The sequence below is a fragment of the Tateyamaria sp. 7Alg 36 genome (assembly GCF_059882455.1).
Genome location: NZ_CM187613.1, coordinates 2,309,289 through 2,366,302, shown reverse-complemented (window position 1 = coordinate 2,366,302; position 57,014 = coordinate 2,309,289). Strand labels below are relative to the sequence as shown.

Below are 57,014 nucleotides of genomic sequence, written 5' to 3'. Positions count from 1 at the left end.
TTGTTACGTCTCATTTGTGCTTAAACACTCGTCTATCAAGAAACAAACAGACAAATCCGCGCAAAGAGTATTGTTATGAGTGTTCCAACCATCGTCCTTATCCTTCTGGGCATCGCCTTTGCGGCAGGATGCAAGTACATCATCAACCTTGCGATGGGCGGGGGCGATATCCGCAACGATGACAGGCGCTTTCAACGCATGATCCACACGGTCATTGATTTCGCATCTCCCGTGGGCAACCCCGAGAAAAATCTGGCGACCATCTTTTCCGTGGGGGATAGTGAACCTGTGCGCCGACACGGCGCGATGGCATTTCATTCGACTGTGGGATGGCGCTATGGCTATGCGGCGTTTGTGCTGTTCCTCATCGGCTTCTCCGTCCACCTTGAAGCGACCAGCGGTCCTGAGGGCTATGCCTCGGCGATGACCTACGCATTCTTCGCGGCCGTTCTGGCTTGGGGCGGTGCCTATATGTGGATGTTCTGCGTGACCGTGGACGGGGATCGGTTTTCATCGACCACCGGTTTTTTGATCACGCGCCACTTCGATCTGTCGCAGCTCCGCAGCGTGCGTAAGACTCGCGACGGTTATAGATTGAATTTCGGATTCATGCAGTCAGTGTCGGTGCCGTTCTTCCTGAACGGACATGATGTACTGCGCGACCTGCTGATCAAGCGTTTGAACGACAACGGGCGCTGATTGCCTCCGGGGGATTGGCGCACTATCTCTGGACGGCTTGTGTTAAAAAGGCCGCCCCATGCCCGAACTGCCCGAAGTTGAAACCGTCCGCCGCGGCCTTGCGCCCGCGATGACAGGTGCCGTGATCGCCCAAGCAGACGTGAACCGCCCCGATCTGCGCTGGCCGTTTCCGTCCGATATGGCGAACCGTCTGACGGGGCAGCAGGTGCTGGGTCTGCGGCGGCGGTCTAAATACATCCTTGCTGATCTGTCTTCGGGGGAAAGCCTGCTGATCCATCTGGGCATGTCGGGGCGTATGCTCGTGTCGGGCGATCCGCTTGGCCAGTTCGTGCATGACCATCCGCAACCGGAAAAACATGATCATGTTGTCCTGCACATGGATAACGGAGCGCGTATCACCTTCAACGATCCGCGTCGGTTCGGCGCCATGGACCTGATGGAAACCGCAACAGCCGACCAGCACAAGCTGCTGTCGGTGCTGGGGCCCGAACCGTTGGGCAACGACTTTCACGAAAACCATCTGGTCGAGGCGTTCAAGAACAAGAACACCCCCGTCAAATCCGCCCTTCTGGATCAGAGAATCGTCGCAGGATTGGGCAATATATATGTATGCGAGGCCCTGTTTCGGGCGCGCATCAGCCCGGTGCGCAAAGCCGGAAATATCGCAAAAGCGCGGGTTGCGTCGCTGGTGCCCATCATCCGCGACGTGTTGTCAGAGGCGATAGAGGCCGGTGGATCCTCCTTGCGCGATTTCCGCCAAGCCGATGGAGAGCTTGGATATTTCCAGCATCGCTTTGACGTTTATGGCCGCGAGGGCGCGCCCTGCCGCACCCCTGACTGCGGCGCTCCGGTGACGCGAATCGTGCAATCGGGGCGGTCGTCCTTCTATTGCAAGTCCTGCCAAACATGACTTGAAACAAGGCGCGGCCATGGTATTCCTCGACGCTTAAATTGGAACGATTGGATAGCTCCTCATGGCCTACGAGACGATTATCGTCGAAGTCGAAGATCACGTTGCAAAGATTACTCTGAACCGTCCTGACGCGCTGAATGCGCTGAATGACCAGCTGATGAGCGAACTGGCCGAGGCTATGTCCGCCGCGCAGGCCGACGGCAAGGTGCGTTGTATCGTGCTGACCGGATCGGAAAAAGCCTTTGCCGCAGGGGCCGACATCGCGATGATGAAGGACAAGACCTATGTCGAGGTCTTTACCGAAGACCTGTTCGGCCCTGAAACCGCTGCGATCAATCGCGTGCGCAAACCGATCATTGCCGCTGTGTCCGGCTACGCACTTGGCGGCGGATGCGAACTGGCGATGATGTGTGATTTCATCATTGCGTCTGAAACAGCCAAATTCGGCCAGCCCGAGGTGAACCTCGGCGTGATGGCGGGAATCGGTGGATCCCAACGCCTGACCCGCGCGGTCGGCAAGGCCAAAGCGATGGACATGAACCTGACAGGCCGCTTTATGGACGCCGCCGAGGCGGAACGTTCAGGGCTGGTCAGCCGCGTGGTGTCACCCAAGAAGCTGATGGAAGAAACGATGTCTGCCGCCCAGAAGATCGCGGAAAAGTCGATGATTTCGACCATGGCAATCAAAGAGGCGGTGAACAAATCCTTCGAAGTACCGCTGCGCGAAGGGCTGTTGTTCGAACGCCGTCTGTTCCATTCGCTGTTTGCGACCGAGGATCAAAAAGAGGGCATGGCCGCCTTCCTTGAAAAGCGCCAGCCGCAGTTCCGCGACAAATAAGCGAAACTACTCGGGGCGGGGGCTGCACAGGAACGGTTGACTCGCACCCGAGTCGCGCCTAAAGACGCGACTTCTGAAACTACCGCACCAATAGATTGGGACGAGATAACATGGCAAATACGCCTCAGGCCAAAAAGCGGGCCCGTCAAAACGACAAACGCTTTCAAGTGAACAAAGCGCGCCGTTCGCGCATCCGCACCTACTTGCGTCGCGTCGAAGAAGCGATCGAATCCGGTGACAAGGATGCCGCAAGCGCCGCACTGAAGGCCGCACAGCCAGAACTGATGCGCGGCGTGACCAAAGGTGTTTACCACAAGAACACTGTTGCACGTAAAATGTCGCGTCTATCGGCACGCGTGAAAGCCATCGGCTAACACTACTTTAAGAGTAGTTGGAGAGCGTCGCATTTTTGCGGCGCTTTTTTCGTTTTGCCTATGAAAACAAAGCGCCCATAGATTCTTTGCCGTGAATCATTCTGTCAAGTCGCAAGTTCTATAGACGGCCTGCGAACGGAATTGATACCAACATATTGCGATCAGGAATCGCCTTGGGGGACGGGCCGGACGCATACTCACGCTGCAGTGGGAATGTGAATGGTGTGGGTCATGCTGCCATCAGTATGCCTTATATTCCGGGATCGGCGTGCGCGTCGGTGTCGGGCCTGTTGAAATAGTTTGGTGTGCGGGATGCACGCAATGTGATGCACGAGATTCGTGCGAACTTGCGTAGCTGATCTGTCAAATCCAACGATGCCATAACCGCTCTTTTCAAGAAGCGGAACGGGATCGGCTTGCCTCAAGGGAAAGGGACGGGCGTTTTCGGCGAGCCAAAAAAATCGCCGGACAGAAATGGCAGAAGGGACGATTGTGCGCGCATGACACAGCAAGAATGGGGACAGCTGAGACAACGGCTGCTTAAGACCGTAGGTCAGAACAACTACACCACATGGATCGAGCCGCTGAAGTTCCGTGACCTGCAGGACGGCATCGCAACATTTGACGTGCCGACCAACTTTATGGGCAACTATGTCAGCCAGAACTTCTCTGACCTGATTCTGCATGAACTGAAGTCGGAAGACACTTCTGTGCGCCGCCTAAGCTTTTCCGTGCCGGCCAATTCGCAGTCCCGTCCGTCGGCGCTTGATGCGCCTGCGTCTGCCGCACCCGCAGCAGCCCCTGCCGCACCACGGTCTGTTTCGTCCTCTTTGTCTGCTGCCGCGCTGGACAAACGGTTCACCTTTGACAAATTCGTCGTAGGCAAGCCCAACGAACTGGCCCATGCCGCTGCGCGCCGCGTTGCCGAAGGCGGGCCTGTCACGTTCAACCCGCTGTTCCTGTATGGCGGCGTCGGTCTTGGTAAAACCCACCTGATGCACGCGATTGCATGGGAACTGGGCGAACGTCGCCGCGACATGAACGTGCTGTACCTGTCCGCCGAACAATTCATGTACCGTTTTGTACAGGCGTTGCGTGACCGCAAGATGATGGACTTCAAGGAAATCTTCCGCTCGGTCGATGTGCTGATGGTCGATGACGTCCAGTTCATCGCAGGCAAGGACAGCACGCAGGAAGAATTCTTTCACACCTTCAACGCACTGGTTGATCAGAACAAACAGATCATCATCAGCGCCGACCGCGCCCCCGGAGAGATCAAGGATCTTGAAGAGCGCGTGAAGTCCCGCCTGCAATGTGGTCTGGTCGTGGACCTGCACCCCACCGACTACGAACTGCGTCTGGGCATCCTCCAGTCCAAGGTCGAACAGCAGCAGGTCGTCTATCCCGATCTTAAGCTTGAATCCGGCGTTCTGGAATTTCTGGCGCTGCGCATCTCGAACAACGTGCGCGTCCTCGAAGGGGCATTGACCCGTCTGTTCGCCTTTGCCTCGCTGGTTGGTCGCAAGATTGATCTGGACCTCACTCAGGATTGCTTGGCCGATGTGCTGCGCGCTTCGGAACGGAAAATCACCGTCGAGGAAATTCAGCGCAAAGTGTCCGAGCATTACAACATCCGCCTGTCGGATATGATCGGCCCGAAACGTCTGCGCAGCTATGCCCGTCCGCGTCAGGTTGCCATGTATCTGTGCAAACACCTGACCTCGCGCAGCTTGCCCGAAATCGGGCGTCGTTTTGGCGGGCGCGATCACACAACAGTCATGCACGGCGTGCGCCGCATTGACGAGTTGCGCCAGCAGGACGGCCAGATCGCCGAAGATCTGGAAATGCTGCGCCGCACGCTCGAAGCCTGATCAGACTCTTCAAACCAACTTACAAATCGGCGCCTTCGGGCGCCGTTTTTATGTCGACCGCAGCGATCAGATGTCGTGCGACACCGGCGTGTTCAGCAGGGTTTCCAGTCGCTTGTTAAAGGCTTCGACCCCCACGGACGGGTCCAGATCGTGGATCGGCTTTAGGTCGATGGTCACGTGCCGCCGACCCTTCTTGATTCCAATAAAGCTCCAGAACCGGTCATAGGTTGCGGTCTGAAACTTGCCTAAACCGTCAAGGCGCAGCAGCAAAACAGGCGTATCGGGTTCGGCCTTCAGAATGTCGTGCACTCCTGACAGATGGGCGGGCACCAACTCTTCGGCCTGTCGCCGCACAAGGCCGGCCGGAAACAGCAGAACGGAATTTTCATTGCCCAAAATGCGGTGGATGATGCGCAGCACCTCGGCTTTGCGCGCCTTGCGCTTGTCGTCGGGCCACGATTTGGGCGAACTCATCGGGACAGCGCCCGACACATACATCGGCACGAACTGCATCCAGTTGTAATATTCGTCGTAATGCACCGTCGGGCGGATGCGCATCGTCGGATAAAGAACCGAGGCGATCAGTGGCCCGTCATGGCGGCTCACATGGGTGGCAAGGATCAACGCGCCGGGCTGGTTCTGCAGCAGGTGCTTGCCAGAACAACTGACATTGTAAAACAGTGCGTAATAGGTGCGCACGAGGATGAACAGGAAATGCCGGATCCACTTGCCCACCGTGACGTCAAGAAACCGCATCATATTTTCAAAACCTGACTGACCACTGCACCACCTGTTTTATGTTCTGATCGGCGCGCCCGACATCGGAACCGCCCTTCTGCCTCAACCTTGGGCAGGGCCGGACGGGGGTCAATGGGTATTCCTGCCACGTTTTCCCCCCGCATGCCGCGGAAGGGCGGGCAATATGTGTCCATCCGAGTGCAGGGGGCGTATTTTACCGGAACGAAGGGGCCACGTTGTCTTGACGCCCCCGACGATCCGAAAGAGAAACCAATAAAATACTTGTGATGCAGCACAGGTGGGCTAGGGTGCCCGTCCCTGCACTGCGATCAGGGACCGATGGGAGTTAAGACCATGAAAGTCAGTGTCGAGCGCGGTGTGCTGCTCAAAGCCGTAAGTCAGGCCCAGTCCGTGGTCGAGCGTCGGAACACGATCCCGATCCTTGCCAACGTGCTGATCGAGGCGGAAGGATCCGATGTAACATTCCGTGCCACCGATCTGGATATCGAGGTCGTGGACAAGGCCCCTGCCCAAGTGGAACGCGCCGGTTCGACCACCGTTGCTGCCACCACGCTGCACGAGATTGTGCGCAAACTGCCTGATGGCGCTCTGGTCTCGCTGACGGCGGACAATGCCGCAGGCCGCTTGACGGTTGAGGCAGGGCGTTCGAACTTCTCGCTCGCGACGCTGCCCAAGGAAGATTTTCCTGTCATGGCCTCGTCGGAATATGCCTCCAACTTCTCGATCCCCGCGCCAAAGCTGCGCCGCTTGTTCGACAAGTCGAAATTCGCAATCTCGACCGAAGAAACACGTTACTATCTGAACGGTGTGTACATGCACATCGCGGACGGGGACGAAGGGCGCGCGCTGCGCTGTGTGGCCACGGATGGCCACCGCCTTGCCCGTATCGATAGCGACCTGCCGGAAGGGGCCGCCGATATGCCTGGTGTGATCGTGCCACGCAAAACCGTTGGCGAATTGCGCAAGCTGCTGGATGATGACGACATGGTCATCGCGGTGTCCGTCTCCGAAACCAAGGTGCGGTTCGCCACGCCCGATATCACACTGACCTCCAAGGTCATCGACGGCACATTCCCCGACTACACTCGCGTCATCCCGTCGGGCAACACGCGTCGTTTGGAAGTGGACGCATCCGATTTCGCCAAAGCAGTTGATCGTGTGGCCACCGTTTCGTCGGAACGCTCGCGCGCAGTGAAATTGCAACTGGACGAAGACCGCCTGATCCTTTCGGTGAATGCGCCAGATTCCGGTGCCGCCGAAGAAGAACTGGCCGTCGCCTATGCGGACGAGCGTCTGGAGATCGGGTTCAACGCCAAATACCTGCTTGAGATCGCATCGCAGGTGGATCGCGAGAATGCGGTGTTCCTGTTCAACTCGTCCGGCGATCCGACCTTGATGCGTGAAGGCAATGACCTGTCGGCGGTCTATGTCGTCATGCCGATGCGCGTTTGATTTCTTGCCTCCGGCGGGGATTTTTTTAGAACAGAGAAAGGGACGGTGATGACGCTGTCCCTTTCTGCTTTGACGCTGTCGCATTTCCGGTCGCACAAGCTGGCGCGGATTTCGGTGGATGCGCGCCCTGTGGCAATTCACGGGCCGAACGGCGCAGGCAAGACCAACATTCTGGAAGCGGTATCCCTGTTTTCGCCAGGTCGCGGTTTGCGCCGGTCCTCGGCGGAGGACATGACGCGGCGGCCGGAAGCGCTTGGCTGGAAGCTGAGCGGTGTTCTGGAAGCGCAATCGCAATCACACGAGGTTGAAACTTGGTCCGAGCGCGGCGCGGCGCGGCAGGTTCGGATTGATGGTAAAGCGGCAGCGCAAACGGCGTTGGGGCGCATATGCCGCGTTTTGTGGCTGGTGCCCTCCATGGATCGGTTGTGGATCGAAGCGGCAGAAGGGCGGCGGCGTTTTCTGGATCGCATGACGCTTAGCTTTCTGCCGGATCATGCGCAGGTGTCGCTGGACTATGAAAAGGCGATGCGAGAGCGGAACCGTCTGCTGAAAGATATGGTGCGGGACGCGCATTGGTATGCCGCGCTGGAAATGCGGATGGCGGAAACGGGTGCGGCGATCCATGCCAACCGGTTGCGCGCCCTTGAGGCCCTTGCCGGCGCGCAAAAGGATGCGCAGACCGCCTTTCCCACCGCGACACTGTCGCTTGAGGTGGGCGAGTTGGGGATGCCCGACACTGCCAGCGATCTGCGCGATGCATTGGCCGAAGGGCGTGGGCGCGACCTTGCAGCGGGGCGCACGTTGATCGGGCCACATCGCGCGGACCTGTACGGGGTCTATGCCGCCAAGGATGTGCCAGCGCGCGCCTGTTCCACCGGAGAGCAGAAGGCATTGCTGGTGTCACTGATCCTTGCCAATGCACGCGCACTGGCGCAGGAAAACGCAAGTCCGCCCCTATTGTTGCTGGACGAAGTCGCCGCTCATCTGGACGCGAACCGGCGTGCGGCGTTGTATGATGAGATCTGTGCGCTTGGCGCGCAGGCATGGATGACGGGAACGGAGCCTGAATTGTTCGACAGTCTTGGCGCACGGGCGCAGTACCTTCATGTCGGGGAAACCGATGGCGTCAGCGCGGTAACAGGGCCATGACACTAGGCCTGTGGGATCTGGCGCTGTATGGCGGCGCGTTGCTGGTGTTGTTCCTGACACCCGGCCCTGTATGGGTAGGCGTGATCGCGCGCTGCCTGTCGGGCGGCTTCCATGCGGCATGGCCGCTGGCACTGGGCGTCGTGGTGGGCGACGTGCTTTGGTCGCTGTTGGCGATTTACGGCATCACTTGGGTCCTGTCGGTCTATGGCGGGTTCCTTATCCTGCTGAAGTGGGTCGCCATGGCAATGTTTGTCGCGATGGGCGTTCTGTTGATCCGGCATGCGGACGACCAGATCAGCACCGACAGCCGACTGACCCGACCAGGCATGTGGGCGGGGTTCGTCGCGGGATTGGTGGTGATCCTTGGCAATCCGAAGGCAATCCTGTTCTACGCGGGCATGCTGCCCGGTTTCTTTGACCTGACGGCACTGACAGGCGTGGACATCGCCGCGATTGTCGGTCTTTCGATGATCATACCGTTGTTTGGCAACCTCACGATGGCCCTGTTTATCGACCGCGCGCGACGTCTGGTGCAACGCCCCGAAGCCCTGCGCCGCATGAACATTACCGCAGGCGTTTTGCTGATACTGGTGGGGCTGGCCATTCCCTTGATCTGAACCGCAAAATCTTGTGTCAGTTGCGTGACATTGCCCCTGAAAAACCGTATATTTTGCGCAACAAGACAAAGGGCCGACACATGGCAGATAACGAGCAATCAACCGAAGAATATGGCGCGGATTCTATTAAGGTTCTCAAGGGCCTAGAAGCTGTGCGCAAACGCCCCGGCATGTATATCGGCGACACCGATGACGGCAGCGGCTTGCACCACATGGTCTACGAGGTTGTCGACAATGGCATCGACGAGGCGCTGGCAGGACATGCGGACGCCGTAACGGTCACGATCCACGCGGATTCCAGCGTATCGGTCAGCGACAACGGGCGCGGCATTCCGGTCGGCATCCACGAAGAAGAAGGCGTTTCCGCCGCCGAGGTCATCATGACCCAACTGCACGCGGGCGGGAAATTCGACAGCAACTCTTACAAAGTGTCGGGCGGTCTGCACGGCGTGGGCGTATCCGTTGTGAACGCCCTGTCGGACTGGCTGGAACTGCGCATCTGGCGCGACGGCAAGGAACATGTCGCGCGTTTCGAGGGCGGGTTTACCGCCAAACATCTGGAAGTCGTGGGCGAGTGCGGCGACCGGACCGGCACCGAAGTGCGCTTTCTTTCCTCGACCGAGACCTTTTCAAACCTCGAATATTCGTTCGAGACGTTGGAAAAGCGCCTGCGCGAACTGGCATTCCTGAACTCTGGCGTGCGCATTATCCTGACAGACGAACGTCCTGTGGAAACCCTGCGTTCGGAGCTGTTTTACGAGGGCGGCGTCAAGGAGTTTGTCAAATATCTTGACCGATCCAAAGCGTCCGTCATGCCCGAGCCTATATTTATCACCGGCGAAAAGGACGACATCGGCGTCGAGGTCGCAATGTGGTGGAACGACAGCTACCACGAGAACGTCCTGCCCTTCACCAACAACATTCCGCAACGCGATGGCGGCACGCATATGGCGGGCTTTCGCGGCGCGCTGACGCGGACCATCAACAACTATGCCCAGACCAGCGGCATCGCGAAAAAGGAAAAGGTCAGCTTTACCGGCGATGATGCCCGTGAGGGGCTGACCTGTGTGCTGTCCGTCAAGGTGCCGGACCCGAAGTTCAGCAGCCAGACCAAGGACAAGCTGGTCAGTTCCGAAGTGCGCCCCGCCGTCGAAGGGCTGGTGAACGAAAAGCTGGCCGAATGGTTCGAGGAAAACCCGAACGAAGCCCGCGTGATCGTCGGCAAGATCGTCGAAGCCGCCCTTGCCCGCGAAGCGGCACGCAAGGCGCGTGACCTGACGCGACGCAAGAACCCGATGGACATGAACTTCCTGTCCTCCAAGCTGAAAGACTGTTCCGACAAGAACCCCGCGAACACCGAAATCTTCCTTGTGGAGGGTGACAGCGCCGGAGGATCGGCCCAGACAGGGCGCGACCGGAAGACGCAAGCGATCCTGCCGCTGAAAGGTAAGATCCTGAACGTTGAACGCGCGCGGTTTGACCGTATGCTCGGCTCGCAAGAGATCGGCAACATGGTCATGGCGCTTGGCACCGGCATCGGGCGCGACGAGTTCAATATCGAAAAGCTGCGCTACCACAAGATCGTCATCATGACGGATGCGGACGTGGACGGTGCGCACATCCGAACACTGCTGCTGACCTTCTTCTATCGCCAGATGCCCGAACTGATTGAGGGCGGGTACCTCTACATCGCGCAGCCGCCGCTCTACAAAGTGTCGCGCGGGAAGTCTGAGGTGTACCTCAAGGACGAGGCCGAGATGCAGGACTACCTGATCCAGCAGGGCATCGACGGCGCCATGCTGCGCCAAGGCAACGGCGAAGAGATTGTCGGCCAAGACCTTGTGCGCGTGGTCGAGGAAGCGCGCCAGTTGCGCCGCGTTTTACAAGCCTTCCCCACCCACTACCCGCGCCACATCCTTGAACAGGCCGCCATTGCCGGTGCCTTTGTTCCCGGTGCCGTGGACGGCGACCTGCAAGGGGTGGCCGACAAAGTGGCAGAACGGTTGAACCTGATCGCGCTGGAATGGGAACGCGGCTGGGCAGGCCGGATCACCCAAGACAAAGGCGTGCGCCTTGCCCGCATCCTGCGCGGCGTCGAAGAGGTACGCACCCTTGACGGACGCATGCTGCGCTCCGGCGAAGCGCGCAAAACGGGCACGTTCACGCAAAGCCTGCAAGACGTCTATGGCTCGCCCGCGACGCTGCACCGCAAGGACAAAAGCCAGAACATCATGGGCCCGATGGACCTGCTGGATGCGATCCTTGCCGAAGGCGAAAAGGGTCTGTCGCTGCAACGCTACAAAGGTCTGGGCGAAATGAACCCCGACCAGCTGTGGGAAACGACGCTGGACCCCGACGCGCGCACATTGTTGCAAGTGCGGGTCCAGGACATGGCCGAGGCCGACGACCTGTTCACCAAACTGATGGGCGACGTCGTGGAACCCCGCCGCGAGTTCATCCAGCAGAACGCCCTGAGCGTCGAGAATCTCGACTTCTAAAGCCCTGTGTAGAGAAGTGGATTAGGTGGCGTGGCGCGCATAATTTTGCGCGCCACGGCTTAGGCTATGTTCCAAAAAAATCTTAATTATCTTAGCACCTTACATAGCACCCGACTTGAGCAAGCAGAGTGAAATACATGTTCCGCTTTACGGCCCAAATGCGCCGTGAGAGATGGCCGCCGAAAGCCCGTTGCACGCGACAATAGCGGCCACTCACCGCGCCTCGAAATCCTGCCGCGCCGCCAGAATTTCGCCGGTATTGTCTTCTATCCAGTCGGCAAGCACGCGGACATGTTGCGCCACGGCTTCGCCCAACGGGGTCAGGCTGTATTCCACATGTGGCGGTACGACTTTGAATGCTTGGCGATGCACAAAACCGTCTGCTTCGAGCGTCTGGAGCGTCTTTGTCAGCATCCGGTCACTGACCCCGCCGATAGTACGTTTAAGCGCAGCAAAGCGGATCGTCCGATCCTGTAGCGCGATAAGCGTCAGAACGGTCCAGCGGCCTGTCACGTGTTTAAGTATGTCCCGTGACGGGCATTCTTGCGCCTGTAGATTGCCCGCAAGTTTGCCCGAGCGGATGGCATCACTGAGTCTTGGCATGGCGACCTCAAAGGAATTTCTTACTAACAAAAATGTACGTACTTACCTTTAGTAAGTAAAGCTCCTAGTTTTGTTTCATCGAAACAGAACCAAGGACACGCTCGATGACACTCGCAATCACCGGCGCGACCGGCCAGCTTGGCCGCCTCGTAATCGACACCCTGAAAACCAGAACCACCGCCGAGGGCATCGTCGCGTTGGCGCGCAACACCGACAAAGCCGCCGATCTGGGCGTGCCTGCGCGCCCCTTCGACTATGACGCGCCCGAAACGCTGGCACAGGCGTTGGAAGGGGTCGATGTGCTGCTTCTGATCTCGGGCAGCGACATTGGCCGCCGCGTCCCGCAACATGCCGCCGTAATCGACGCCGCCAAGGCTGCAGGCGTACAGCACATCGTCTATACCAGCCTGCTGAATGCACCGAACAGCACGCTCGGCCTCGCGCCAGAACATACCGAGACCGAAAAGCTGCTGGCCGCCTCCGGTATCGGGCACACCCTGCTGCGCAACGGCTGGTACACTGAAAACTACACGATGGGCCTGCCTGCCGCCTTGGAACACAACGCGCTGATCGGCGCGGCCAAGGATGGGCGGATTTCCTCGGCAACACGTCAGGATTACGCCGAAGCCGCCGCTGCCGTCCTGTTGGACACGGCGCTGCAAGGAAAGACCTATGAGCTTTCCGGCGATGACAGCTATACCCTCACGGACCTCGCTGCAGCGCTATCCAAGGAAACCGGCAAAGACATCCCCTATGTCGATATGCCCGAGGCCGATTACGCGGCCGCGCTGACAGGCGCGGGCCTTCCTGCCGATCTGGCGGGCTTTCTGGCGCATTGCGATGTGGAGGCGTCGAAAGGCGCGCTTTACGACGAAGGAACGCAGCTTTCTGCCCTGATTGGCCGTCCGACAACACCGCTTGCCACTGCGGTCGCGGCTGCCATCCGCTAAGACAAGCCTAGGGGAGGCACTGTCGCACCAAGCGTCGTATCCCTTAACATCACTAAAAAGTCGGCCGAGGCAGATATTGGAGTCTGAGCTTGCCTCGGCCTGGTAGGGCCCAGCTGGGGATAGTGGCACCTACGTTGGGTGCACCCCAAGATATGCCTGTCAAAGCAGGCTCGCACCCCCACGATGCTCTCTTGGATGCACAGCTGCCGGTCGCAAACCACGCGGGTTTTGCGACCAGTCCAGTTACCCGATCATAAGTCGCGCTTCGTGCTTCTTCAGTTCGGTGCGGGCCAGTTGATAGGCGCTCAGGCCCTGATCTGTCGCTAGTTCGGGGAACAGGGTCAGGATCTCGTTCCGTGCCCCGTGGTCCATCCCGTTCAGAGAGAAGTCACCGGGGTGGAAGCTTTCCGTCCACGCACCCTCGGACAGAACCACCTCGTGGCGTTCGAACATGAAATGGATGTAGGTCGTTTGCGTAACGTCCACTTGTCGGATGCCCGGCATGCCGATCAGATGCTTGGCCGCAACCAACACTTCACGATCCTCAAAATGCAACTCGTTCAGATCACTTGCGAAAAGAACCTTATGGTTCGGTGACAACATCATGTCCCGCTCCGGCAGGCCTTGGCCCAATGAACCAGCGGCGACGAACACGGGCCTGAGGTTCGGACGTTGAGCCAGATCGAGCGCGGACATCTTTTTCGCACCAACCCACGCGATTTCCTGAAAACCGTTGTCGCGGGTGATGATCAGATCACCGGGCTGCAACTCCTCGACCAAACGCTCGCCCTTGGACGTCGCGATAAGGGTACCGGGGGTAAAGCACGGAATGACCGTTTCGATCTCGGAAAAGCTAAGCGTGCCGCCATCCGCGAATGTGACCAGACCACTTTCAGAGATCCCCGTTTCCGGATCGTAGGTCGGGTCCTCGGTGTCGAACACGATGGAGGAAATGTCCGATCCGGTCAGGTCCAGAACGTCGTTGTCCAGCCCATCAGGGTCTTCACCGCCGACAATCACGTCGCCCGCCCCGTCGCCCGGTGTATCGATGACAAAGAGATCGTCGCCCACCCCGCCAGACATCTCGTCCGCGCCAGCGCCACCGATCAGCAGATCATCGCCTTCATCACCCGATAGGGTGTCGTTGCCCACGTTGCCGTTGATCGTGTCATTGCCGGTGCCGCCCGAAACAACGTCATCGCCAAGGCCGGCATCCACGTCATCATCGCCGCCATTGGCCTCGATAATGTCATCCAACCCGTCGGCGCCGTCGATCTCGTCGCCCTGCGGGTCGACATAGCCGGGGGCCATGACCTCGCCCTCTTCGGCGCCATCGACAACGCCATCCGCCGGATTGTCGCCCACGGTAACAACCACTTCGGCTGTCCCCGTCAACTCACCGTCAGTGACAATGTAACTGATGGTCGCCTCACCCTCGAACCCCGGCGCGGGGGTAAAGAGCAATTGGCCATCGACAACGGCAACGGTGCCCTGCTCGATAGGGACTGTGGCTTCTGTGATGGTGAGCGGATCGTTTTCCGCATCGCTGTCATTGCCCAGCACGTCGATTGTCACCGGTGTGCCAAAGTCTGTCTCGGCACGGTCATCGAGCACCACAGGCGCATCGTTGACGGCAGCCACGTCGACCATGATTTGACCGGGCGTTTCGTTCCCGTCGGGGTCTACCGCAATATAGTCAATCGTGGTCGTGCCGTTGAAGTCCGGGTCGGGCGTGAACTCAATAGTGCCATCGGGGTTCACCGTGACCGTTCCGTTCGGGCTGGTCGGCGTGCCGGAGATCGCCAAGGGTTGGCCGTCCGGATCGCTGTCGTTGGCCAGCGGGTCGATGGTGACGGGTGTGTCCTCGTCCGTGCTCGCCGCGTCGCCGACGGTGACTGGGGCGTCTTCGACCGGTGTGACCGTCACGGCCACCTCGGCGGAGCCTTGGTTTCCGTCCGGATCTTCGACCGTATAGGAGATTGTCGCGTCGCCGTTGAAGTTCGGCGCGGGGGTGAACACCACTTGGTTGTCCACAATCTCGACGGTGCCCTGATCAGCAGGGACAGTTGCGCTTACCACAGTCAGCGCGTCGCCGTTGGGGTCCGTATCGTTGGCCAGTACGTCGATGCTGACGGGGCCTGAATCCTCGTCGATGGTCACTGCGTCGTCCACAGCGACCGGAACAACCTCTGGCGGATCGGTCAGGATCGTTTCGATGCCCTCGAATGTCAGGGTCGAGCCGTCTTCGAACGTCACGATGCCGGTTTGGGCGCCCGCGTCATTCGCGTCAGTTGTCGCACTAATCGTCACCTGACCAGCGCCGCGCAGATCAAGAACGTCGTTGTCGGTATTCTCGTCCGGGCCATTCCCGCCCGAGATCACATCGCCTGCCCCTTCGGAGGCCGAGCCGACGATGAACGTGTCATTGCCGCCTTCCCCGAACATCTGGTCGGCACCTTCGCCGCCCGTGATCGTATCATCGCCGCCTTCGCCATCTGTCGTTGGCGCGAACTGGCCGTCTGCCCAATCGCCCCCCATGACCATGATGCCGTTCGTCCCGTCCGAAATCGAATTGATCTCGAAGCTTTTGATGCCGCTGTCGTTTGTTGCCAACAGATTGCGGAACGAGTTGAAAGCATCTGGTGACGCACCATCACCGGGCACCATGAAGGTGTTGCCTTCCTCGTCGCGCACGAACTTCATCTGGATTAAGGGGAACTCTGTCCCGTCGTTCATCGTAAAGTTGACGGTGCCGTTGTTGATGATGACCAGATCCTGAGGGCCATCGGCAAGGCTGGACGAGAATGAGGAGTTGGAGCCGGAAAGATCGGAGCGCTCAATACTTATGACACCGACATATGACTGGCTGCCATTTTCGAACGACAGTTCTTCGAGGCCGAATGCCCGATCCGTTCCAATGCCGTCCTGAGAGAACGTCTGGCCGTCCAAGGCACGAAAGTCCGGATTCGCGGGATCGTTCGGATCAGGGAAGTCCAGCGGCACAATATCGTCACCGAGGAAAAACGCATCGGTGGTGAAATCGAAAGTTTCGAATTCGGGCTGCCCCACGACCCGTTCATAGCTGCCGCCAGTCGATCCGGGCCCGTCGCCCAAACCGGTCCCTGATCCGCCGGCCGAGGGGCTGGTGCCGCTGTCGCCATAGATGATGTCGTCGCCGGTGCCGCCGTCGATCAGGTCATTGCCGCCCTCACCGTATATCGTGTCAGCCCCGCCGGCACCAAGGATCGTATCATCGCCATCTTCGCCGGTCTCGGTTGGCGCGAACTGGCCGTCTGCCCAGTTCCCTTCGATGTTCGAGATGCCGTTCTGGTTGTCGGAAATCGAACTGATCTCGAAACTTGCGATACCGCTGTCGTTCTGTGCCAGCATGGCTTTGAACGCGTTGAACGCACCCGGCGATGGCGCATCGCTTGGCACCATAAAGGTGTCACCATCCGGACCCCGCAAAAAGTTCATGCGGATGTTTTCGAAAACTTGCCCGTCGTTCATGGTGAAATCGACAGTGCCCGCGTTCACGACATCAAGGTCTTGGAACCCGCCGCTGGTCGAGGATGCAAACTGGTCATTCGCGCCACTGACGGATGTACGCTGGGACGTGACCAAGCCGACGAATGATCGTTGCGCGCCTGTGAACTGAAGCTCGTCCAGACCGAATGTGCGGTCAGTCCCGTCCCCGTCCTGCGAAAACGACACGCCATCCAGTGCGCGACGGTCCGCACCGTCGAGGATGGGGATATCATCGCCAAGGAAGAACGCATCGGTGGAATAGCTGTGGTTGCCGTCGGATACGGGTTGCCCGCTGATACGATCATAACCGCCACCGGTTGACCCCGGACCATCGCCAAGTTCGCCCGCCGCGCCACTGCCCGCGCCGTCGCCATAAACGAGGTCATCGCCCGTACCGGCATCGATCAGGTCATCGCCTGCGCCCCCCTTCACGGTGTCGTTGCCCGTGCCTGCGGTAATTGTGTCGTTATCTATGGTACCGTCGAGGCTCTCGCTGCCGGACCCGCCATTTACAGTCGCCATTTAAAGAACCTCCAAGGTTTGCGCGGTAGGCGCTGTGCACGCGCGGAAAGTCAGGATTTTGCCCGTACGGGTCGAACGGCCGCGCATCACAGGAATGCCGGTCAGAATTTGGCCTGCGATAGTGCTGGCCGCGCCCGTGTCTGGGGCGAAGTCGATGTCGTCGGGGTGTTCGGTGGTCGCAAAGGCAAGGCGCGCCGCCGCCGCAAAAGCATCGCCGCTTGGCGTGACCGCTTTGTCGGTGTCACCGACAGTCCGCAAAGACGTGGACAGGGACGCGGCGTGCATAAACATCATGTTCATATCAAATACTCTTTATCTTTGCGGACACGGGCAAAGACCGCGCGCGTTCAGGAAGCCGCCAGATCGGATCTGGCAGCACATTCAGGCTGTTAGGATTGGTTGGCTTTACCGCGCGCTGCGGAAATGGCTGCTGTCGCGTCCGCGCGGGGCACCAAAGGTTTTGAGGCCCAAGCGCCACGATGGCATGCAATGTACAATCATACTCAACCCTTTTTCAGACATGGCTGCAAACAACGTGCTTACATCCCGTGGCCCCCACCACGTTCCGACAAACAAAGGATTTTCTTCGCTTGCCGTCTGTAAATTAGCTAGCGAAACACTGTGTCTCGATGAAGGCGAATGTCATGAGCGAGAGTTACCGGACCCCAAAATGTCGCAAACCTTCACGACCGCACGTGAGCGCGAATTCACGTTACGGAAACTTTGACGATTTTCGGCATTTTGTCGGGAAGACTGTTTCCTGATGACGTGAACTTGCGTTCGCGACATGGTTGCGGGGCGAAAAGCCCTCCGAATCGCGGCGCAAATGCGGCACACGGGCCAAAGATGTATAATTTGTTATGTTTTCGGCCCTGAAAGCATGATTTATTTTCCTCAGGTAGTAAGAACCTAATCTTCATCATTCGAAGCAAAATAGACGGTCAAGCGCAGGAACGCCCTGCAGCCAGCACTGTCAGAGGAAATCGAGACTATGACGTCCGACCTACATGGGCGAACCCGACGCATTGTAAGCAGCAATGGCCGCTCTTGGGACACGACCGCCCAGGGCGCGGCGGACTATATCTTCCATCCGGTTTTCATGAGCTACTTCTGCATGTGTGTCGTCCTCTACGCGACACTGATGCAACCCAGCGAAGAGGCGACATTAAACGCGCTGGCCCAGACGGTCCTATGGGCCGGCTTGGTGATGACCGCGCTTGTCTGGCTGTTCGCAAGCGCGTGGCTTTCCGTCATCGCCCTTGATCGCGGCCTTACCAAAGCGATCTATACGCCCTTGCTGTTGCTGCCGATGGTTTTCATCAATGTCTTCATGGGGGAGTTCATTCTGTCCTCTTTCAACTCGGCATTTGAAAACTCTCTCGGCACTCAGATCGAGGATGTCGTTAAAAATATCATTATCCTTGTAACGTTTGACATCATGCACGCGCGGTTCGTCGTGCCCCAGCATCCCAGAAACGTCGAATATCGCGCCACGATCCTGAGTGAAGCAGCCCCACTGGAACCGGTCGAAATCGCCGCACAAAGCGCGAATAGCAACGCGCCTGCCCCCGTGGCCGTGCCACCCTTGGCAGACACGGTGCCAGAGATCACCCTGCCCGACATCCACAGTGCCGAATGCCAGCGCCACATAGAGATCGCGCGCGAGAAAATTGATGCCACTGCGATCCTGTGGCTGAAATCAGAAGACCACTACCTGAGCATCCAGTTGAAGGACCGGAATGTCATGCTCAGGGGCAAGCTGCGCACCGCCGTTGATGAACTGGGCGAGCATTTGGGTGCGCAAATCAACCGCTCTGTCTGGGTCGCATTCACTGCGATCTGCAGCGTGGACGAACAGTCAAACGGCAACCTCGACGTGCTTTTGGAAGATGACACCATGTTCCGTGTGTCGAACGCGCGACGCCTGATCTTCATGCAGAACTACGACCGGTTCCAAGCGGGCAACAAGGTCTCTGACCTCGCCTGAGCGACCGTATCCGACGCAAAGGCAACCGTTCAAATCCTGCGCGGATATACAGCTAACCCATTGATACCTGACCCGTACGACGCAAAGATACGCGCACGAATAAGGATATGGCGCGCCATATCAGGGGGGCAGAGATATGACACTTTCACACATCAAAGCGCTGACCTTTGACACGGGCGGCACGGTTCTGGACTGGCACAGCGGCTTTCGCGACGCCTTTGCCCAAGCGGGTGCGCGCCACGGGCTCACCTGCGATTGGGGTGCACTGGCCAATGAGTTGCGCCGCCGCAGCTTGGGCGCGATGCTGGACCTTGGCCGTGACGCGCCGCCCGCGCACAATGTGGATGACGCGCACCGCTTTTGCCTTGATCAGATACTGGCGGAGAGCGGGCTGGACGATTTCGACGATCAGGACCGTCAGGCCGTCGCGTGGTGCGCACCGCATGATTTTGTCGCTTGGCCTGATGTCCAAGACGGGCTGGCACGCCTGCGCAGCGCCTATATCGTCGCCTCGTTTACCCTGTTGTCCTACCGGCTGATCATCGACACCTCGCGCCGCAACGGTTTGACGTGGGACGCGGTGCTGTCCTGCGAGGGCATGGGCGTCTACAAAATACTGCCCGAGGCCTACCGCCGTGCGGCGGCCTATCTACAGCTTGATCCGGCCGAATGCCTGATGGTCGCCTGTCATCCGCTGGACCTTGATGCCGCTCAAAAGGTCGGGTTCAGAACCGCCCTTGTACGCCGCGCCGATGAATGGGGCCCCAACCCCGAAGACCGGACAGAGATGCCCCCTACAGGCACCTATGATGTCGAGGTCGACAGCTTTATCGCGCTGGCAGACGCACTGACCTGACGCGCGCCCATTTTCCCGATTGAGCATTCTGCCCCTCGACCCTAACCTGCCCGCAACACCGGACGGAGGGGCCACCCGCATCTGTAAACCTGTCGCCATCACGAACGCGATTTATCCCGCGTCAAAGATCGCGGACCGGCGAACAACAGGTACGGGCCGCACACTATTATTTTGGAGGAGACCATACCCATGAGCGCCAACGCAGATTTACGCCAGCCCCTGCCCTTCCGCAGAAAAGTCTCGGACGCGGACATGCTGGAGCGCGCCCAAGGATACTATACCGAGATGGCCAAGCGCCGCACGGTCCGCGACTTTGACACGACACCCGTGCCGCAGGACGTGATCGAAGCTTGCGTTCTAGCCGCTGGCACAGCGCCATCCGGTGCCAACCAGCAGCCTTGGCATTTTGTGGCCGTAAGCGATCCGGAGCTGAAAAAGCAGATCCGCGCCGCCGCCGAAGAAGAGGAACGCAAGTTCTATGCGGGTGGCGCCGGAGAGGAGTGGCTAAAGACTCTCGCGCCCATCGGCACAGATGCCGACAAGCCGCACCTGGAAGACGCGCCATGGCTGATCGTGGTCTTTGCCCAACGTTATGGCGTGGATGCAGAGGGCAATCGGGTAAAGCATTATTACGTGCCCGAAAGCGTCGGCATCGCCACCGGCATGTTGCTGACCGCGCTGCATACCTCTGGCTTGTCGACCCTCACGCATACACCCAACCCGATGGGTTTCTTGCGCGAGGTTCTAGGACGGCCAGACAACGAAAAAGCGACCATGATCATTGCCGTCGGCCACCCCAGCGAAACCGCCACCGTGCCCAATATGGCAAAGGTGAAAAAACCGCTCGGGGAAATTCTGACTGTGAAATGATTTAAGATTCTTTCGGATTGGCCGGAACATTTCCTGTGCTGCGGCATTGAGTAGGCAATGCAACATCAGGAGTATGTTATGACCATGAACAAGCTTAAACTTTCCGTCGCAATTGCCGCCCTTGCCGCTGCCCCAGCCTTTGGTGCATCGCATGAAACTGCCACAGAAGAAGGCAACATGGCGACAACCGAGATGAACGAAACAACCGAGCTGGAACAAGCCGGTGATGCGATCAACGAGACCGCGAACGACGTCGCAAACTCGGCCGAAGAGATGGCTGACGATGCCGGTGAAGCAGCGGACGACGCGGCTGACAGCATGTCCGAAACAGCGGACGAAGCCACAGACGAAATGGCTGAGGAAGCTGACGAAATGTCCACGACCATGGGCGATACGATGATGACCAGCACCATGCTGGTTGGCGATCTGATCGGCAAAGACGTATACACTGCGAATGACGAAGTTGTCGGTGAAATCGACTATATCGTTCAAACCGGTGAGACATATGCAGCCGTGATCGGTATCGGTGGCTTCCTTGGTTTGGGCGAATACACCGTGGCCCTGCCGCTGGAAGAGTTTAGCGCCTATGATGGCGACGAACTGAAGCTTGCCAGCTGGACCGAAGAAGAGCTGAAAGCACTTCCCGAAGTCGACGAGAGCGAACTGAACGCCCTTGACGACGATCAGGAAATCCAAGTTACACGCTAACTTATGACAAAGACTTTGAGGGCGCCCATTGCGGGCGCCCTTTTTCATTTCTGAGTGAAGCGCCAAAAATTTCCCCGCGAAAAAAACTTTGTCCCCACAACAATTGCCGTTAACCTGCCGCCACGACGTGACATAGACATGCGCCGCGACAAAGTTTCCGGCGCGAATAAAGGTGGATACGACAAATGGGCAAACGGGATGACCTGATCGCACAATACGCGGACGATCTGAAAAACAAATGCGGAATGGACGCGGACATGGATCTGCTTACCAAGGTGACGATCGGCTGCGGCCCATCGATCTACAACGCAGATGCATCGACCGTCGCGGGCAGCCAGAAAAGCGAACTGGAAACCGTCAAAAACAACTTCCTGATGAAGAAACTGGGCCTTAGCGATGGACCGGAACTGATGGAAGCGATCGACAAGGTCATCGAAGTGTACGGCCGGTCCGAGCGTAACAAATACCGCGCCGTGATCTACTACATGCTGACCAAGGATTTCGGCAAAGAGTCGGTCTACGCCTGATACCGGCACGATCTGACAGCATTGAACACCCGCCCTCAAAAGCGGGTGTTCTTTTTTTAATTCCAATCGTCTTTACAATAAAATTGTTTTCATCGGCCTATGTGCCTAGATGAAACATGTCAGACCAGAAGGTCAGACCCTTATTTCATGCATACGTGCGGTGGCTCTTGGGAGTGCCAGCCGGGGGCAAAGGGGTTCTGATCCAAATCGGTCAGGGCCCCTTTTTCATTCAGAATACTGCCAGCACCGCCCCGATGACCGTACACCCGAACGTCGCATAGCCGCCATCGATAAGGGTCAGGCGAAAGGGACGCCCGCCAAACGCATAGAATGTCGCGATCCATGGGCTGACAAGGAACAGGCCGATCCCGAAACCGGCAACCAGCCCCGCAAAAACCGTATCGATCCCTGACAGGGAAAACACGTGCCGCATCATGCCCGCGACCACCATCGCGCCGATGATGCTGGTGATGTAGGGGACGGGGTTGCTGCGGTTGGCGGGGGCGCGTCCGGTCTTGTCCAGCGGCACGCCTGACGCTTCCATCCATGACGTGGCAAATACGGTGTACCAAAGCGCGCCGAACATAAAGCCGGCGAAGCCTGCGACGACGACCGAAACAAACACCATATAGAACTCCCCGATGCGATCTTCCCTGCACTATTGCAGAGACGACTCACCGCGCCAATGGTTCAGGGGGCCAGTCCGGCCATCTCGCGTACGATGCGCCATTCTTCGGGCGTAACGGGCTGAACAGACAGGCGCGAGTTGCGGATCAATGCCATATCGGCCAATCGTTCATCGGCCTTCACCATCTCAAGCGTGACGGGGCTTTTGACCGGCTCGACCGCCTTGATGTCTACGCATTCCCAACGCTGGTCATCCGTGGTGCTGTCGGAGTGTGCTTCGGCGCAGACCTCGACAATGCCCACCACGGCCTTTTCACTTTGCGAGTGGTAAAAGAACCCCAGATCGCCGACGCGCATCTCGCGCATGAAGTTGCGGGCCTGATAATTGCGCACACCGTCCCATTCCTCGCCCGCGTCCCCTTTGGCGACCTGATCGGCCCAGCCCCACGTGGACGGTTCGGATTTGAACAGCCAGTAGTTCACGACCCTACCACCTGTTTCCACGCGGTGATCGTTACTTCGCGGAACAGGCCCGCCTTGGCATAGGGGTCATTGTCGGCCCATGCCTGCGCCGCCGCCAGATCAGGCACGTCCAGCACGATCAGCGATCCGCAGGGCTGGTCGTTGTCATCCAGAAACGGACCCGCCTTTTGCACCACGCCCGTGCTATCCAGATAGGCAAGGTGATCGGGGCGGTTTTCCATGCGGATCGGCAGTGCGCCGTCCTTATCCCACGCCAAAAGGGCATACATCATTGTCATTCCTCCTTCAGGGGGCGCGCCAAAAGGTGATCAACCGCGCCTTTCATATCTACTGTGCCATCAACCAGATCCGCGATGGTCGCACAAAGCGGCAGGTCCAATCCGTGCTGCCGCGCAACGCCGCGCAGGGCGCGGGCGGTTGCGGCACCCTCGACCGTGATGCTTGCATCAAATTCCGTTCCCGCGCCAAGGGCAAGGCCAAGACGGTAATTCCGTGACTGATCGCTTGTGCAGGTCAGGGTCAGATCGCCCAATCCGCTGAGGCCCATCAAGGTGTCATTTTCGGCCCCCATGGCGCGGGCGACCCGCTGCATTTCGGCAAAGCCACGGGTCATCAGTGCCGCGCGCGCACTATTGCCCAGCCCCGCGCCCATCACCGCGCCGCAGCCGATGGCGATCACGTTTTTCAACGCGCCCCCCAGTTCCGCGCCGGTCACATCCGTGCTCCGATAAAGGCGCAAGGTGGGGGTCGATAGCTGCGCCTGCAGGTTCCGGCCAACGGCATCATCCGCACAGGCCAGCGCCAGTGCCGTGGGCAGCCCGCGTGCAATGTCGGTGGCAAAACTTGGCCCCGTCAGGATGGCCACATGCCGCGCCGAACCAAGGACCGAAACAGGCCCCTGCCCCGTGATCAAGTCGATGCCCTTGCAACAGGCAACAACCGTGCAGGCCGACAGATCATGCGCCGCCGCGAACCCTGATAGGGACTGCATCGGCAACGCAATCAGAATGGTCTTGGCCTGTAAAACAGGCTCTAAGTCGCCCGATACGTCTAGCGCGTCGGGAAAGCGTACTCCTGGCAAGCGCTTGGCGTTTTCACGGTCGTTCTGCATTTGGGATACGTCGCGACCCCACAATGTCACCGCGCTCTGCCGCGCAAGGGTGACGGCCAGCGCCGTGCCGAATGCGCCTGCGCCGATGACACCAATGCTCACGCCTTGGCCCCTTTCTTGCCCGAACCCAGCATTGCCGCGCTGGCAGTGTCCAAAGGCATGCGGGGCCGCGCCGACAGGGACAGCCCGTCCGGTGCGCGCAGTGCCATCTGTTCGATCCCAGCGGCGGCAATCATCGCCGCGTTGTCCGTGCACAGCGCCAGTGGCGGGGCAAGGAACCGCGCGCCAACTGCGTCAGAAACAGTCTCTAACGCGGCGCGAATGGTCATATTGGCCGCCACACCGCCCGCAACGCAAAAGGTCGACTGCGCGGGGGACAAGTCCATATAAGCCGCGAGCGCCCGTTTTGATTTACCTGCAAGGCTGTCTGTCACCGCCGCTTGGAACGAAGCTGCCAGATCGGCCTGATCGGCAGCATGCAACCCGCCTTGCGTCTCAATCAAGGCGTCCCGCGCCCGCAGCACGGCGGTTTTCAAGCCGGAAAAGCTGAGGTCGCAGCCCGCCTTGGTCGCCAAGGGGCGTGGAAAGGCAAACCGCGCCGGATCGCCGGATTTGGCGGACTGTTCGATGGCTGGACCCCCGGGCTGGGACAGGCCCAAAAGGCGCGCGACCTTGTCAAATGCCTCGCCCGGGGCATCGTCAATCGTGCCGCCGAGCCGTTCGAACCGGTCCGCCGCATGAGCGATCAAGAACTGGCAATGCCCGCCCGACACCAGCAGCATGAGATAGGGAAACGGCACCGTGTCCGACAGCCGAGGCGTCAGCGCATGGCCCGCCAGATGGTTCACACCGTAGAGCGGCAGGCCGGTCGCCACCGACAGCCCCTTGGCGACCATCACACCAGACACAACGCCGCCAATCAAACCCGGCCCGCAGGTCACGGCAATCGCGTCCAGATCGTCGAGCTTCACGCCCGCCTGTTCCAGCGCGCCTGCTATAGTGCCATCCAACCGCTCGGCATGGGCGCGGGCGGCGATCTCGGGCACAACCCCGCCAAAGCTGGCATGCAGGTCGGCCTGGCCGAACACGACCGATGACAGCACCGTCATATCGCCAGGCACACCGCGCACAACGGCGGCGGCGGTATCATCGCAGCTGCTTTCGATCCCAAGTAGAGTTTTCGCGCCGCTCATCATCACAGGTCCGTTGCACGTCAAGCTGCTGCCGAGTAACACTTTGCCCCGTGGCGAACAATGCACCCCCCGACCCTATCCCCCTGATCATGACCCGCCCTTTGGGCGCATCGCAACGCTTTGTCGCGCAACTGCCGCCGGACGTACAGGCGCAGCTTGCCCCTGTGTACAGCCCGCTGTTGCGCATCGCACCGCTGAATGCCGTGGTCGCGATGTCGTCAGAGGACGCGGCGATCTTTTCCTCGGTCAACGGGGTGGACGCCGCACCCGATGGCGCGGGGCGCAAGGCCTATTGTATTGGCAAGGCGACAACCTCGGCGGCGACCCTGCGCGGCTGGGAGGCGACCCAATGCGGGGTGGACGCGCAATCGCTGGTCGCGACACTGTTGGCCGAGCCCCCTGCACAGCGCTTGTTCCATCTGTCGGGGCGGCACACGCGCGGCGATATTGCGGGGCATCTGACCCAAGCGGGCCTGACGGTCGAACGCGTTGTCGTCTATGACCAACACCTGTGTGACCTGACGCCAGAGGCGATACAGGCCATAGATCGGGAAAAACGCGTTCTAGTTCCCCTTTTTTCGCCTCGAACGGCGGCGCAGTTTGTCTCTGTCGCGCCGCGCACCATATCGATTCATATAGTGGCACTTAGCCAAGCCGTGGCGGATGCGACGGATGGCGCTGCCTTTGCGGGCATGACAATTGCACAGCGCCCTGATGCCACTGCAATGGGCATCGCGTTGGCCGGACTGGTGTAACCCTTTGGTTTACACAACATCGGGTTGAGGGGGCGCAGGCAGCAGAGTAGAGTTTGGTTTGGCGCATTGCGCGAATGAAGAATCGGAAGGGGGAACATACCTTGGCAAAACGGAACAGCCCGAAAGCGGCGCCCGAGGACGACAAGGCCCCGACATCCACAGATGCACCTCACGTTGATCCCACCAAGGACGTGACCGAGGACGAGGCGCTGGCAAAATCCTCCGATGAAACGCCTGAAAGTGATGAGGCGGCGGATGTGTCCGAGGATACGTCAGAGATCGAGGATGCCGACGTCACCTATATCGGGGATGATACGCTGACCGCATCCGAGCCTGAGCCTGAGCCTGAGCCTGAGCCTGAGCCTGAGCCTGAGCCTGAGCCTGAGCCTGAGCCTGAGCCTGAGCCTGAGAGCATGTCGCTGCCCGCGCCCACGCCAGTCCAGCCCGAACCACAACGCGCTTCGGTCCTGCCCCTTATTCTTGCTGGCGTCGCGACCGCCGCCCTAGGCTTTATCGCTGCGCGCAGTGACCTTTTGCCCGAACCCCTGCGTGCCCCTGCCGCACAGATCGATCCGTCCATTTCCGAGGATTTGGCAACCGCCACCGACCGCTTGGCCGCGCTTGAGGCGACGATGGCCGCATCGGATGGTGTCGACCTACAAGCCCTCGCTGATCAGATCAGCGTGCTGTCCCAGCGCGCCGAGGCTATAGAGCCGCTGACCGAACGTTTGAACGTGCTGACCGCCCGCGTTGATGCGCTTGTCGCGCAGCCCGCAGCGGACGGAACATTGCCACAGGCCGCGCTGGACGAAGCACTTGCTGACATCCGCGCCACCGCTACCGCGCAACAGGCCGAAATCGACAAGCTGCTTGCCGATGCCCGCCTGATCCGCAGCGATACAGAAGCCGAAGCAAACGCGACCCTGATGCGCGCCGCGATGACCCGTGTCATGTCCGCCGTAGATACCGGCGCGCCCTTTGCCACGGCCCTCAACGATCTGGAACAGGCCGGAGCGACCGATATCCCCGATGCGCTGCGCGCTGCATCGACCGACGGCGTGACGCCTTTGGCGACGCTTCAGGCGACGATCCCCGACGCCGCACGCAACGCACTGGCCGCCGCACGCGGGTCCGAAGGTGAAAGCAGCGGCCTTGGAGGTTTCCTGCAACGCCAGTTGGCTGTTCGTTCCGTGGCGCCACGCGAAGGCAATGACCCAGACGCGGTCCTGTCGCGCATCGAGGCCGCCGCCAAGGCAGGCCGATTGGGCGATGCGCTGGCCGAGGCGGAACAACTGCCAGAACCCGCCCGCGCGGCAATGGGAAACTGGTTGGAACAGGCGCAAGCGCGCCATGACGCCGTGACTGCGGCAAATGCACTGGCTGAACGCCTGTCGGCACTCTGAAGGGGCCTATTTTATGATCTGGTCATTGGCAAAAATCATCTTCTTCGTCGTGGCTGTTGCCGCACTTGCGCTCGGGGCGGGCTGGCTGCTTGAGGCCGACGGGGGCGTGCGCGTCATTGTTGGCGGCCAAGAGGTCACGCTGGGGCCATTGCAGTCGGTCATCGCGCTGGTGCTGCTGGTGCTGGCGGTCTGGATCGGGCTGAAACTGCTGGGCATGGTCATCGCGTTCTGGAAATTCCTGAACGGCGACGAGACGGCGCTGTCGCGCTATTTCGCACGCAACAAAGCGGCCAAAGGCTTTGACGCGTTGGCCGAAGGGATGATGGCCCTTGCCTCGGGCGAGGGGCGTCTGGCGCTGGCAAAGGCGGAAAAGGCAGATCGCTACCTGAACCGGCCCGACCTGACGAACCTGTTGACCGCGCAGGCCGCCGAACTGGCGGGCGACCGGAAAAAGGCCGAAGAAACCTATCGCAAGCTGGTGCAGAACGAATCCACTCGTTTTGTCGGCGTGCGCGGGATCATGAAACAGAAACTGGCCGACGGCGACACCGATGCCGCGCTGAAGCTGGCTGAAAAAGCGTTCGCCCTGAAACCGCGCCATGCGGACACGCAGGATGTGCTCCTTAAACTGCAAGCGGGGGCCGAGGACTGGTCGGGCGCGCGTCAGACCTTGTCTGCGAAGCTAAAAACCGGCCACCTGCCCCGCGATGTGCACAAACGCCGCGACGCTGTCCTTGCCCTAAGCGAGGCCAAGCAGGTGCTGGACAAGAACCTGACCATCGAAGCTCGCGAAGCCGCGATTGCCGCAAACAAACAGTCTCCCGATCTGGTCCCTGCCGCCGTCATGGCCGCGCACGGCTATATCGAACAGGGACACAAGAAATACGCGACCCGCGTGGTGAAAAAAGCATGGGAGGCAACGCCGCATCCCGACCTCGCCGCTGCCTTTGCCGCGATTGAGCCGGACGAGACGCCCGAAGCGCGGCTCAAGCGGTTCACTGCGCTGACCCGCAAACATGCCGACCACCCTGAATCGCGCATGCTGATGGCCGAACTCAACATCGCAGCCGAGGATTTCCCAGCCGCACGCCGCGCCCTTGGGGATCTGTTCGAAACCGATCCGACCACACGGTCCGCAGCGTTGATGGCCGCGATCGAAAAGGGGTCAGGCGGCAGCGACGCCGTGGTGCAAGGATGGCTTGCCCGCGCCCTGTCCGCACCGCGCGGCCCGCAATGGGTGTGCGACAACTGCCAGAACATCCACGCGGAATGGGGCCCGACCTGTTCCAACTGCGGAGCGTTCGATACGCTGGAATGGAAACGCCCGCCCAGCACCGAACTGACCCTTCCCGGCGGAAGCGAGATGCTGCCCCTGTTGGGTGCCCGCCCCGCGTCCGAGGACACGCTGGTGCCGGTCGATGCGCCTGACGCCGATACGGCCGAGGTGATTGAGGCCGAAGATATGGGCAACCCCGCATCCAAAGCACCCTGACATCATCGAAATTGCCGTTCCGCGCCATTGTCGCGCGGCAATTTCCTGAGTCGATCTGTCGGAATCGCGGTGCCGCTGTGTAGAAAAGTGCGCGAACGGACAGATCGCGCCGGAAAACATGTATTTTTCTGACCTGCCCGTCGTAGTTGAATACGCAATCCAAATCGTCGGTTTTTGACTAGTAGAACGGCACAGCGATCTGCCCGAAGCGCCGTTGCGCAGGTGCAGAAAATCCGATTGTTACGCCTGTGAACAATGTCTTTGCGTGTGCTGCGGTGCAGCATTGCTGCGCGACCCTCTGCCTGATCCCGCACAACCCTGCCGATCGGGACGCCGCCACCCCCGCGCGCAGGTCAAAACACTTTCCCGAAAATGTCAGCGCAAACAGGGCTTGTCAGGTCAACATTCTTGGCGGATGATTTTTGTCGGACCACCTACATCTGCCATGCCAGCGCAATCAAAAAACAAAATCGCGGCACTTTGGGATGTGGGGAAATCCGAAAAGACCATGGTCATCCGGCTGCAAAATCCGCGGTGGCCACAAAGTTCCTAGGGAGGACACATGACTGACACTTTGAACCGCAGAAAGTTTCTGCGCGGCTCCGCTGTTGCGGGTGCTGCTGCCTTGGCGACACCGGCCATCGCTGAAAACCACACAACAACACTGAAGATGCAGGCCGCTTGGGGCGGTGGTATCTTCCTTGAAAACGCCCAATCCTATGTCGAGCGTGTGAACGCCATGGCAGGCAGCGCGCTGAAGATCGAATTGCTGCCCGTCGACTCGGTTGTGAAGACGTCGCAAATGCAGGACGCGGTGCACCGCGGTGTTCTGGATGCCGCCCACTATGTGCCGGCCTACTGGTACTCCAAATCCAAAACCGCATCGCTGTTCGGCACCGGCCCTTGCTTTGGCTGGTCAAGCCAGGAAGTGCTCGGTTGGGTCAACTATGGCGGCGGTCAGGAACTGTTCGACGAATTGATGGCCTCGCTGCGTCTGAACGTCGTGTCGTTCTTTAACTCGCCCATGCCTGCGCAACCGCTGGGCTGGTTCAAGGAACAGATCACCAGCGCCGAACAGATGAACGGCCTGAAATACCGGACCGTTGGGCTGGCGGCAGACGTTCTGCTGGAAATGGGCATGTCTGTTGTCCAACTGCCTGGTGGTGAGATTCAGCCCGCGATGAAATCCGGCCTGATCGACGCGGCCGAGTTCAACAACCCGACCTCTGACCGCGACTTTGGTATGCAGGATGTGTCCAAGGACTATCACCTTGCGTCGTTCCACCAGTCGCAGGAATTCTTTGAGGTCACATTCAACAAGGACAAGTTCAACGCGCTTGCGCCGGAACTTCAGGCGATCCTGAAATACGCGTCCGAGGCCGAGAACTCGAACTTCTACTGGAACAACACTAAGCGCTATGCCGACGACCTGAACACGCTTCAGGAAGAACAGGGCGTCAAAGTGCACCGCACCCCAGACGACGTCATGGCGGCACAGCTGGCTGCGTGGGACGTGGTGGTTGAACGCATCTCGGCAGAGGACGAATTCTTTGCCAAGGTTGTGGAAAGCCAGAAGGCCTATGCCAAGAACGTCATGGGCTATCTGAACCTGAACCAGCCCGACTACAAGCTGGCCTACAACCACTACTTCGGCTGATCCAGTCGGCAACATGACATCCGGGGGCCCGCAAGAAGGCCCTCGGATTTTTGTGCAGGCCTTGGGAGGGGCAGATGACCAAAACAGTTCACGCAATCGAAGGGCTTAGCCTGTGGATCGGACGGGCCTTTGGCTGGTGTATCCTGATCCTGACCCTGTCTGTATCTTACGAGGTGTTCGTGCGCTATGTGCTGAACGCCCCCACCGTCTGGGCCTTTGACATGATGGTGCAGATGTACGGCGCCCTGTTCCTGATGTCGGGCGCCTATGCGCTGGCGCAGGATAGCCACGTGCGCGGCGACGTCCTCTATCGGCTGTTTTCGGTGCGCTGGCAGGCGCGGGTCGACTTCCTGCTGTACCTGATCTTTTTCTTCCCCGGCATCACGGCACTTGTCTGGTACGGCTGGGAAATCGCCGCCGACAGCTGGCGTTACAAGGAAGTCAGCTGGAACAGCCCCGCCCGCATCCAGATCTATTTCTTCAAGTCGCTGATCCCGCTGGCCGGTGGTCTGCTGCTACTGCAAGGCGTGGCCGAACTGATGCGCTGTGTCGTGGCCATGCGCACCGGCGTCTGGATGGAACGTCTGGATGACGTGAAAGAGACCGAGGACATGCTGATGCATATGGAAACGGCAAGTATCCCCGTCCCGCTGCCCGGTCAGGACCACATCGACCGCAAGACCAACTGAGCCTTTGGCCACTTCTGAAAGAGCAATAAAATGACGAACCCCGAAGTCGCCATCCTGATGCTTTGCATGTTTATCGTGCTTGTTCTGCTTGGTTTCCCCATTGCCTTTACGCTGATCGCCATGGGCGTCGCGTTCGGCTATTACGCCTATTATCAGGGGGGGATCGAAACCTTCTCTGACATCTTCAACAACAACATCTTCTACCTGCTGAACCAGAACACCTATTCGGTGATGGAGAACGACACCCTCGTCGCGATCCCGCTGTTTCTGTTCATGGGCTATGTGGTGGAACGCGCCAACATCGTGGACCGGCTGTTTTTCAGTCTCTACATGGCGGCGCGCAACCTGCCCGGATCGCTGGCGATTGCCGCGCTACTGACCTGTGCGGTGTTTTCGACCGCATCGGGGATTGTGGGTGCGGTTGTGACGCTGATGGGGCTGCTCGCCTATCCTGCGATGGCCAATGCGAACTACAACAAATCCTTTGCTTCGGGCGTGATCTGTGCGGGCGGGACGCTGGGCATCCTGATCCCGCCATCAATCATGCTTATCGTCTATGCGGCCATTGGCAACCTGTCGCCCTTGCGCCTTTATGCGGCGGCGGTGTTTCCCGGGCTGCTGCTGGCGGGGCTGTACATCGTCTATGTGATGGTGCGCGTCTGGTTTAACCCGAAACTCGCGCCCAAACCCAACCTCGAAGACGTGCCTCCGCCGTCGAAAATCTATTGGGATCTGCTGGTATCCTTCGTGCCACTGACGGTGCTGATTGCGCTGGTGCTGGGGTCGATCCTTGGCGGTCTGGCCACCCCTGCCGAAGCAGCAGCGATGGGCGCACTGGGCGGCATCGTTCTGGCGGTGCTCTACCGGTCGATGACGTGGCAAAAGCTGAAGGAAAGCGTGTTCCTGACGGCCAAGGCTACGGCGATGGTGTGCTGGCTGTTTGTCGGTTCTTGGACATTCGCGTCGGTATTCTCCTACCTCGGCGGGCATGACCTGATCAGCGAATGGGTCATCGGCATGAACCTGACCACAATCCAGTTCCTGATCATGGCACAGCTGATCATCTTTGTGCTCGGCTGGCCGCTGGAGTGGTCCGAGATCCTGATCATTTTTGTCCCGATCTTCTTGCCGCTGCTGGAGCCGTTCGGCGTGAACCCCTATTTCTTCGCGATGCTGGTGGCGCTGAACCTGCAAACCTCGTTCCTGACCCCGCCCATGGCCATGTCGGCCTATTACCTAAAAGGGGTGCTAAAAAAGCAGATCGAGCTGATCGAGATTTTCAAGGGAATCATGCCCTATCTGGGGATCGTAATCCTGACGATGGTGCTGATGTATACCTTCCCCGGTATTGCGCTGTGGTTCCCAGACTTCCTGTTCGGTGAATACGTCCCGTGACGGTCGCACCCTACACTCTGACAGCAACCGAGGCGGTTCGTGAAATCGCCTCGGGGCGGCTGAGTTCGGTCGATCTGGTGACGTCCTGCCTTGCACGCATCGACGACACCGACGGGGCGATCCACGCGTGGGCCTATTTGGACCGCGACGGTGCACTGGCCCAAGCCGCCGAATGCGACCGCATCCGTAAGGCAGGCCTTGGTACCGGCCCGCTGCATGGCATTCCCGTCGGTCTTAAGGACATCATCGACACTGCCGACATGCCAACCCAACGGGGCACACCCATTTTCGAAGGGCGGCAAACCGACACGGATGCGCGCATTGTCGAACATCTGCGCGAGGCCGGCGCGGTCATTATGGGCAAGACGGTCACGACCGAAATGGCCTTTGTCCATGCCAACGAAACCCGCAATCCGCACAACCCCGACCGCACGCCCGGAGGGTCGTCCAGCGGGTCGGCGGCGGCGGTTGCGGCGTGTCACGTGCCGCTGGCCATTGGCACACAGACCAACGGATCGGTCATCCGCCCCGCGTCTTTCTGTGGCACTTTTGGGTTCAAACCGACGCGCGGCGTGATCTCGCGCACGGGTGTGCTGCAAACATCCGTATCTCTGGATCAGGTCGGCTGCTTTGGCCGGACGCTTGCCGATGTTGCGCTGCTGACGGATGTGATCGGAAGCTACGACCAGACCGACGCGTGCAGCTTTGCCCGCCCGCGCCCGCCCATGGTTCAGGGGGCAGAGGCCGAAGCCCCCGTTCCCCCCGACTTTGCTTGGCTGGACCTGCCGTTCTATGACCGGCTGTCCGATGACGCACGCGGCGGATTGGATGCGGTGATGGACACACTTGGTGATCAGGTCACGCGGATGGCTGCGGCAGACACCCTCGCCAACCTCGTGGCAGTGCAGGCACGCATCCACGAATACGAGATTTGCCAGCATCAGGCCGACACGTTCGACACTCATTGGGACGCATTAAGCGAGACGCTTAAACCTGTGCTGACCCGTGGCCGCCAGATCACAAAGGAAGAGTACGAAGACGCGCTCGCCGTCAAAGCCTCTGCCGAGGCGTTCTTTGCCGATTTCTTTCTGGAATATGACGCGATCATCGCCCCCGCGGCGGCGGGCGAAGCGCCGATATTCGGCTCTAACACAGGCGATCCGATCTTTTGCACCCTTTGGACGCTGGCGGGCCTGCCTTGTGTTACCCTACCCCTGTTGGTCGGGGACAATGACCTGCCCATCGGCGTGCAACTGATCGGCCCCGTGGAAAAAGACGACCGCCTGCTGCGCACGGCGCGGTGGCTGCAACTGCATCTGGCTGGGGCCAGTTAACCGAACGAAAGGACAGCGACATGTCATACGGAATCAAACTGCTCATGGGGTTCATCGGCACCGCCCTTTTGCTGATCTTTATCGGAGGGTTGTCGCATTCGATCTCGACCGGATTTGCGGGATTCTCCGGCGGGTTGCCGTTCATGATCATCGCCATCGTGGTCTGCGGCGCGGCAGTCTATGATTTCTTCGACGAATGCATTCGCAAGAAATGACCAAGCCGCGCCTCTGGATCACCCGCCGCCTCTCCGACGCCACGCTGGAACGTGCAGCGCGCGATTATGACGTTGTGATCAATCACGACGACCATCCTGGTACGGCCGAGCAACTGATCGCGGCCAGTGCCGATTTTGATGCGATCATTCCGTGCCACTCCGAGCATTTCAGCGCCAATGTGGTCGCGCAATTCGCGGACCGACTCAAAATCGTGGCCAATCATTCGGTCGGCGTGGACCATTGCGATCTGCCCGCGCTCAAGTCCCGCGGGATCGTCGTGACCAACACGCCGGATGTTCTGTCGGATGCGACGGCGGAACTGGCGATGCTGCTGATGCTGGGCGCGGCGCGCCATGCTGTGGCCGGTGACCGGATCGTGCGGACCGGCGCGTGGGACAGTTGGTCGCCCGCCTTCATGGTCGGCAAACAGGTGACGGGCGCGCGCCTTGGTATCGTTGGAATGGGCCGTGTCGGGCGCGCCTTTGCCGAAAAAGCGCGCGGGTTCGGGATGGACATCCACTATTACAACCGCACCGAACTGCCCAAAGTGCAGGCGGGCGGCGCCACCTACCACGAGAGTGTCGAAAGCCTGTTGGGCGTGGCCGATTTCCTGTCGCTACACTGCCCTGCCACGCCTGAAACCACAGACCTGATGAATCCAGCCCGTTTTGCACTGCTGCCCCAAGGGGCGGTGATCGTGAACTCGGCCCGCGGTGCGCTGGTGGACGAGGACGCGCTCATGGCCGCGCTTGACAGTGGGCAGGTTGCGGCGGCGGGGCTTGATTGTTTCAAGGTCGAACCCGGCGGCAACCCGGCCTTTGCGCGCTATGACAACATCTTTATGTTGCCCCATATCGGCAGTGCAACGCGCACCACGCGTGATGCGATGGGGTTTCGGGCGCTGGACAATCTGGATGCGTTTTTCAACGGCCAAGTGCCCAAGGACCAGCTATAACCCTTCCTGACACGGCCTGTGGCGCATGGCCCGCCTGTGGCCCCGCACGTTCCGGCACCGAACTACGGAGAGAGTGAATGGACGCTTTCATTTGCGACGCACAACGCACGCCCATCGGACGCTATGGCGGGGCATTGTCCTCGGTCCGTGCGGACGACCTTGCAGCGGTGCCGATTGCGGCGCTGATGGCACGCCACCCGTCGCTGGACTGGGCGGCCATTGATGATGTGGTGCTGGGGTGTGCCAACCAAGCGGGCGAGGATAACCGCAATGTCGCGCGCATGGCCGCATTGCTGGCGGGCCTGCCGGTTGAGGTCCCGGGGATCACTGTGAACCGCCTGTGCGCATCCGGTATGGACGCGGTCGGGATCGCCGCGCGGGGGATCAAGGCGGGCGATCTCGACATGGCCATTGCGGGTGGTATCGAAAGCATGACGCGCGCGCCTTTCGTGATGCCAAAAGCAGCGAGCGCCTTCAGTCGCGCCAATCAAGTCTATGACACAACGATCGGCTGGCGGTTCATAAACCCCAAGTTAGAGACTACTTTTGGCGTCGATTCCATGCCCGAAACTGCCGACAATGTGGCGGAAGATTGGGGTGTGAGCCGCGAGGATCAGGATGCTTTCGCCGCCCGTTCGCAACAAAGATGGGCAGCGGCCCACGCGGCGGGTGCCTTTGCGCCCGAGATTGCGCCGGTCACGATCCCGCAGCGCAAGGGCGATCCGGTGATTGTAGACACCGATGAACACCCCCGCCCTGACACGGATGTCGCCACATTGGCCAAGCTGCGCGGTATCAATGGGGTGGACAAAACAGTCACTGCTGGCAACGCGTCGGGCGTGAACGATGGTGCGGCGGCGCTCTTGCTTGCCTCAACCCAAGCGGTCGAGACGCACGGTCTGACTCCAATGGTGCGCATCGTCGCGATGAACGCAGCCGGCGTCACCCCCCGCGTCATGGGGATCGGCCCCGTGCCTGCCTGTCTCAAGGTGCTGGCACGGGCAGGTCTGACCATTGATCAGATGGACGTGATCGAACTGAACGAAGCTTTCGCGGCCCAAGGTCTTGCCACGCTGCGCGATCTGGGCGTTGCCGATGACGATCCCCGCGTGAATGCCCAAGGCGGTGCCATTGCCATTGGCCATCCGCTTGGCATGTCCGGTGCGCGGCTGGTGATGACCGCCGCCTATCAACTACAACGCAGCGGCGGCAAATACGCGCTTTGCACCATGTGTGTAGGCGTCGGACAGGGCGTGGCGATGATTTTGGAACGGGTTTGAATTATCGTTTAGGCAATCGTGGACGGATCGCCTTGGCGGGTGATAACAGACCCTAACAGGGCGCATACCGCACAACTCACGCTCTTTTTATCCTCCGCGCCGTTCCTGTCACAAAGGCGCAAAGCCGCGCAGCGTTGGGCCAAACGCAAAACCACCGATCAAACCGCACTTTCCCAACACACATCCAACGGCTATAGCGGGTCCATGACAAACCATCTGCATATCTCCGACCTTCCTGACGGCCTTGATCTTGGGCCCGTTGTTGCCATCGACTGCGAAACCATGGGCCTGAACCCGCATCGCGACAGGTTGTGCGTTGTGCAACTGTCCAGCGGTGACGGCGATGCGCATATCGTGCAGATCAAACAGGGCCAGACCGAAGCACCGAACCTTTGCGCCATGCTGACGGACCCGAATGTGCTCAAGCTGTTCCACTTTGGCCGGTTCGACATTGCCGCGATGCAAAACGCGTTCGGGGCCGTGACCGCGCCCGTCTATTGCACCAAGATCGCAAGCCGTCTGGTGCGGACCTATACCGACCGGCACGGGCTGAAAAATCTGCTTCAGGAACTGCTTGAGGTCGATATTCCGAAGCAACAGCAGTCGAGCGACTGGGGGGCCGATACGCTCAGCAAGGCACAGATCGACTATGCCGCGTCGGACGTGCTGTACCTGCACCGTCTGCGCGAAGTGCTGAATACGCGGCTTGAGCGCGAAGGGCGCATGGAGATCGCGCAAGCCTGTTTCGATTTCCTGCCGACGCGGGCCAATCTGGATCTGATCGGCTGGCCTGAAACCGACATTTTCGCCCACGCATGAGCAGCAAAACCCCTTTCATAGACACTGCACGCAGTGTGATCCGTGCCGAGGCGGACGCGCTGAACACCCTGGCAGACGGGCTTGATGACCAGTTTCGCGCGGCCATCGACCTGCTGGTGAACGCCAAAGGGCGCGTGATCGTTACGGGCATCGGTAAATCCGGCCATATTGCGCGAAAGATTGCGGCGACATTGGCCAGCACAGGCGCTCCGGCGCAGTTCGTACACCCCGCCGAGGCGAGCCATGGCGATCTGGGCATGGTGACGCGGAACGATGTTGTTCTGGCAATTTCCAACTCGGGCGAGGCACCGGAACTGGCCAATATGATCGCCTTTTCCCGTCGCTTTGACATCCCGCTGATCGGGATCACCAAAGCCCCCGAAAGCGCTTTGGGCAGCCAGTGCGACGTTGTCCTGCGCCTGCCCGATCTGGGCGAGGCTTGCGGCACCGGTGTCGTGCCCACGATCTCTACCACCATGACGCTCGCCATGGGCGATGCACTGGCCGTGGCGCTGATGAAGCACCGCGCCTTTACCGCCGAACATTTCCGTGAGTTCCATCCAGGCGGCAAGCTGGGCGCGCTGTTGATGCGGGTCCGTGACCTGATGCACAGCGGCGATGCGATGCCGCTTGTCACGCTGGAAACCCCGATGAAGGACGCCCTGATCGAGATCAGCCAAAAAGGCTTTGGCGTGGTTGGCGTGACGGATGCAACGGGTTCCTTGGCCGGAATTATCACCGACGGCGACCTGCGCCGCCACATGAGCGACCGGTTCCTGCACTTGACGGCGCAGGACGTGATGACCACATCCCCTAGAACGATCGACCCCGATGTTCTCGCGCAAGAAGCGGTTGGAATCATGAACGGACAGGATGGCGGGCGCTCTGTCACCTGCTTGTTTGTGACGGCGGACAAGACGCCACTGGGGTTGATCCATATCCATGACTGCCTGCGGGTCGGTCTGGGCTAGGGAATATGGGATGGATGGCTACTCTCGCTTTGTTGCATGGCTAAAGGTGCTGCTGCCGATCACGGCGCTGCTTCTTTTGTCGACCCTGTTCCTGCTGTCGCGCAGCATTGATCCAACGGCCGCAATCCCCTTTGCAGACACTGAAATCGATGAACGCCTGCGGGGTCAGCAGATCACCGCGCCGGTATTCTCTGGCACATCGAATGCGGGCGATCTTGTGTCCGTATCGGCCAGCACAATGGCCACGCGCAGCGGGCTGAACAACGAAGCGCATGATTTCACCGCACAGATCGACCTGTCATCAGGCGCACGCGTCATTTTGAACGCGGATCGCGGGCAGTTCGATATCGCGGCCAACAATTCCAGCCTTGAGGGAAATGTCGTGATCACCACCTCGTCCGGCTACACCCTGAACACGGACGCGCTGCTGGCAGAGTTCGACACGCTGCTGGTGCAATCGCCCGGCGCAGTGACGGGCGACGGGCCGGTCGGAAACCTGCAAGCAGGGGGTATGCGACTTCAGCGTGAATCTGGCGGCGAAAACGCTCATTTGATTTTCACAAACGGCGTGAAGCTGATATATACCCCTGAAAATAAAGAAGAGTGATTTTTCCGTGACTTTCCTGCGCACCCTTTCCTGCATCGCCGTTATCCTGACATTGCCCTTGGCCGTTGCGGCACAAGGCACCAGCGTCGCGTTCGGCACGATCCAGCAGGACACCTCGGCCCCTGTCGAAGTCACCGCCGACGAATTGAACGTCGATCAGGCCACCGGTCAGGCGATCTTTACCGGCAATGTGGTGATCGGTCAGGGCGACATGCGACTGTCTGCGGCGCGCGTTCTGGTGATCTATCGCCAGAATCAGGAAGGCATTCAAAAGCTCGAAGCGACCGGCGGTGTGACGCTGGCCTCGGGAGGGGACGCCGCCGAATCGCAGCGTGCCGACTATGACATCGACAGCGGTGTGATCGTGATGACGGGCGACGTACTGATGGCACAGGGCCAAAGCGCGCTGAGCGCGGACCGCATGACGGTTAACCTTGATGACGGCACGGCGCGGATGCAGGGGCGGGTCAAAACGATCCTGCAAGCCGGACGCAACTAATGGCCAAGCCCAAGCTGAAACTGGCCGAAGGGTCGTCGGGATTAAAAATCTCGCACTTGCGGAAATCCTACCGCAAGAAACTGGTGATCCGCGATTTTTCGATGGAGCTGAACCGCGGCGAAGTCGTTGCGCTGCTGGGGCCGAACGGGTCGGGCAAGACGACAACCTTCTATTCCGTCGCGGGCCTAGTAACCCCCGAGGGCGGCAAGGTCATGTTGGACGGGGCGGACGTGACCGCGCTGCCGATGTATCGCCGCGCGCAAATGGGAATCGGCTACCTCCCCCAAGAGATGAGTATTTTTCGCGGGCTGAGCGTGCAGGACAATATCCTCGCCATCCTCGAAATTGTCGAACCCGACCGGCACAAACGGCGCGAACGGCTTGAGGAATTGCTGAGCGAGTTTTCCATTGAACACATGCGCCGTGCCCCCGCTCTGGCCCTGTCGGGCGGTGAACGGCGGCGGGTGGAAATTGCGCGTTCACTGGCGGCGAATCCCAAATACCTGCTGCTGGACGAACCGTTTGCGGGGGTCGATCCGATCTCTGTCGGTGATATCCGCAGCCTTGTGGCCGACCTCAAGAAACGGGGCATCGGTGTTTTGATCACCGACCACAACGTGCGCGAAACCCTCGAAATCGTGGACCGCGCCTATATCCTGCATGACGGTCAGGTTCTGATGTCCGGCACGCCACAAGATGTTGTGCAAAACGAGAATGTGCGCCGCGTCTACCTCGGCGAAAATTTTCGCATTCAATAGGGCTGCGCAATACGGAACACGTGTCTTTTGATTGACAGGACGGGTGTTTCTGGCGTGCAATGGGACCATGGCTTTGATGCTGTTCCTTTATCCCGATCGATACATCGCGCTGTTGCAGCGCCAGCAAGGGTTGAACATGGCAAAGCTTTTTCCGTTCTCCTGACACTGCCTCCGGGCCACGACCTTGCCCGGGTGCTTCGTCTGTGCGGACCTAACTAAAGGAGAAGAAATGCAGTACCAAATCAGTGGTAAACAGATTGATATCGGCGATGCTCTACAGACTCACGTGCGCGACGACTTAGGCGCGGTCGTGCAGAAATATGCAGAGCGACCAACCAATGCGCAGGTGATTTTTTCCAAGTCCGCCCACGAATTCGTCTGCGAGGCGACGGTGCATTTGTCGACTGGCCTGACAGCACAGGCCAAGGCCCATGCCACTGAAATCTATGCCGCTTTTGATGCTTGCTCCGAAAAGATGGAAAAGCAGCTGAGGCGCTATAAACGCAGGCTCAAGGACCATCACAAGGACCGTGCGCACCCGGTTGAACTCTCTGGCGCGTCCTCGTATATCCTCGCTTCTGATCAGGGGACGGATGACGCCGAACCCGAAAGCCTGCAACCGATCATCGTGGCAGAGATGGAGACCAACATCCCGTCGCTGTCAGTCGGAGAGGCGGTCATGCAGATGGAACTGGCAGGCGCACCCGTGCTTGTCTTCCGAAACGAAGGCAAAGAGGGACTGAACGTCGTGTACCGTCGAGATGATGGCAACATCGGCTGGATTGACCCATAAGGAACCGGTGTCTGAATGGGCGCTGATGAGGCGAGAAAAATGGACTTTGCAAACTTGCTGAAACCCGAAGCGGTTAAGGTTGTGACTTCGGTCATGTCCAAAAAACGGCTGCTGCAAGAGATCGGCGATCTTGTGCACAGCGCCCATGGTATCAATGCGGGTCTGGTGGTCGAGGCGCTGATGGCGCGCGAAGCACTGGGCCCCACCGGAGTCGGGCATGGGGTGGCATTGCCGCATGCCCGTCTGAACGGAATCAAGGACGTCATTGGCGTCTTTGTCCTGCTCGACAAGCCGATTGATTTTGACGCGGTGGATCGTCAGCCCGTCGACATCGCCTTTGCGCTGTTCGCCCCCGAAGAGGCAGGCGTCGAGCACCTCAAGGCGCTGGCGCTTGTGTCCCGCACCCTGCGCGACGCATCCGTGTGCAACAAGTTGCGTGCGAATCCGGATGCTTCGACCCTTTATGCGATCCTAAACGAAGCAAAGCCCGCCAAGGCCGCGTGACGGCCTTTACTGCGGCACGAAATCCTCAAATCCGAACATCAGGTAATCCCGCGCATAGGCCGCGCGGGCAAGTTGTTCGATCTCCGCGTCGTAGATCGCGGACAGGAAATAGCGTGTTTGCTCCGGCGTGGGGCTGATAGGCGGCACGCCCTCGATCCCCAAGGTCGCGACCAGATCCGACATTTCCTGCACCAGTGTGTCCTGCCGCATTAGACGATCCGGCAGAACGAACTCGGCAAAACCTTCGATGGTTTTTGCCTGACTGGCCCAATCCGCATCGACACGTACCGCTGTCTGGCCCGCTAGGTTGGGCTTCAAGAACCGCAGGAATTGCGCAAAGGCTGTCCTGTGGGCCGCGACACCATAATCCGCCCCATCCGGATCATCAGGCAGTTCAACGCCATAGCGTTTGGCCAGCGTCGTGCGAATGCCGCCATAGCCCCCTTTGCCGGTGTTCAGGATGCGATGACAGAAAACGTCATGGGCGCGCTGCAACGGGTGGCGCAGAACGCTAAAGCTGCGATGGCCGGGATGGTCGCGCATCCATTCCCGCAGATCGTTCTGCGACAGCTTTGAACCAGGCGTGCCGCCCTGCGCGCCATCTACCTCTTTCAGCCATGCAACCACCGAATCCTGCGCGCCACCGCGCACCGGCAGATAGACCAGCGGCAGTGTATCGCTCGCGAAATAGGTGGGCACCGCCGCCCCACGACGGGGTTCGAAATTCGGCGTGCGGGTCAGGTTGAAACGGTCCAGACCTGTCAACGCCTCGGTCATCTGACCAAAGTTGCTGACCTTGTCAGACAGCGCAGCGGGGTTCTGCACCTTCAGGTTCTTGTCCAACCCTTCCAGCCGCGACTCGACGCCGAGATAGGCGGCAAGGCCGTTCATCACATCCACACTTTGCAGGTCTTCGTACGCGACATAAAAAGCCGTCTGCCCCGACACCTGCAAGCGGTTCAGAAAGGTGATCTGAAACGCCTGCAAGGCGGACAGATGGGCGGCAAATTCTTCGAGCTCGAACTCGGCCTTGCCATCCTTGCGCGACTTCGCATCGGTCAGCTTCCACTGCCCCGTGGCCTGCGCGATCTTCCACGAGACATAGCTGTCGACCGGATTGCGCGTCAGCACGATCTTGGCACATTTCGGATCGTCCATGACGATATCGAACACGCGCGGATCGTGGTCATGGAAATAGCGAAAGCCGCTCAGCTCGGGCGTTTTTTTGATGGCGCGTAACAGGTGCTTGGGATTGCCATCGCGCTCAGACTGGGTGATCCCGAGAACATCATCGACATTCGGATAGCCAATGAAATGCGGGTTAAACGCCTCTCCATGGCAGGCGAGTCCGTCAAAGGCGTTCAGGTTCGCTTCTAAGAAGTTCGAACCGGTGCGCATTTCTGCAAACACCACGAAATAGTCAAATTGGGCCATGTCGGATTAACGCACCAGATAGGGTTTTCTTGGTCGATCTTGCGCGGGTTCCGCGACCAGCGCCACCGGAAAGTCGCCCATCAGATGCGGGTGCATGCCCTGATTCTTCAGGTTTTGCAGGAATTGGCCGAATCCGGTCAAATCCACCATCTTGGGCACCTCGGCCAGCCGCCGCGCGCGGGTTTGTCCGATTTCGTCCAGAATACCTTGCAGCGGCTCCATCGGGGCCTCGATAAATTCGGCCATGGTCCAGATACGCACACGCGCCTTCACATAGGGCGAACGCAGCACATCCAAATGGTCGCTTTCGATCTTTTGCAGGCGCGCAGCTTCCTTGCGGATGTCGAGGAAATTCCGGTTCGACCGAAACAGCGGCACCGCCCACGCCCCCGAAATCACCGAGACCTGCGCGTTCGGATCCTTGGCAATGCGCCAGTTGACCGTCTGGTTGTCCGAGGGGCCGAACTGGAAACACTGCCGTTCGCCACGGGTGTTCCAGATCAGGTTGGTCAGGAACGCATTGGGGTTATAGTCGCGCGCCGCCGCACTGTTGCTGAGGGCGCCGTTCAGGGTCGTCTGCCCGTCGGCATATTCCACCACATCAGGGTGGAACAAATGCCCGTGCACCCGCGCGCCGGTTGCCTTCGCCAGCCACGGTTCGAAATTTTCAAAAATCTCGGTAAAGCCCTGAAACATCGAATATTGCGCGGCCGTCACACCGTTTTCCCAGTCTTCGTTAGGAAAGCGGCTTTGCATATAAAGACCCGGACGCCCGCGTGTCCGACGTTCAACCGCCTTGGCAAAGATGCGGTCGATCTTGCCCGGATTGGGTTCGGTCCGTTTCATCGCGCCTGCCGGATCGGTCAGGAACGCCTCGTACAAGCGGTTGGCACGGGGCCAGATCTTGCGCGCGACAAAGCAGTCCGAGCGGCGCAAAAGCTGCAGATGGTCATCGTAGAAAATATGCGGCTTGCCCTGAAAGTCGAACTTGGACAGGGTCAGCGACCGGCTTTCGATGTTGATCGAATACTGCCGCGCCAGCGTCTGGTAATAGCTTTCGTCCGGAATCCACACATGTTTGAAATAGGCGTCGTATTCCTTGCGGTCCGGCCCTTGCAGGATCGCCGACAGCGTCTGACGGGTCAGGCACCACCACTGGCTGCCCATATGCGGCACGATCCCCTTGGGGATTTTTCGGCGCAATTTCAGCATCCGCTGCAGTTCAACATATTTGTCGAACAACACACGCTGGCGCTTCCACGAGAACGGGAACCGCAGCGTGAACCGTTCCTGATCAAGGCCGCCAACCGTCCACGGCACATCGGCGGTCGTCGCGCTTTCGATAAAGTCGGTGCGCGGACGATCGGCGAGGTAGTCCACCAATTCCTCGACCGGACGCAGGGGCAGGCAAGACCCCGACGCGAGAAAGACGTGACGCACATCCGTAAATTCGGACAACATCAGTTCCGACGCCGCCTGACTGGCCGCAACGATGCCCCACGTCCCCCATTCACAGCGGTAGCGTTTGGAAAACCGGATGGTCGGGACATCGGACAGTGCTTTGGAAAATGCGTTGAATGTCTTGCGCGGCACGCAGACATCCACGTGGATCACCACGGGGCACCCGCCCGCCGCCCAATGGCGCGCCGCCTGTTCGGCACGGTCCAGCGCATTGTGGACCAACATGACGATCCCGACGCTCATGCCCAGTTTCCTTTGGACATGAGGCCCAAAATCTCAAGCTGGCGCCAGTTGATATATTTTTCGGACCACTTGCACCACAGATCGGGATCGTCGTTCAGGGTCTGCGCATAGGCCTTGTATTCGACCGAGCCGGAATAGTGCTGCTTGCGCTTCAGCTCTTCGTCCGCCTTGGTGTTGAACGTATCAAGGAACTTGGCATGCAGCAGGACGCCCGACGCTTTTTCCCCGCCCCATTCATCATAGACCTGATTAAGACCGCGCGGCAAAAGCATGTGGCTAGAACTGACATAGGCATAGCGCCGGTCCCATTTGACCAGCGGCACCTTGTTCAGCGCGGGCGCGAGTTCGGGCTTGTCCGCAAAAAAGACGCGCGCACGAGGCCCACCTTGAATCCATAGATTGCCGAAAACCTTGTTGCGCGAAATCGTGTAATTGCCGCTGTCAAACCAGCTGGCAATCTCCATCGGGTTCTGACCCGCCTGATAGGGTTGTTCGTCCAACCGCCCCTTGGGGTACATATCCAGCAACATCGCCGAGAAGGATTTGATCGACGACGCATCCAGCCAATCGGTCAGCGCCCGCAAGGGGCGCGTGTCACAGAAGGGATAGACCAGAAATTCGTCCGGATCGACGACCAGTGTCCAGTGGCCATGCGCATATTTCATTTGCAGCCAGTTCAGCCAATCGACCCCGAACCGCGACCGCTTATAGCTCGCCTTGGTGGACCAGACAGACACATCGGGCTGCGACGCGAGATAGTCGAGCGATCCATCCGTGCTATCATTGTCCACGAAAAAGAAATGATTGATCCCCATGTCCCGATAGTACTCAAGGAAATAGGGCAGGCGCACAGCCTCGTTCCGCATGGTCGTAAAGGCAAGAAGGTCGTCGGGGCGGATCTGGTCGGTGCGATTAACGACACGTTTCAATTCGCGACGCTTGCGGAACGCACGAATGCGCCAGCGCTTACGCTGAAGTCTCAGTCGATATGACTGCCAGGCGCCCAATCAGTTCCGTCCTTTACCAGCCGCGCGATGCGGACAGACCCCCGCTATCAGGTCAACCTTAACACAGCCTTGAAATGCGCGTCCCATGTTGGCGGCGAATACTGCTTGGGTCTTTGTGGGTCTGGCCATGTGTCGGCCAACTTTTTTATAGTGTTCTTCCAAAGATAACGATCTGAAACGCTTGCGTAAATGGGTATATCCCCAAGTATCTCGTGAAACACGGGCAGATCGTTCACAACCACGGGCACGCCGCGAATTGCCGCCTCGGTCGCGGGCAGGCCAAATCCTTCGGCGTGGGTGGGGAACAGAACGCCGGCTGACCGTTCGATCAGCGCCGCAAGCGCACCGTCCGACAGGCCCGCCACCTCGCGGACAGGACCACCTTTTGGCAGGGAATCCAGTCGGGCAAACACGCCTTCGTTCTTCCATCCGCGACTACCTGCGATGATCAGATCGGGGGCAGATGCGCCCATCTCGGCCCAGAGATCCAGCAGAAAGGCATGGTTCTTTCGGGGTTCAATCGTACCGATGCACAGGAAGAACGGGCCTTGGACCGTCAAGTCGTCAGGCAGTTCTTCGGGCACGGCCTGCACGCTGTCTGTTCCCAAATGCGCAACAATCGCGGTCGGCGGGGTCTCCATCCGCGCCTCGGTTTTCAGGCGCGTATCTTCGGAGTTATAGATCAGCAGATCGGCATGCGCTCCGACCCGCGCAATCATATCAGCAAAGGGCGGGACCGATCCGTCGCGCTGATATTCCGGAAATTCAAGCGGGATCACATCATGGATCAACACGGAAATACGCGCATCAATTGCACGCAACGCCCCCAGAACGCGGTCTGTCAGGTTCGAATGCCCGACGTTCAGATACGAGACACCACGCGGCAACCCGCCCCGCAACATCCGCCCCAACAGCGGCGGTGGCACGCGGCCAATGGACAGTTGGCGCGCCCTGCGCCATGTGCGGCGGCGCTGTGCATCGGCGGCCAGATCAGGCACCGGCCCCGCCAGCGCGGGCATCAATTGCTCGATCCCGTTTCGGTCCAGTAGGATATAGCCTAGCTGCGCACGGATCAGCCCGAACAAGGGCACGTCCTCATCCACAAGCGCACGCAAATAGGCCCATTCGACGCGATCCACACCGGTCAGCACCTTGCCCACCCGCCGCATCAACCTTGTCAGGTCCAGCAGGCGCGCCGGCGGTGGATTATGTATCGTAGTGGCCAGTTTGGTGCCATCTCCATGCATCGGTGATCATCGTTTCAAGGGTCGACCGTGTGGGGCGCCAGCCAAGTTCGGTTTCCGCCCGCGTCGACCCCGAAACCAGCTTGGTACAGTCGCCCGCACGCCGTTCGCCATCGACATATGGCACGGCTTGGTTCGTCACTGCACGGGAATGGTCGATCACCTCGCGCACAGAAAAACCCGATCCGGTGCCAAGGTTGAACACGCGGCTGCCTTTGCCGTCCTTCAGCCATTTCAGGCCCAGGACATGCGCGTCCACCAGATCGCACACATGCACATAATCACGTATGCAGGTGCCATCGGGCGTATCGTAATCGGTGCCATAGACGGTCAGCGCATCCCGCTTGCCTGCGATTGCGTCCAGCATCAGCGGAATGAGGTGCGTTTCCGGCTGATGGAATTCACCAATCTCGCCCTCCGGATCGGCCCCGGCCACGTTGAAATAGCGGAAGATCACGTGGCGCATGCCAACAGCGGCCTCGAAATCGCGCAACACATCCTCAATCGCGCGTTTAGAGGCGCCATAGGCATTGATCGGGTGCTGCACGCTATTTTCGTCCAGCACTACGTTGTCCTGATCGCCATAGGTTGCGCAGGTGCTGGAGAACACGAAATCAAGGCAACCTGCATCCGCCGCCGCCTCGATCAGGGTCAGCGACCCCAGCACGTTGTTACGCCAATAGCGTCCCGGTTCCTTCATACTTTCCCCGACCTGACTAAGGGCGGCAAAATGCATGACGGCGACAGGGGCGTATTTGGCGAACACTTCGTCCAGACGGGCGCGGTCCATCAAATCACCGCGTTCGAAAGGGCCGAATTTGACCGCATCCTGCCAACCCGTTTCCAGATTGTCATAGGTGACAGGAACAAAACCGGCAGCGCGCAGCGCCTTGCATGCGTGCGAGCCGATATAGCCCGCACCACCTGTCACCAACACATGGGTCACTGATACTCTCCGAACCTATTCTGCAGCTTTATCCAAATGAACCACATCCTGAATATAAGCCATAAGGTCGTCGCGCAGTTCGGGACGGGACAGGCCAAAGGATACGGTCGCCTGCAAGAAGCCCGACTTGGACCCGCAATCGAAACGCTGCCCGCTAAAGCGGTATCCATAGACGCCTTCTTCGGTGCCGATGGCGCTGGCAATGGCGTCGGTCAACTGCACCTCGCCCCCCGCGCCCGTTTTGATCTTGTTCAGGGACTTCAGGATGTTGGGCGTCAGGATGTAACGGCCGATGACGGCAAGGTTCGATGGCGCTTCGCCGGCTGGGGGTTTTTCCACCATGCCTTTGACCTCGACCAACTGGCCGTTCTCGCTTTTGATATCCAGAACACCGTAGGCCGATGCCTTTTCGGCGGGCACTTCCATCGCAGCAACCATGTTGCCACCGATTTCTTCGTGCGCTTCGACCATCTGCTGCAAACAGGGTTTTTCGGCGGCAATGACGTCATCGGGCAGGATCACGGCAAAGGGTTCGTTCCCGATCAGGCGGCGGGCGCACCACACCGCGTGGCCAAGTCCCAGTGCCTTGTGCTGGCGGATGTAGGCAATCGCGCCACTGTCCATGTTAGTGCTTTTCAACACCTCAAGAAGCTGGTCCTTGCCCTTTTTGCGCAGTTCCTGCTCAAGCGTGGGCGCGTGATCAAAGTAATCCTCGAGCGCGCCTTTGCCGCGCGAGGTCACAAAGATGAATTCCTTGATCCCTGCGGCCCGTGCCTCGTCAATCGCGTATTGGATCAACGGGCGGTCCACCAAGGTCATGATCTCTTTTGGAACCGATTTGGTTGCGGGCAAAAACCGTGTGCCAAGGCCTGCAACTGGAAAAACCGCTTTTGTTACTTTGTTACGCATACTTACCCGTGCTTTCTTTCGGTTCGTGCATCGCATTGCGCGATGTTTGTATTAAGACATAAGAAAATCATCAGATAATGTCTAATCCGTGATTAACAGCTTCGGCCAGCTACCTGAGGCGGCAGCGGGCCATTTCAAATAAAAGCGCCTCGTTTTTTGGCAACTCTCCGCCATTCGCGTTTGATCCGGTTCGAGAAGCGGAACAGCCGGAATATTGGGTCGTCCCTGTCCGATTTGCCAAACATACCACCGTTTTGTTCCCAATACCCGTGTTGATCAAACCGGATATGATGGAAAAGTGCCGTATGCGACAGGAGAATGAGCGTTACAATTTCCCCATCCTTTGCGCGTCTTTCCGCTTGGGCACGCAAGGTGCGGCGCTGCCAGATTCGCCCCGACAGCAACACGCTATTGCGTTGGACTGACGGAAACCGCCGGAACGGGGCCACCGCACTGCGTGAAACATGCCCACCTCCGCGTTTGCGCGCCGTGCCGTCCGCGTACCCTTGCGCCAGTCGTTTCATCAGATGGCGCACATCGCTGGGCAGCAGCCGTCCCGCCACCATATGCGCCATCACCCGCTTGCGTTCATGGGCGGTGATCCCCTTCCAATGATCTGCACGCGCCGCTTGGACCACATATTTACGCTGGAACACCGCCCAACTGGCCCCGATGTCGAACAGGTCACGCGGTACGCGGTCATCACGCCGTCGCACACTCGCGGCAAAGCCGTGGTGCACTTCGGCCATGGGCACGATGGCAGTGGCAATACCGGCCCGCGCAAGGCGCAGGTTCAGGTCGGTTTCATCCAGATAGAAGGCAAAGGCAGGTTCAAACCCTTCAAGATCGACAAGGATGTCGCGGCGCACCGCCATATTGGTGCCTTCGGTTTTGATCGCGCGTCCGCCTTTGGGGTGCAGGACTGTGGCGTGCTCGACATCCACCTCAAGCGGGGCGGTGTATCCGTTCTGATCAACGCTGCGCGCCTTCCATTGGAAGGAAATGCCGTTGCGGCCCCGCACAAACCCGCCTGCCGCCCCCACATCGGCGCGCGAGAATGGCGCGGCCAGCTGCGTCAGCCAATCGGGTTCGGGGACGGCGTCATCGTCGATAAAAGCCACAATTTCGCCCGCCGCATGGCAGACCCCAAGGTTGCGCGCCTCAGAGATGTTGGGCGTGTCGAATAGCACAATCTTGATGTCACTCGCCCAACGGGACTGGCCCAAAGCTTCACAGCCTTGGGCATCCGCGACGACAACGATTTCGAACGGGCTGTATTGAAGTTGGGCAAGGCCGGTTACGCAACGCAGAAGTGCCGCAGGCCTGTCACGGCTCACCACCACGACACTGACCTGCGGTGATGTCATTCCAGACCCATCTGTTTCATCATCGCTTCCAGCTTCGGAACGTCCTGCGGGTTGTTCAACTCCCAGAACTGGCGACCACGGGCCTCGACCTCGACGCACAGAACCTGCCGCCCGTTTTCCAGAAACCGCAACTGCTCAAGCCCTTCCAACTGCTCAAGCGGACCGACTGGCCATGTCGGATACGCGGTCAGCGCGGCGGGGCGATAGGCATAGACACCGACATGGTGAAAAACCGGTGTCTCGTCCTCCGCCTCATATTGCGCTGCGGTGAACGGAATCACCTCTTTGGAGAAGTACAGACCCTGATTTTGCGCCCCAAAAACTGCTGTCGTGCCACCGACACGCCCCGCCTTACGGTCCTCAAGAAGCCCGTTCAGCGTCCCGCCATCACAGCGCAGCACAGGGGTTGCGATTTCGGCATCAGGCGCAGCGTTCAATCCGGCAACCAAACCTTCGACGAACCACGCTGGGGTCAGGGGTGCGTCGCCTTGCAGGTTCACCACTACATCATAGCCGCCGCCCAGCGCCTCATGCGCCTCGGCACAGCGCTCCGTTCCGTTGGCGCAGGATTCCGAGGTCATGACGACTTCGGCACCGAAGGCCTCGCTTGCCTCTTTGATGCGCGCATCATCGGTTGCGACCACAACGCGGTCGATGCCAGCCACACCCATGGCGGCGCGCCAACTGCGTTCGATCAACGTCTGCGCCGCACCCGTGGCGCCGGTCAACGGCACCAGCGGCTTGCCCGGATAGCGGGTCGAGGCATAGCGCGCGGGGATGACAATCAGGACCGACATTATGCAGGCTTCAGATCGACAGCGGGGGCATAGGCAATGAAGAACGGATTGGCATAACCGTCCTTGCCATAGGTCAGCGGGCTGTGATCGTCGAACCGGACCACATGACCGCCAGCGCCGGACAGAACCGCGTGACCTGCTGCGGTGTCCCATTCCATTGTGCGGCCAACGCGTGGGTAAATGTCGGCCTCGCCCGTGGCGACCAGACAGAACTTGAGCGACGAGCCCGCACTTTTCATGTCCTTGACCGCATATTTAGCGATGTAGTCGTCGGTTGCCTGATCACGGTGCGACTTTGATGCAACAACCAGCAGCGCGTCATTGTCCGAATCCGCCACGCGCATCGGGGTCACATCGCCCACGGTGTCCTTATCCAGCGCGCCGGTTTCCTCGACCGATTGGCCATCGGCTTGAGTATAGAACATACGTCCGCGCGCTGGGGCATAAACAACACCACGGGTCGGCACTCCGCCTTCGACCAGCGCGATGTTGACTGTGAAATCGCCGCGACGGTGCACGAATTCCTTGGTTCCATCCAATGGATCAACGATCAGGAACGTGTCGCCACTGGTGGAATGGGTCGCCGCCTGTTCCTCGGTTACCAGCATGACATCGGGAAACGCCGCACGCAGACCTGCCGAAATCAGCGCATCCGCGGCCTCGTCAGCCGCGGTGACAGGGCTGTCGTCGGACTTGGTTTTGACGTCAAAGTCGTCTTGGCCATAGATCTCCATGATCTTGTCGCCCGCTTCGAGCGCCAGCTTGCGGATGACAGGGATCAGTGCGTCGTAATTCATAAAAGCGTTCCTCGTTGCGGCATTTGTTGAAAATTCATGCCGCCCCCCTTATGCTGCGCAGCTAACGGAACGGCAAGAATTCCCTGCGATCATAGCGTCAACCGAGGCAGGCCCGCATATGTTTCAAACCAGAAAGCCGCAATCCGGCATCGGCTCGGCCTTTGCCATGTTCGAGGTCATCTACCATTCGGTGGTGCGGTCTGTGCGCAAGGCGCATAACAATGCGTTCATGGCCATCGGCATGAACATGTTGCAGGTCGTGATTTTCGTGCTGGCCTTTTACGTGATGTTCTCGGTGCTGGGGCTGCGCGGGGCTGCGATCAGGGGCGATTTCCTGCTGTACATCATGACGGGCATCTTCCTTTACATGACCCACACCAAAACGCTGGGTGCGGTGGTTGGCTCCGAAGGGCCGGCCAGTCCGATGATGTTGCACGCCCCGATGAATACGATTGTGTCGATCTGTTCGGCAGCTTTGGGTGCGCTCTATATCCAGTTGCTGTCGCTGTTCATGATCCTGTTCATCTACCACGTCGCCTTCACCCCGTTCGAGATTGAGGATCCGTTTTCCGCCTTCGCAATGTTGATGCTTGCGTGGTTCACGGGTGCGGCGCTCGGCCTTGTGCTGCTGGCGATCAAACCTTGGTTCCCGACCTTCGTGTCGGTGTTCACACAGATTTATCAGCGGGCGAACATGATCGCCTCGGGCAAGATGTTCGTGGCCAACACTTTGCCTGGCTTCATGCTGGCGATGTTTGACTGGAACCCGTTGTTCCACACTATTGATCAGGCGCGCGGCTATACGTTCATCAACTACAACCCGCGCTATTCTTCTTGGGAATATGCGTTCTGGGTCGGTGTGGTGCTGTTGATGGTCGGACTTATGGGCGAATTCTATACCCGCCGTCACGCGTCGATCAGTTGGGGCGCACGGCGCTAGGGGCGCGGGCCGCCTACCCCACTACCCGACAGGTCAGGTTGATCCGCCCGCCCTTGGGCAACAGCGACGACGATCCGAACCTGATCCGGTCCACCCCGTGATAGGTAAGGCGCGCATCGCCACCCATCACCACCACATCGCCGCTTTCCAGCCAGATTGATTCAGTCTTGCCGCCGCGTGTGGTGTTACCGATCCGGAACAACCCTGCATCCCCAAGTGACAGGGACAGAACAGGCCAGCTAAAGTCGGCCTCGTCACGGTCTTGATGCATGCCCATGCGCGCGCCTTCACCATAGTAGTTGATCAAACAGCAATCCGGCGCGCGTTCCAGTCCGGTCAGATCATGCCACAGGTCAAGAACCGCCGCAGGGATCGGGGGCCATTCCATCCCGTCCGGATGGCGTGGCGCATAGCGGTAGCCGGTGCGATCTGCATACCACCCGACATCACCGGCAGAGGTCATGCGCACCGTCATCGGTTTGCCATAAGGGGTCTGGGGCGAAAACATCGGCGCGGCCTGTGCAACAGCGCGTATATCGGCCACCAAAGCAGCTTGGGCGGCAGCATCAAGATGGCCCTTATAGATGTCGAAACCCCGAATGTTTGCCCGCATATCCCCCGCGCCCCCTGTTTGTGCAAATTTTGCCAGATAACACCCCGCCCCAAAGGTTGCAGCGCGAAAACACCCTCCTTATATACGGCCCAGCGCGCAAGGAATCTTGCGCAAACCTAATCGTGGCGTCGATGCCGACTTCGGGTCGCCGCTTCGTGTCATCGCCTTGAGCTTAAAAAAGGGATCGAAAAACATGGCCAAAGTAATTGGTATTGACCTCGGAACTACAAACAGCTGCATCGCCATCATGGACGGCAGCCAGCCACGCGTGATCGAGAACGCAGAAGGCGCACGGACAACCCCGTCGATCGTTGCCTTCACCGAAAGCGAGCGCCTTGTCGGCCAGCCCGCCAAGCGTCAAGCGGTCACCAACCCAGACAACACAATTTTCGGCGTGAAACGCCTTGTCGGTCGCCGCAATGACGATGCGGATCTGGCAAAAGACAAGAAAAACCTGCCGTTCAACGTGATTGACGGCGGCAACGGCGACGCATGGGTCGAAGCCCGTGGTGAGAAATACTCGCCCAGCCAGATTTCCGCATTCATTCTGGGCAAGATGAAAGAAACAGCCGAGTCCTACCTTGGTGAGGAAGTGAATCAGGCGGTTATCACCGTTCCTGCCTACTTCAACGACGCACAGCGTCAGGCCACCAAGGACGCGGGCAAGATTGCCGGCCTCGAAGTGCTGCGGATCATCAACGAACCGACTGCTGCTGCCCTGGCCTATGGTCTGGACAAGGAAAACTCGCAAACCATCGCGGTCTATGACCTTGGCGGCGGTACATTCGACGTGACCATCCTCGAAATCGACGATGGCCTGTTCGAAGTGAAATCGACAAACGGCGACACCTTCCTTGGTGGTGAAGACTTTGACATGCGCATCGTCAACTACCTCGCCGACGAGTTCAAGAAAGAGCACTCCGTCGACCTGACTCAGGACAAGATGGCCCTGCAGCGTCTGAAAGAAGCTGCCGAGAAAGCCAAGATCGAACTGTCCTCGTCCAGCCAGACAGAAATCAACCAGCCCTTCATCTCGATGGGCAGCAACGGTCAGCCGCTGCACATGGTGATGAAGCTGACGCGCGCCAAACTGGAAAGCCTCGTTGGCGATCTGATCAAGGCGTCGATGAAGCCTTGCGCCGCAGCGCTCAAAGACGCGGGCCTGTCCGCCTCCGACATCGACGAAGTCGTTCTGGTCGGTGGTATGACCCGTATGCCCAAAGTGGTCGAAGAAGTGACCAAGTTCTTTGGCAAAGAGCCGCACAAAGGTGTGAACCCTGACGAAGTTGTTGCCATGGGTGCCGCCATTCAGGCCGGTGTTCTTCAGGGCGACGTCAAAGACGTGGTTCTGCTGGACGTGACACCGCTGTCGCTGGGTATCGAAACGCTGGGTGGCGTGTTCACCCGTCTGATCGACCGCAACACCACAATCCCGACGAAAAAGTCGCAGATCTTCTCGACTGCTGAGGACAACCAAAACGCGGTGACGATCCGCGTGTTCCAAGGTGAGCGCGAGATGGCGCAGGACAACAAACTGCTGGGTGCATTCAACCTTGAAAACATTCCACCAGCGCCACGTGGCATGCCACAGATCGAAGTGACCTTTGACATCGACGCCAACGGCATCGTGTCGGTCGGGGCCAAAGACAAAGGCACCGGCAAAGAACAGCAGATTACGATCCAAGCGTCGGGCGGCCTGTCAGATGCGGACATCGAACAGATGGTCAAGGACGCCGAAGACAACGCCGAGGCGGACAAGGAACGTCGCGAGTTGATCGAGGCGAAAAACCAGGCCGAAAGCCTCATCCACTCGACCGAGAAGTCGGTGGAAGAGCATTCGGACAAGGTTGATCCAACCACCGTCGAAGCCATCGAACTGGCGATTGCCGCGCTGAAGGACGAACTGGAAACCGACAACGTCGACAAGATCAAGTCGGGCATCCAGAACGTCACTGAATCGGCCATGAAGCTGGGAGAGGCGATTTATAAGGCGGCTCAGGAAGAAGCCGGCGAAGAGCCAACCGGTGCGGATGAACCACGCGGTTCCGATGATGACGATATCGTCGACGCCGAGTTCGAAGATCTGGACAACGACAAGCGCGCGTAAATTTGCGCCGCAACGGGAACCAATCAAGGGGCCGGTCCACCACGGGCCGGCCCCAGACGTTCCAGCTAAAGGATGTAATCCATGGCAAAACGTGATTATTACGAAGTGCTTGGCGTCAAAAAAGGCGCCACCGCAGAAGAGATCAAAAAAGGCTATCGTACCAAGGCCAAGGAACTGCACCCCGACCGGAACACCGACCGGCCCGAGGCAGAAGCCGAATTCAAAGAGGCCAACGAAGCCTACGAAGTCCTGAAAGACCCCGACAAGAAAGCAGCCTATGACCGCTATGGTCATGCCGCATTCGAGGGCGGTATGGGCGGCGGTGGCGGACGACCCGGTGGCGGCTTTCATGGCCAGCAGGGCGACTTCGGCTCGGCCTTTTCCGATGTGTTCGATGATCTGTTCGGCGACTTCATGGGCGGCCAGCGTGGTCAGGGTGGCGGACGCCGTGCGGCGCGTGGGTCCGATCTGCGCTACAACCTTCGGGTCAGCCTCGAAGACGCCTATGCGGGCATGCAAAAGACCATCAACGTTCCTACCTCAGTCTCGTGCAACAGCTGTGATGGATCGGGTGCCGAAGGCGGGTCCGAGCCGACAACCTGCCCCACCTGTTCCGGCATGGGCAAGGTCCGCGCGCAACAAGGGTTCTTTACGGTCGAACGGACCTGTCCGACCTGTTCCGGCCTTGGCCAGATCATCCAGAACCCCTGTAAATCCTGTGGCGGCGCAGGGCGTGTGGAAAAAGAACGCTCTTTGAACGTCAACATCCCCGCAGGTGTTGAAACCGGCACGCGCATCCGCCTTGCTGGCGAGGGCGAAGCCGGTATGCGCGGCGGACCTTCGGGCGATCTTTACATCTTTATTGATGTGGCGGCGCACGATCTGTTCGAACGCGACGGCAACAACCTGTTCTGCCGCGTACCCGTATCGATGAGCACGGCCGCCTTGGGTGGGTCGATTGAGGTGCCTACCATCGACGGTGGCCGCGGTCGGGTGCAGATCCCTGCGGGCTCGCAATCGGGTCGCCAGATGCGTCTGCGCTCCAAAGGGATGCCCGCGCTGCGCGGGGGCGGTCAGGGTGACATGTTCATCGAACTGGCGGTCGAAACGCCGGTGAACCTGACCAGCCGTCAAAAGGAACTGCTGCGCGAGTTCGAAGAGCTGAGTTCAGAAAATAACCCTGAATCCAGCAGCTTCTTTTCTTCGGTCAAATCCTTCTGGGATACGATGAAGGGCTAAGTTTCAGGTAAGGCGGGTTGCGATCCGCCTTGCCTCTCTGCCCATGGCAGACAAGTGGCGGCTGACGCGGGTTTTTCTCGGGCGTTAACCTTCCGCTAACCGACGATGGGCATGCTCTGACCATGTCCCAATTCGCTGAACAATCCCTCCCTTTCGATTTTGACGAAGCGGACCCTGTGCCAATACCGGCCGGGCGCACGCCGTCCTACATGGCGGATCACCGCAAACGGTTGCGCACGCGGTTCATGGCGGGCGGTGCGGATGCAATGCCAGATTACGAGGTGCTGGAACTTGTCCTGTTCCGCGCCATCCCGCGTCAGGACGTCAAACCCCTTGCTCATCTGCTGATCGAGACATTTGGCGATTTCAATCGCGTGGTGTCCGCCCCTGCCAAGCGCCTTGCCGAGGTGAAAGGGGTTGGCGATGCAGTGATTACCGAACTCAAGATTGTCGAAGCGGCGGCGCAGCGGCTGGCGCGTTCCAAGGTTCTCAACATGCACGCGATCTCAAGCTGGGATGCGCTGGTTGATTATTGCCACACCACAATGGCGCACCGCGAAACCGAACAGTTCCGCGTGCTGTTTCTGGACCGCAAGAACGTGCTGATCGCGGACGAGGCGCAGGGAAAAGGCACCGTGGATCACGTGC

At 59.4% G+C, this 57,014-nt stretch carries 55 protein-coding genes (1 of these 55 only partly in view); 36 read left to right on the top strand and 19 right to left on the bottom strand.

All coding sequences use genetic code 11. The features are described 5' to 3' along the window. The first annotated feature begins 75 nt into the window (after positions 1-75). The 5 genes from AC6GQJ_RS11580 to dnaA all read left to right on the top strand — a co-directional run bounded on the left by AC6GQJ_RS11580 (position 76) and on the right by dnaA (position 4,695). Complete coding sequence (locus AC6GQJ_RS11580; protein ID WP_500768356.1) at positions 76-699, top strand: hypothetical protein; 624 nt, start codon at positions 76-78, stop codon at positions 697-699. 58 nt (positions 700-757) lie between these two features. Then, on the top strand, positions 758-1,609 hold the full coding sequence (gene mutM / locus AC6GQJ_RS11575) for a bifunctional DNA-formamidopyrimidine glycosylase/DNA-(apurinic or apyrimidinic site) lyase (protein WP_500768354.1): 852 nt from the start codon (positions 758-760) through the stop codon (positions 1,607-1,609). Positions 1,610-1,673: 64 nt separating this feature from the next. Beyond that, entirely contained in the window at positions 1,674-2,450 is a 777-nt protein-coding gene (locus AC6GQJ_RS11570) for an enoyl-CoA hydratase (protein WP_500768353.1), read from the top strand. Between the two features lie 110 nt (positions 2,451-2,560). After that, a complete protein-coding gene (gene rpsT / locus AC6GQJ_RS11565; RefSeq protein WP_500768351.1) occupies positions 2,561-2,824 on the top strand; it encodes a 30S ribosomal protein S20 in 264 nt (87 codons plus the stop codon). 500 nt (positions 2,825-3,324) lie between these two features. Then, positions 3,325-4,695, top strand: coding sequence for a chromosomal replication initiator protein DnaA (dnaA, locus tag AC6GQJ_RS11560; protein ID WP_500768349.1), 1,371 nt, complete (start codon positions 3,325-3,327; stop codon positions 4,693-4,695). A gap of 66 nt (positions 4,696-4,761) precedes the next feature. On the opposite strand, the gene AC6GQJ_RS11555 is transcribed toward dnaA, so the two are convergent. Beyond that, positions 4,762-5,454, bottom strand: coding sequence for a lysophospholipid acyltransferase family protein (locus AC6GQJ_RS11555; protein WP_500768347.1), 693 nt, complete (start codon positions 5,452-5,454; stop codon positions 4,762-4,764). 333 nt (positions 5,455-5,787) lie between these two features. Here AC6GQJ_RS11555 and dnaN point away from each other — a divergent pair, with 333 nt between their 5' ends. From dnaN to gyrB, 4 genes are all read left to right on the top strand, one after another. Next, the gene (gene dnaN / locus AC6GQJ_RS11550) at positions 5,788-6,906 is read left to right on the top strand and encodes a DNA polymerase III subunit beta (protein ID WP_500768345.1); all 1,119 of its coding nucleotides are present in this window, start codon (positions 5,788-5,790) and stop codon (positions 6,904-6,906) included. A 48-nt stretch (positions 6,907-6,954) separates the two neighbouring features. Continuing rightward, complete coding sequence (gene recF, locus AC6GQJ_RS11545; protein WP_500768343.1) at positions 6,955-8,055, top strand: DNA replication/repair protein RecF; 1,101 nt, start codon at positions 6,955-6,957, stop codon at positions 8,053-8,055. Beyond that, positions 8,052-8,672, top strand: coding sequence for a LysE family translocator (locus AC6GQJ_RS11540; protein ID WP_500768341.1), 621 nt, complete (start codon positions 8,052-8,054; stop codon positions 8,670-8,672). Before recF ends, AC6GQJ_RS11540 begins: the two co-directional genes overlap by 4 nt. Before the next feature lie 80 nt (positions 8,673-8,752). Continuing rightward, a complete protein-coding gene (gene gyrB / locus AC6GQJ_RS11535; protein WP_500768339.1) occupies positions 8,753-11,170 on the top strand; it encodes a DNA topoisomerase (ATP-hydrolyzing) subunit B in 2,418 nt (805 codons plus the stop codon). A gap of 213 nt (positions 11,171-11,383) precedes the next feature. Here the strand turns inward: gyrB and AC6GQJ_RS11530 are convergent, their stop codons facing one another. Next, complete coding sequence (locus AC6GQJ_RS11530) at positions 11,384-11,773, bottom strand: winged helix-turn-helix transcriptional regulator (protein WP_500768337.1); 390 nt, start codon at positions 11,771-11,773, stop codon at positions 11,384-11,386. 104 nt (positions 11,774-11,877) lie between these two features. Between AC6GQJ_RS11530 and AC6GQJ_RS11525 the strand changes: the two genes are divergently transcribed. Further along, positions 11,878-12,723 carry an SDR family oxidoreductase gene (locus AC6GQJ_RS11525; RefSeq protein WP_500768335.1) on the top strand — a complete coding sequence of 282 codons (846 nt, stop codon included), beginning with the start codon at positions 11,878-11,880 and terminating at the stop codon, positions 12,721-12,723. 243 nt (positions 12,724-12,966) lie between these two features. Here AC6GQJ_RS11525 and AC6GQJ_RS11520 read toward each other — a convergent pair whose 3' ends face one another. Then, positions 12,967-16,773: a Hint domain-containing protein gene (locus AC6GQJ_RS11520; RefSeq protein ID WP_500768333.1), complete on the bottom strand. Its 3,807-nt coding sequence runs from the start codon at positions 16,771-16,773 to the stop codon at positions 12,967-12,969. After that, on the bottom strand, positions 16,774-17,073 hold the full coding sequence (locus AC6GQJ_RS11515; RefSeq protein ID WP_500768331.1) for a hypothetical protein: 300 nt from the start codon (positions 17,071-17,073) through the stop codon (positions 16,774-16,776). Between the two features lie 691 nt (positions 17,074-17,764). On the opposite strand from AC6GQJ_RS11515, the gene AC6GQJ_RS11510 reads away from it, so the two are divergent. From AC6GQJ_RS11510 to AC6GQJ_RS11490, 5 genes are all read left to right on the top strand, one after another. Then, positions 17,765-18,760: a LytTR family DNA-binding domain-containing protein gene (locus AC6GQJ_RS11510; protein WP_500768329.1), complete on the top strand. Its 996-nt coding sequence runs from the start codon at positions 17,765-17,767 to the stop codon at positions 18,758-18,760. Between the two features lie 136 nt (positions 18,761-18,896). Next, positions 18,897-19,616 (top strand): HAD family hydrolase, encoded by a 720-nt coding sequence (locus tag AC6GQJ_RS11505; RefSeq protein WP_500768327.1) that lies wholly within the window; start codon positions 18,897-18,899, stop codon positions 19,614-19,616. A gap of 189 nt (positions 19,617-19,805) precedes the next feature. Next, positions 19,806-20,486, top strand: coding sequence for a nitroreductase family protein (locus AC6GQJ_RS11500; protein WP_500768325.1), 681 nt, complete (start codon positions 19,806-19,808; stop codon positions 20,484-20,486). A 78-nt stretch (positions 20,487-20,564) separates the two neighbouring features. Then, positions 20,565-21,194 carry a PRC-barrel domain-containing protein gene (locus AC6GQJ_RS11495; RefSeq protein ID WP_500768323.1) on the top strand — a complete coding sequence of 210 codons (630 nt, stop codon included), beginning with the start codon at positions 20,565-20,567 and terminating at the stop codon, positions 21,192-21,194. A 185-nt stretch (positions 21,195-21,379) separates the two neighbouring features. Then, complete coding sequence (locus AC6GQJ_RS11490) at positions 21,380-21,721, top strand: DUF2853 family protein (protein ID WP_500768321.1); 342 nt, start codon at positions 21,380-21,382, stop codon at positions 21,719-21,721. 229 nt (positions 21,722-21,950) lie between these two features. On the opposite strand, the gene AC6GQJ_RS11485 is transcribed toward AC6GQJ_RS11490, so the two are convergent. From AC6GQJ_RS11485 to tsaD, 5 genes are all read right to left on the bottom strand, one after another. Further along, positions 21,951-22,349, bottom strand: a complete 399-nt coding sequence (locus AC6GQJ_RS11485; RefSeq protein WP_500768319.1) for a DUF1761 domain-containing protein — start codon at positions 22,347-22,349, stop codon at positions 21,951-21,953. Between the two features lie 62 nt (positions 22,350-22,411). After that, the gene (locus AC6GQJ_RS11480; RefSeq protein WP_500768317.1) at positions 22,412-22,831 is read right to left on the bottom strand and encodes an EVE domain-containing protein; all 420 of its coding nucleotides are present in this window, start codon (positions 22,829-22,831) and stop codon (positions 22,412-22,414) included. Next, the gene (locus AC6GQJ_RS11475) at positions 22,828-23,103 is read right to left on the bottom strand and encodes a YciI family protein (RefSeq protein WP_500768315.1); all 276 of its coding nucleotides are present in this window, start codon (positions 23,101-23,103) and stop codon (positions 22,828-22,830) included. Before AC6GQJ_RS11475 ends, AC6GQJ_RS11480 begins: the two co-directional genes overlap by 4 nt. 2 nt (positions 23,104-23,105) lie before the next feature. Then, on the bottom strand, positions 23,106-24,044 hold the full coding sequence (locus AC6GQJ_RS11470; RefSeq protein WP_500768313.1) for an NAD(P)H-dependent glycerol-3-phosphate dehydrogenase: 939 nt from the start codon (positions 24,042-24,044) through the stop codon (positions 23,106-23,108). Continuing rightward, positions 24,041-25,135, bottom strand: a complete 1,095-nt coding sequence (gene tsaD, locus AC6GQJ_RS11465) for a tRNA (adenosine(37)-N6)-threonylcarbamoyltransferase complex transferase subunit TsaD (RefSeq protein ID WP_500768311.1) — start codon at positions 25,133-25,135, stop codon at positions 24,041-24,043. The genes AC6GQJ_RS11470 and tsaD overlap by 4 nt, the downstream gene beginning before the upstream one ends. Before the next feature lie 89 nt (positions 25,136-25,224). On the opposite strand from tsaD, the gene AC6GQJ_RS11460 reads away from it, so the two are divergent. The 17 genes from AC6GQJ_RS11460 (at position 25,225) to AC6GQJ_RS11380 (ending at position 41,262) form a co-directional block, all read left to right on the top strand. After that, positions 25,225-25,890 carry a uroporphyrinogen-III synthase gene (locus AC6GQJ_RS11460; RefSeq protein ID WP_500768309.1) on the top strand — a complete coding sequence of 222 codons (666 nt, stop codon included), beginning with the start codon at positions 25,225-25,227 and terminating at the stop codon, positions 25,888-25,890. A 101-nt stretch (positions 25,891-25,991) separates the two neighbouring features. Then, positions 25,992-27,293: a COG4223 family protein gene (locus AC6GQJ_RS11455; RefSeq protein ID WP_500768307.1), complete on the top strand. Its 1,302-nt coding sequence runs from the start codon at positions 25,992-25,994 to the stop codon at positions 27,291-27,293. A gap of 13 nt (positions 27,294-27,306) precedes the next feature. Next, positions 27,307-28,785, top strand: coding sequence for a heme biosynthesis protein HemY (locus AC6GQJ_RS11450; RefSeq protein ID WP_500768305.1), 1,479 nt, complete (start codon positions 27,307-27,309; stop codon positions 28,783-28,785). A 562-nt stretch (positions 28,786-29,347) separates the two neighbouring features. Next, entirely contained in the window at positions 29,348-30,442 is a 1,095-nt protein-coding gene (locus AC6GQJ_RS11445; protein WP_500768303.1) for a TRAP transporter substrate-binding protein, read from the top strand. Positions 30,443-30,516: 74 nt separating this feature from the next. Next, positions 30,517-31,131, top strand: a complete 615-nt coding sequence (locus AC6GQJ_RS11440) for a TRAP transporter small permease subunit (RefSeq protein WP_500768301.1) — start codon at positions 30,517-30,519, stop codon at positions 31,129-31,131. 30 nt (positions 31,132-31,161) lie between these two features. Further along, positions 31,162-32,526 carry a TRAP transporter large permease gene (locus AC6GQJ_RS11435; RefSeq protein ID WP_500768299.1) on the top strand — a complete coding sequence of 455 codons (1,365 nt, stop codon included), beginning with the start codon at positions 31,162-31,164 and terminating at the stop codon, positions 32,524-32,526. Beyond that, positions 32,523-33,860 (top strand): amidase, encoded by a 1,338-nt coding sequence (locus tag AC6GQJ_RS11430; protein WP_500768297.1) that lies wholly within the window; start codon positions 32,523-32,525, stop codon positions 33,858-33,860. The genes AC6GQJ_RS11435 and AC6GQJ_RS11430 overlap by 4 nt, the downstream gene beginning before the upstream one ends. A gap of 20 nt (positions 33,861-33,880) precedes the next feature. Beyond that, complete coding sequence (locus tag AC6GQJ_RS11425; protein WP_500768295.1) at positions 33,881-34,075, top strand: hypothetical protein; 195 nt, start codon at positions 33,881-33,883, stop codon at positions 34,073-34,075. Continuing rightward, positions 34,072-35,031 (top strand): 2-hydroxyacid dehydrogenase, encoded by a 960-nt coding sequence (locus AC6GQJ_RS11420; RefSeq protein WP_500768293.1) that lies wholly within the window; start codon positions 34,072-34,074, stop codon positions 35,029-35,031. The genes AC6GQJ_RS11425 and AC6GQJ_RS11420 overlap by 4 nt, the downstream gene beginning before the upstream one ends. Before the next feature lie 77 nt (positions 35,032-35,108). Beyond that, a complete protein-coding gene (gene pcaF / locus AC6GQJ_RS11415) occupies positions 35,109-36,311 on the top strand; it encodes a 3-oxoadipyl-CoA thiolase (RefSeq protein ID WP_500768291.1) in 1,203 nt (400 codons plus the stop codon). A 204-nt stretch (positions 36,312-36,515) separates the two neighbouring features. Next, complete coding sequence (locus AC6GQJ_RS11410) at positions 36,516-37,130, top strand: ribonuclease D (RefSeq protein WP_500768289.1); 615 nt, start codon at positions 36,516-36,518, stop codon at positions 37,128-37,130. Then, entirely contained in the window at positions 37,127-38,101 is a 975-nt protein-coding gene (locus AC6GQJ_RS11405; protein WP_500768287.1) for a KpsF/GutQ family sugar-phosphate isomerase, read from the top strand. The genes AC6GQJ_RS11410 and AC6GQJ_RS11405 overlap by 4 nt, the downstream gene beginning before the upstream one ends. 10 nt (positions 38,102-38,111) lie before the next feature. After that, a complete protein-coding gene (lptC, locus tag AC6GQJ_RS11400) occupies positions 38,112-38,708 on the top strand; it encodes an LPS export ABC transporter periplasmic protein LptC (protein WP_500768285.1) in 597 nt (198 codons plus the stop codon). Between the two features lie 7 nt (positions 38,709-38,715). After that, complete coding sequence (lptA, locus tag AC6GQJ_RS11395; protein WP_500768283.1) at positions 38,716-39,207, top strand: lipopolysaccharide transport periplasmic protein LptA; 492 nt, start codon at positions 38,716-38,718, stop codon at positions 39,205-39,207. Then, positions 39,207-39,965 carry an LPS export ABC transporter ATP-binding protein gene (lptB, locus tag AC6GQJ_RS11390; protein ID WP_500768281.1) on the top strand — a complete coding sequence of 253 codons (759 nt, stop codon included), beginning with the start codon at positions 39,207-39,209 and terminating at the stop codon, positions 39,963-39,965. The genes lptA and lptB overlap by 1 nt, the downstream gene beginning before the upstream one ends. A 229-nt stretch (positions 39,966-40,194) precedes the next feature. Continuing rightward, on the top strand, positions 40,195-40,758 hold the full coding sequence (gene hpf, locus AC6GQJ_RS11385; RefSeq protein ID WP_500768279.1) for a ribosome hibernation-promoting factor, HPF/YfiA family: 564 nt from the start codon (positions 40,195-40,197) through the stop codon (positions 40,756-40,758). A 39-nt stretch (positions 40,759-40,797) separates the two neighbouring features. Continuing rightward, positions 40,798-41,262 (top strand): PTS sugar transporter subunit IIA, encoded by a 465-nt coding sequence (locus AC6GQJ_RS11380; protein ID WP_500768278.1) that lies wholly within the window; start codon positions 40,798-40,800, stop codon positions 41,260-41,262. A 6-nt stretch (positions 41,263-41,268) separates the two neighbouring features. On the opposite strand, the gene AC6GQJ_RS11375 is transcribed toward AC6GQJ_RS11380, so the two are convergent. From AC6GQJ_RS11375 to cysQ, 9 genes are all read right to left on the bottom strand, one after another. Then, positions 41,269-42,696, bottom strand: a complete 1,428-nt coding sequence (locus AC6GQJ_RS11375) for a nodulation protein NodH (protein WP_500768276.1) — start codon at positions 42,694-42,696, stop codon at positions 41,269-41,271. 6 nt (positions 42,697-42,702) lie between these two features. After that, a complete protein-coding gene (locus tag AC6GQJ_RS11370; protein ID WP_500768274.1) occupies positions 42,703-44,400 on the bottom strand; it encodes a DUF5927 domain-containing protein in 1,698 nt (565 codons plus the stop codon). Continuing rightward, the gene (locus tag AC6GQJ_RS11365) at positions 44,397-45,383 is read right to left on the bottom strand and encodes a glycosyltransferase family 2 protein (RefSeq protein ID WP_500773901.1); all 987 of its coding nucleotides are present in this window, start codon (positions 45,381-45,383) and stop codon (positions 44,397-44,399) included. The genes AC6GQJ_RS11370 and AC6GQJ_RS11365 overlap by 4 nt, the downstream gene beginning before the upstream one ends. Before the next feature lie 71 nt (positions 45,384-45,454). Next, positions 45,455-46,576: a glycosyltransferase gene (locus tag AC6GQJ_RS11360; RefSeq protein ID WP_500768272.1), complete on the bottom strand. Its 1,122-nt coding sequence runs from the start codon at positions 46,574-46,576 to the stop codon at positions 45,455-45,457. Positions 46,577-46,613: 37 nt separating this feature from the next. Next, positions 46,614-47,597, bottom strand: a complete 984-nt coding sequence (galE, locus tag AC6GQJ_RS11355) for a UDP-glucose 4-epimerase GalE (RefSeq protein ID WP_500768270.1) — start codon at positions 47,595-47,597, stop codon at positions 46,614-46,616. Positions 47,598-47,612: 15 nt separating this feature from the next. Beyond that, positions 47,613-48,506, bottom strand: coding sequence for a UTP--glucose-1-phosphate uridylyltransferase GalU (gene galU, locus AC6GQJ_RS11350; protein WP_500768268.1), 894 nt, complete (start codon positions 48,504-48,506; stop codon positions 47,613-47,615). A gap of 134 nt (positions 48,507-48,640) precedes the next feature. Next, a complete protein-coding gene (locus tag AC6GQJ_RS11345) occupies positions 48,641-49,873 on the bottom strand; it encodes a glycosyltransferase family 2 protein (RefSeq protein ID WP_500768266.1) in 1,233 nt (410 codons plus the stop codon). Beyond that, on the bottom strand, positions 49,870-50,670 hold the full coding sequence (locus AC6GQJ_RS11340; protein WP_500768264.1) for a 3-deoxy-manno-octulosonate cytidylyltransferase: 801 nt from the start codon (positions 50,668-50,670) through the stop codon (positions 49,870-49,872). Before AC6GQJ_RS11340 ends, AC6GQJ_RS11345 begins: the two co-directional genes overlap by 4 nt. Next, positions 50,670-51,467: a 3'(2'),5'-bisphosphate nucleotidase CysQ gene (gene cysQ, locus AC6GQJ_RS11335; protein ID WP_500768262.1), complete on the bottom strand. Its 798-nt coding sequence runs from the start codon at positions 51,465-51,467 to the stop codon at positions 50,670-50,672. The genes AC6GQJ_RS11340 and cysQ overlap by 1 nt, the downstream gene beginning before the upstream one ends. Before the next feature lie 118 nt (positions 51,468-51,585). Between cysQ and AC6GQJ_RS11330 the strand changes: the two genes are divergently transcribed. Further along, positions 51,586-52,407 (top strand): ABC transporter permease, encoded by an 822-nt coding sequence (locus AC6GQJ_RS11330; protein ID WP_500768260.1) that lies wholly within the window; start codon positions 51,586-51,588, stop codon positions 52,405-52,407. A gap of 13 nt (positions 52,408-52,420) precedes the next feature. Here the strand turns inward: AC6GQJ_RS11330 and AC6GQJ_RS11325 are convergent, their stop codons facing one another. After that, positions 52,421-53,020, bottom strand: a complete 600-nt coding sequence (locus AC6GQJ_RS11325) for an alpha-ketoglutarate-dependent dioxygenase AlkB family protein (protein ID WP_500768258.1) — start codon at positions 53,018-53,020, stop codon at positions 52,421-52,423. A gap of 193 nt (positions 53,021-53,213) precedes the next feature. Here AC6GQJ_RS11325 and dnaK point away from each other — a divergent pair, with 193 nt between their 5' ends. From dnaK to radC, 3 genes are all read left to right on the top strand, one after another. After that, positions 53,214-55,127: a molecular chaperone DnaK gene (dnaK, locus tag AC6GQJ_RS11320; RefSeq protein WP_500768256.1), complete on the top strand. Its 1,914-nt coding sequence runs from the start codon at positions 53,214-53,216 to the stop codon at positions 55,125-55,127. A gap of 81 nt (positions 55,128-55,208) precedes the next feature. Continuing rightward, complete coding sequence (dnaJ, locus tag AC6GQJ_RS11315) at positions 55,209-56,366, top strand: molecular chaperone DnaJ (RefSeq protein WP_500768253.1); 1,158 nt, start codon at positions 55,209-55,211, stop codon at positions 56,364-56,366. 122 nt (positions 56,367-56,488) lie between these two features. After that, a protein-coding gene (radC, locus tag AC6GQJ_RS11310) for a RadC family protein (RefSeq protein WP_500768251.1) crosses the window boundary here: on the top strand, positions 56,489-57,014 show its 5' portion. It continues 224 nt past the right edge of the window; only the first 526 of its 750 coding nucleotides appear in the window; the start codon lies at positions 56,489-56,491; its stop codon lies beyond the right edge, outside the window.

Bases quoted from the DNA above. Each gene is read 5' to 3' on its own strand.
- AC6GQJ_RS11530 (WP_500768337.1), bottom strand. From the start codon at position 11,773: ATGCCAAGACTCAGTGATGCCATCCGCTCGGGCAAACTTGCGGGCAAT.
- recF (WP_500768343.1), top strand. From the start codon at position 6,955: ATGACGCTGTCCCTTTCTGCTTTGACGCTGTCGCATTTCCGGTCGCAC.
- AC6GQJ_RS11340 (WP_500768264.1), bottom strand. From the start codon at position 50,670: ATGTCGGTCCTGATTGTCATCCCCGCGCGCTATGCCTCGACCCGCTAT.
- AC6GQJ_RS11375 (WP_500768276.1), bottom strand. From the start codon at position 42,696: ATGGCCCAATTTGACTATTTCGTGGTGTTTGCAGAAATGCGCACCGGT.
- AC6GQJ_RS11525 (WP_500768335.1), top strand. From the start codon at position 11,878: ATGACACTCGCAATCACCGGCGCGACCGGCCAGCTTGGCCGCCTCGTA.
- AC6GQJ_RS11330 (WP_500768260.1), top strand. From the start codon at position 51,586: ATGTTTCAAACCAGAAAGCCGCAATCCGGCATCGGCTCGGCCTTTGCC.
- AC6GQJ_RS11495 (WP_500768323.1), top strand. From the start codon at position 20,565: ATGACCATGAACAAGCTTAAACTTTCCGTCGCAATTGCCGCCCTTGCC.
- AC6GQJ_RS11440 (WP_500768301.1), top strand. From the start codon at position 30,517: ATGACCAAAACAGTTCACGCAATCGAAGGGCTTAGCCTGTGGATCGGA.
- AC6GQJ_RS11370 (WP_500768274.1), bottom strand. From the start codon at position 44,400: ATGAGCGTCGGGATCGTCATGTTGGTCCACAATGCGCTGGACCGTGCC.
- AC6GQJ_RS11485 (WP_500768319.1), bottom strand. From the start codon at position 22,349: ATGGTGTTTGTTTCGGTCGTCGTCGCAGGCTTCGCCGGCTTTATGTTC.
- AC6GQJ_RS11510 (WP_500768329.1), top strand. From the start codon at position 17,765: ATGACGTCCGACCTACATGGGCGAACCCGACGCATTGTAAGCAGCAAT.
- AC6GQJ_RS11325 (WP_500768258.1), bottom strand. From the start codon at position 53,020: ATGCGGGCAAACATTCGGGGTTTCGACATCTATAAGGGCCATCTTGAT.
- galU (WP_500768268.1), bottom strand. From the start codon at position 48,506: ATGCGTAACAAAGTAACAAAAGCGGTTTTTCCAGTTGCAGGCCTTGGC.
- AC6GQJ_RS11580 (WP_500768356.1), top strand. From the start codon at position 76: ATGAGTGTTCCAACCATCGTCCTTATCCTTCTGGGCATCGCCTTTGCG.
- AC6GQJ_RS11475 (WP_500768315.1), bottom strand. From the start codon at position 23,103: ATGATGTATGCCCTTTTGGCGTGGGATAAGGACGGCGCACTGCCGATC.
- AC6GQJ_RS11505 (WP_500768327.1), top strand. From the start codon at position 18,897: ATGACACTTTCACACATCAAAGCGCTGACCTTTGACACGGGCGGCACG.
- AC6GQJ_RS11520 (WP_500768333.1), bottom strand. From the start codon at position 16,773: ATGGCGACTGTAAATGGCGGGTCCGGCAGCGAGAGCCTCGACGGTACC.
- rpsT (WP_500768351.1), top strand. From the start codon at position 2,561: ATGGCAAATACGCCTCAGGCCAAAAAGCGGGCCCGTCAAAACGACAAA.
- dnaN (WP_500768345.1), top strand. From the start codon at position 5,788: ATGAAAGTCAGTGTCGAGCGCGGTGTGCTGCTCAAAGCCGTAAGTCAG.
- cysQ (WP_500768262.1), bottom strand. From the start codon at position 51,467: ATGAATTACGACGCACTGATCCCTGTCATCCGCAAGCTGGCGCTCGAA.
- lptB (WP_500768281.1), top strand. From the start codon at position 39,207: ATGGCCAAGCCCAAGCTGAAACTGGCCGAAGGGTCGTCGGGATTAAAA.
- lptC (WP_500768285.1), top strand. From the start codon at position 38,112: ATGGATGGCTACTCTCGCTTTGTTGCATGGCTAAAGGTGCTGCTGCCG.
- AC6GQJ_RS11515 (WP_500768331.1), bottom strand. From the start codon at position 17,073: ATGAACATGATGTTTATGCACGCCGCGTCCCTGTCCACGTCTTTGCGG.
- AC6GQJ_RS11570 (WP_500768353.1), top strand. From the start codon at position 1,674: ATGGCCTACGAGACGATTATCGTCGAAGTCGAAGATCACGTTGCAAAG.
- AC6GQJ_RS11360 (WP_500768272.1), bottom strand. From the start codon at position 46,576: ATGCGGCGGGTGGGCAAGGTGCTGACCGGTGTGGATCGCGTCGAATGG.
- AC6GQJ_RS11445 (WP_500768303.1), top strand. From the start codon at position 29,348: ATGACTGACACTTTGAACCGCAGAAAGTTTCTGCGCGGCTCCGCTGTT.
- AC6GQJ_RS11420 (WP_500768293.1), top strand. From the start codon at position 34,072: ATGACCAAGCCGCGCCTCTGGATCACCCGCCGCCTCTCCGACGCCACG.
- dnaJ (WP_500768253.1), top strand. From the start codon at position 55,209: ATGGCAAAACGTGATTATTACGAAGTGCTTGGCGTCAAAAAAGGCGCC.
- pcaF (WP_500768291.1), top strand. From the start codon at position 35,109: ATGGACGCTTTCATTTGCGACGCACAACGCACGCCCATCGGACGCTAT.
- AC6GQJ_RS11500 (WP_500768325.1), top strand. From the start codon at position 19,806: ATGAGCGCCAACGCAGATTTACGCCAGCCCCTGCCCTTCCGCAGAAAA.
- AC6GQJ_RS11555 (WP_500768347.1), bottom strand. From the start codon at position 5,454: ATGATGCGGTTTCTTGACGTCACGGTGGGCAAGTGGATCCGGCATTTC.
- AC6GQJ_RS11425 (WP_500768295.1), top strand. From the start codon at position 33,881: ATGTCATACGGAATCAAACTGCTCATGGGGTTCATCGGCACCGCCCTT.
- AC6GQJ_RS11405 (WP_500768287.1), top strand. From the start codon at position 37,127: ATGAGCAGCAAAACCCCTTTCATAGACACTGCACGCAGTGTGATCCGT.
- AC6GQJ_RS11380 (WP_500768278.1), top strand. From the start codon at position 40,798: ATGGACTTTGCAAACTTGCTGAAACCCGAAGCGGTTAAGGTTGTGACT.
- dnaA (WP_500768349.1), top strand. From the start codon at position 3,325: ATGACACAGCAAGAATGGGGACAGCTGAGACAACGGCTGCTTAAGACC.
- AC6GQJ_RS11345 (WP_500768266.1), bottom strand. From the start codon at position 49,873: ATGACATCACCGCAGGTCAGTGTCGTGGTGGTGAGCCGTGACAGGCCT.
- AC6GQJ_RS11410 (WP_500768289.1), top strand. From the start codon at position 36,516: ATGACAAACCATCTGCATATCTCCGACCTTCCTGACGGCCTTGATCTT.
- gyrB (WP_500768339.1), top strand. From the start codon at position 8,753: ATGGCAGATAACGAGCAATCAACCGAAGAATATGGCGCGGATTCTATT.
- AC6GQJ_RS11460 (WP_500768309.1), top strand. From the start codon at position 25,225: ATGACCCGCCCTTTGGGCGCATCGCAACGCTTTGTCGCGCAACTGCCG.
- AC6GQJ_RS11435 (WP_500768299.1), top strand. From the start codon at position 31,162: ATGACGAACCCCGAAGTCGCCATCCTGATGCTTTGCATGTTTATCGTG.
- AC6GQJ_RS11490 (WP_500768321.1), top strand. From the start codon at position 21,380: ATGGGCAAACGGGATGACCTGATCGCACAATACGCGGACGATCTGAAA.
- tsaD (WP_500768311.1), bottom strand. From the start codon at position 25,135: ATGAGCGGCGCGAAAACTCTACTTGGGATCGAAAGCAGCTGCGATGAT.
- AC6GQJ_RS11540 (WP_500768341.1), top strand. From the start codon at position 8,052: ATGACACTAGGCCTGTGGGATCTGGCGCTGTATGGCGGCGCGTTGCTG.
- mutM (WP_500768354.1), top strand. From the start codon at position 758: ATGCCCGAACTGCCCGAAGTTGAAACCGTCCGCCGCGGCCTTGCGCCC.
- AC6GQJ_RS11450 (WP_500768305.1), top strand. From the start codon at position 27,307: ATGATCTGGTCATTGGCAAAAATCATCTTCTTCGTCGTGGCTGTTGCC.
- hpf (WP_500768279.1), top strand. From the start codon at position 40,195: ATGCAGTACCAAATCAGTGGTAAACAGATTGATATCGGCGATGCTCTA.
- dnaK (WP_500768256.1), top strand. From the start codon at position 53,214: ATGGCCAAAGTAATTGGTATTGACCTCGGAACTACAAACAGCTGCATC.